54 protein-coding genes, 1 tRNA gene and 3 pseudogenes (1 of these 58 only partly in view) are annotated in these 55,812 nt (G+C 64.0%); 40 read left to right on the top strand and 18 right to left on the bottom strand.

Annotation, left to right across the window (positions count from 1 at the left end; translation table 11 throughout):
- The 8 genes and pseudogenes from O7A05_RS29275 to O7A05_RS29240 all read left to right on the top strand — a co-directional run.
- A pseudogene (locus O7A05_RS29275) lies at nucleotides 1–981 on the top strand (indolepyruvate ferredoxin oxidoreductase family protein); its annotated part reaches 2,505 nt to the left of the window's first position; the annotation flags it as partial.
- 150 nt (nucleotides 982–1,131) lie between these two features.
- Complete coding sequence (locus O7A05_RS29270) at nucleotides 1,132–3,447, top strand: putative bifunctional diguanylate cyclase/phosphodiesterase (RefSeq protein ID WP_337096622.1); 2,316 nt, start codon at nucleotides 1,132–1,134, stop codon at nucleotides 3,445–3,447.
- Between the two features lie 163 nt (nucleotides 3,448–3,610).
- The gene (locus tag O7A05_RS29265) at nucleotides 3,611–4,540 is read left to right on the top strand and encodes an N-acyl amino acid synthase FeeM domain-containing protein (protein WP_337096620.1); all 930 of its coding nucleotides are present in this window, start codon (nucleotides 3,611–3,613) and stop codon (nucleotides 4,538–4,540) included.
- A gap of 145 nt (nucleotides 4,541–4,685) precedes the next feature.
- Nucleotides 4,686–4,835 (top strand): DUF3096 domain-containing protein, encoded by a 150-nt coding sequence (locus O7A05_RS29260; RefSeq protein ID WP_023729728.1) that lies wholly within the window; start codon nucleotides 4,686–4,688, stop codon nucleotides 4,833–4,835.
- A gap of 148 nt (nucleotides 4,836–4,983) precedes the next feature.
- The gene (locus O7A05_RS29255) at nucleotides 4,984–5,208 is read left to right on the top strand and encodes an aa3-type cytochrome c oxidase subunit IV (protein WP_041000220.1); all 225 of its coding nucleotides are present in this window, start codon (nucleotides 4,984–4,986) and stop codon (nucleotides 5,206–5,208) included.
- 85 nt (nucleotides 5,209–5,293) lie between these two features.
- Nucleotides 5,294–6,574, top strand: a complete 1,281-nt coding sequence (locus O7A05_RS29250; RefSeq protein ID WP_337096619.1) for a Re/Si-specific NAD(P)(+) transhydrogenase subunit alpha — start codon at nucleotides 5,294–5,296, stop codon at nucleotides 6,572–6,574.
- Entirely contained in the window at nucleotides 6,574–6,993 is a 420-nt protein-coding gene (locus tag O7A05_RS29245) for an NAD(P) transhydrogenase subunit alpha part 2 (protein WP_140545871.1), read from the top strand. Before O7A05_RS29250 ends, O7A05_RS29245 begins: the two co-directional genes overlap by 1 nt.
- A 1-nt stretch (nucleotide 6,994) precedes the next feature.
- Nucleotides 6,995–8,392, top strand: a complete 1,398-nt coding sequence (locus O7A05_RS29240) for an NAD(P)(+) transhydrogenase (Re/Si-specific) subunit beta (RefSeq protein WP_337096618.1) — start codon at nucleotides 6,995–6,997, stop codon at nucleotides 8,390–8,392.
- 73 nt (nucleotides 8,393–8,465) lie between these two features.
- On the opposite strand, the gene gyrB is transcribed toward O7A05_RS29240, so the two are convergent.
- The 3 genes and pseudogenes from gyrB to O7A05_RS29225 all read right to left on the bottom strand — a co-directional run bounded on the left by gyrB (nucleotide 8,466) and on the right by O7A05_RS29225 (nucleotide 11,944).
- Entirely contained in the window at nucleotides 8,466–10,937 is a 2,472-nt protein-coding gene (gene gyrB, locus O7A05_RS29235; RefSeq protein ID WP_337096617.1) for a DNA topoisomerase (ATP-hydrolyzing) subunit B, read from the bottom strand.
- A 240-nt stretch (nucleotides 10,938–11,177) separates the two neighbouring features.
- A pseudogene (locus tag O7A05_RS29230) lies at nucleotides 11,178–11,760 on the bottom strand (NADPH-dependent FMN reductase).
- A gap of 34 nt (nucleotides 11,761–11,794) precedes the next feature.
- Nucleotides 11,795–11,944, bottom strand: a complete 150-nt coding sequence (locus O7A05_RS29225; protein WP_337096616.1) for a hypothetical protein — start codon at nucleotides 11,942–11,944, stop codon at nucleotides 11,795–11,797.
- Here O7A05_RS29225 and O7A05_RS29220 point away from each other — a divergent pair.
- Entirely contained in the window at nucleotides 11,943–13,313 is a 1,371-nt protein-coding gene (locus O7A05_RS29220; RefSeq protein WP_337096614.1) for a cytochrome P450, read from the top strand. The two genes, O7A05_RS29225 and O7A05_RS29220, sit on opposite strands and share 2 nt — an antisense overlap.
- Nucleotides 13,314–13,321: 8 nt before the next feature.
- Here O7A05_RS29220 and O7A05_RS29215 read toward each other — a convergent pair whose 3' ends face one another.
- The 6 genes from O7A05_RS29215 to O7A05_RS29190 all read right to left on the bottom strand — a co-directional run bounded on the left by O7A05_RS29215 (nucleotide 13,322) and on the right by O7A05_RS29190 (nucleotide 19,157).
- Nucleotides 13,322–14,305, bottom strand: a complete 984-nt coding sequence (locus O7A05_RS29215; RefSeq protein WP_337096612.1) for a complex I NDUFA9 subunit family protein — start codon at nucleotides 14,303–14,305, stop codon at nucleotides 13,322–13,324.
- A gap of 329 nt (nucleotides 14,306–14,634) precedes the next feature.
- Nucleotides 14,635–15,636 carry an Ldh family oxidoreductase gene (locus tag O7A05_RS29210; RefSeq protein WP_337096610.1) on the bottom strand — a complete coding sequence of 334 codons (1,002 nt, stop codon included), beginning with the start codon at nucleotides 15,634–15,636 and terminating at the stop codon, nucleotides 14,635–14,637.
- Nucleotides 15,637–15,819: 183 nt separating this feature from the next.
- Complete coding sequence (locus tag O7A05_RS29205; RefSeq protein ID WP_337096609.1) at nucleotides 15,820–16,629, bottom strand: ABC transporter permease; 810 nt, start codon at nucleotides 16,627–16,629, stop codon at nucleotides 15,820–15,822.
- Nucleotides 16,629–17,339 (bottom strand): ABC transporter permease, encoded by a 711-nt coding sequence (locus O7A05_RS29200; protein WP_224511707.1) that lies wholly within the window; start codon nucleotides 17,337–17,339, stop codon nucleotides 16,629–16,631. The genes O7A05_RS29205 and O7A05_RS29200 overlap by 1 nt, the downstream gene beginning before the upstream one ends.
- Nucleotides 17,340–17,487: 148 nt before the next feature.
- On the bottom strand, nucleotides 17,488–18,285 hold the full coding sequence (locus O7A05_RS29195; RefSeq protein ID WP_337096607.1) for a transporter substrate-binding domain-containing protein: 798 nt from the start codon (nucleotides 18,283–18,285) through the stop codon (nucleotides 17,488–17,490).
- A 56-nt stretch (nucleotides 18,286–18,341) separates the two neighbouring features.
- Nucleotides 18,342–19,157: an ABC transporter ATP-binding protein gene (locus O7A05_RS29190; protein ID WP_337096606.1), complete on the bottom strand. Its 816-nt coding sequence runs from the start codon at nucleotides 19,155–19,157 to the stop codon at nucleotides 18,342–18,344.
- A 210-nt stretch (nucleotides 19,158–19,367) separates the two neighbouring features.
- On the opposite strand from O7A05_RS29190, the gene O7A05_RS29185 reads away from it, so the two are divergent.
- From O7A05_RS29185 to O7A05_RS29170, 4 genes are all read left to right on the top strand, one after another.
- Nucleotides 19,368–20,240 carry a dimethylarginine dimethylaminohydrolase family protein gene (locus O7A05_RS29185; RefSeq protein WP_337096605.1) on the top strand — a complete coding sequence of 291 codons (873 nt, stop codon included), beginning with the start codon at nucleotides 19,368–19,370 and terminating at the stop codon, nucleotides 20,238–20,240.
- The gene (locus O7A05_RS29180) at nucleotides 20,210–20,884 is read left to right on the top strand and encodes a TetR family transcriptional regulator C-terminal domain-containing protein (protein WP_337096604.1); all 675 of its coding nucleotides are present in this window, start codon (nucleotides 20,210–20,212) and stop codon (nucleotides 20,882–20,884) included. Before O7A05_RS29185 ends, O7A05_RS29180 begins: the two co-directional genes overlap by 31 nt.
- The gene (locus tag O7A05_RS29175) at nucleotides 20,881–22,461 is read left to right on the top strand and encodes a 5-guanidino-2-oxopentanoate decarboxylase (RefSeq protein ID WP_337096602.1); all 1,581 of its coding nucleotides are present in this window, start codon (nucleotides 20,881–20,883) and stop codon (nucleotides 22,459–22,461) included. The genes O7A05_RS29180 and O7A05_RS29175 overlap by 4 nt, the downstream gene beginning before the upstream one ends.
- A gap of 199 nt (nucleotides 22,462–22,660) precedes the next feature.
- A complete protein-coding gene (locus tag O7A05_RS29170; protein WP_337096600.1) occupies nucleotides 22,661–23,368 on the top strand; it encodes an SDR family NAD(P)-dependent oxidoreductase in 708 nt (235 codons plus the stop codon).
- 79 nt (nucleotides 23,369–23,447) lie between these two features.
- Here the strand turns inward: O7A05_RS29170 and rpsA are convergent, their stop codons facing one another.
- The 3 genes from rpsA to aroA form a co-directional block, all read right to left on the bottom strand.
- The gene (gene rpsA / locus O7A05_RS29165; RefSeq protein WP_224511698.1) at nucleotides 23,448–25,145 is read right to left on the bottom strand and encodes a 30S ribosomal protein S1; all 1,698 of its coding nucleotides are present in this window, start codon (nucleotides 25,143–25,145) and stop codon (nucleotides 23,448–23,450) included.
- A gap of 194 nt (nucleotides 25,146–25,339) precedes the next feature.
- On the bottom strand, nucleotides 25,340–25,990 hold the full coding sequence (gene cmk, locus O7A05_RS29160) for a (d)CMP kinase (RefSeq protein WP_337096598.1): 651 nt from the start codon (nucleotides 25,988–25,990) through the stop codon (nucleotides 25,340–25,342).
- Between the two features lie 256 nt (nucleotides 25,991–26,246).
- Nucleotides 26,247–27,605 (bottom strand): 3-phosphoshikimate 1-carboxyvinyltransferase, encoded by a 1,359-nt coding sequence (gene aroA, locus O7A05_RS29155; RefSeq protein ID WP_337096596.1) that lies wholly within the window; start codon nucleotides 27,603–27,605, stop codon nucleotides 26,247–26,249.
- A 194-nt stretch (nucleotides 27,606–27,799) separates the two neighbouring features.
- Here aroA and O7A05_RS29150 point away from each other — a divergent pair, with 194 nt between their 5' ends.
- Entirely contained in the window at nucleotides 27,800–28,192 is a 393-nt protein-coding gene (locus O7A05_RS29150; RefSeq protein WP_337096594.1) for a TIGR02300 family protein, read from the top strand.
- Nucleotides 28,193–28,367: 175 nt separating this feature from the next.
- Nucleotides 28,368–28,443: transfer RNA gene (locus O7A05_RS29145), tRNA-Ala, on the top strand.
- A gap of 61 nt (nucleotides 28,444–28,504) precedes the next feature.
- Here the strand turns inward: O7A05_RS29145 and O7A05_RS29140 are convergent.
- Nucleotides 28,505–29,005, bottom strand: a complete 501-nt coding sequence (locus tag O7A05_RS29140; protein ID WP_337096593.1) for a DUF6496 domain-containing protein — start codon at nucleotides 29,003–29,005, stop codon at nucleotides 28,505–28,507.
- 60 nt (nucleotides 29,006–29,065) lie between these two features.
- The gene (locus O7A05_RS29135; RefSeq protein ID WP_337096592.1) at nucleotides 29,066–29,521 is read right to left on the bottom strand and encodes a YbhB/YbcL family Raf kinase inhibitor-like protein; all 456 of its coding nucleotides are present in this window, start codon (nucleotides 29,519–29,521) and stop codon (nucleotides 29,066–29,068) included.
- 343 nt (nucleotides 29,522–29,864) lie between these two features.
- Here O7A05_RS29135 and O7A05_RS29130 point away from each other — a divergent pair, with 343 nt between their 5' ends.
- On the top strand, nucleotides 29,865–29,990 hold the full coding sequence (locus tag O7A05_RS29130; RefSeq protein ID WP_337096591.1) for a hypothetical protein: 126 nt from the start codon (nucleotides 29,865–29,867) through the stop codon (nucleotides 29,988–29,990).
- Nucleotides 29,991–30,340: 350 nt separating this feature from the next.
- On the top strand, nucleotides 30,341–30,697 hold the full coding sequence (locus O7A05_RS29125; RefSeq protein WP_337096590.1) for a hypothetical protein: 357 nt from the start codon (nucleotides 30,341–30,343) through the stop codon (nucleotides 30,695–30,697).
- Nucleotides 30,698–30,713: 16 nt separating this feature from the next.
- On the opposite strand, the pseudogene O7A05_RS29120 reads toward O7A05_RS29125, so the two are convergent.
- Nucleotides 30,714–31,099 (bottom strand): annotated as a pseudogene (locus O7A05_RS29120) (lactonase family protein).
- Nucleotides 31,100–31,218: 119 nt separating this feature from the next.
- Between O7A05_RS29120 and O7A05_RS29115 the strand changes: the two are divergent.
- Genes O7A05_RS29115 through O7A05_RS29105 form a run of 3 tightly spaced genes read left to right on the top strand, consistent with a single transcriptional unit; the run spans nucleotide 31,219 to nucleotide 34,082 of the window.
- Nucleotides 31,219–31,770, top strand: a complete 552-nt coding sequence (locus tag O7A05_RS29115) for a MaoC family dehydratase (protein WP_337096589.1) — start codon at nucleotides 31,219–31,221, stop codon at nucleotides 31,768–31,770.
- A 3-nt stretch (nucleotides 31,771–31,773) separates the two neighbouring features.
- Nucleotides 31,774–32,934, top strand: coding sequence for a CaiB/BaiF CoA transferase family protein (locus O7A05_RS29110; RefSeq protein WP_337096588.1), 1,161 nt, complete (start codon nucleotides 31,774–31,776; stop codon nucleotides 32,932–32,934).
- Nucleotides 32,935–32,954: 20 nt separating this feature from the next.
- Nucleotides 32,955–34,082, top strand: coding sequence for an extracellular solute-binding protein (locus tag O7A05_RS29105; RefSeq protein ID WP_337096632.1), 1,128 nt, complete (start codon nucleotides 32,955–32,957; stop codon nucleotides 34,080–34,082).
- Nucleotides 34,083–34,122: 40 nt separating this feature from the next.
- Here O7A05_RS29105 and O7A05_RS29100 read toward each other — a convergent pair whose 3' ends face one another.
- Nucleotides 34,123–34,959 (bottom strand): amidohydrolase family protein, encoded by an 837-nt coding sequence (locus O7A05_RS29100; RefSeq protein WP_337096587.1) that lies wholly within the window; start codon nucleotides 34,957–34,959, stop codon nucleotides 34,123–34,125.
- Nucleotides 34,960–35,023: 64 nt separating this feature from the next.
- Nucleotides 35,024–35,812, bottom strand: coding sequence for an IclR family transcriptional regulator (locus O7A05_RS29095; RefSeq protein ID WP_337096586.1), 789 nt, complete (start codon nucleotides 35,810–35,812; stop codon nucleotides 35,024–35,026).
- Between the two features lie 165 nt (nucleotides 35,813–35,977).
- Between O7A05_RS29095 and O7A05_RS29090 the strand changes: the two genes are divergently transcribed.
- The 17 genes from O7A05_RS29090 to O7A05_RS29010 all read left to right on the top strand — a co-directional run bounded on the left by O7A05_RS29090 (nucleotide 35,978) and on the right by O7A05_RS29010 (nucleotide 52,513).
- Entirely contained in the window at nucleotides 35,978–37,294 is a 1,317-nt protein-coding gene (locus O7A05_RS29090; RefSeq protein ID WP_337096584.1) for an ABC transporter substrate-binding protein, read from the top strand.
- A gap of 119 nt (nucleotides 37,295–37,413) precedes the next feature.
- Nucleotides 37,414–38,310, top strand: a complete 897-nt coding sequence (locus O7A05_RS29085) for a carbohydrate ABC transporter permease (RefSeq protein ID WP_337096583.1) — start codon at nucleotides 37,414–37,416, stop codon at nucleotides 38,308–38,310.
- A 2-nt stretch (nucleotides 38,311–38,312) separates the two neighbouring features.
- Entirely contained in the window at nucleotides 38,313–39,179 is an 867-nt protein-coding gene (locus tag O7A05_RS29080; RefSeq protein ID WP_337096582.1) for a carbohydrate ABC transporter permease, read from the top strand.
- Between the two features lie 4 nt (nucleotides 39,180–39,183).
- Complete coding sequence (locus O7A05_RS29075; RefSeq protein WP_337096581.1) at nucleotides 39,184–40,284, top strand: ABC transporter ATP-binding protein; 1,101 nt, start codon at nucleotides 39,184–39,186, stop codon at nucleotides 40,282–40,284.
- Between the two features lie 2 nt (nucleotides 40,285–40,286).
- Nucleotides 40,287–41,399 (top strand): mandelate racemase/muconate lactonizing enzyme family protein, encoded by a 1,113-nt coding sequence (locus O7A05_RS29070; RefSeq protein ID WP_337096580.1) that lies wholly within the window; start codon nucleotides 40,287–40,289, stop codon nucleotides 41,397–41,399.
- Nucleotides 41,400–41,410: 11 nt separating this feature from the next.
- Nucleotides 41,411–41,740, top strand: coding sequence for an L-rhamnose mutarotase (locus tag O7A05_RS29065; protein WP_337096578.1), 330 nt, complete (start codon nucleotides 41,411–41,413; stop codon nucleotides 41,738–41,740).
- Nucleotides 41,733–42,806 (top strand): Gfo/Idh/MocA family protein, encoded by a 1,074-nt coding sequence (locus tag O7A05_RS29060; RefSeq protein ID WP_337096577.1) that lies wholly within the window; start codon nucleotides 41,733–41,735, stop codon nucleotides 42,804–42,806. Before O7A05_RS29065 ends, O7A05_RS29060 begins: the two co-directional genes overlap by 8 nt.
- Before the next feature lie 8 nt (nucleotides 42,807–42,814).
- Nucleotides 42,815–43,261: a MaoC/PaaZ C-terminal domain-containing protein gene (locus tag O7A05_RS29055; protein ID WP_337096576.1), complete on the top strand. Its 447-nt coding sequence runs from the start codon at nucleotides 42,815–42,817 to the stop codon at nucleotides 43,259–43,261.
- Nucleotides 43,262–43,278: 17 nt separating this feature from the next.
- Nucleotides 43,279–44,010, top strand: coding sequence for an SDR family oxidoreductase (locus O7A05_RS29050; RefSeq protein WP_337096574.1), 732 nt, complete (start codon nucleotides 43,279–43,281; stop codon nucleotides 44,008–44,010).
- Between the two features lie 69 nt (nucleotides 44,011–44,079).
- On the top strand, nucleotides 44,080–45,357 hold the full coding sequence (locus O7A05_RS29045) for an L-fuconate dehydratase (RefSeq protein ID WP_337096572.1): 1,278 nt from the start codon (nucleotides 44,080–44,082) through the stop codon (nucleotides 45,355–45,357).
- Nucleotides 45,358–45,408: 51 nt separating this feature from the next.
- The gene (locus O7A05_RS29040; RefSeq protein ID WP_337096570.1) at nucleotides 45,409–46,068 is read left to right on the top strand and encodes a DUF2161 domain-containing phosphodiesterase; all 660 of its coding nucleotides are present in this window, start codon (nucleotides 45,409–45,411) and stop codon (nucleotides 46,066–46,068) included.
- A 94-nt stretch (nucleotides 46,069–46,162) separates the two neighbouring features.
- Complete coding sequence (locus O7A05_RS29035; protein WP_415927071.1) at nucleotides 46,163–46,939, top strand: FadR/GntR family transcriptional regulator; 777 nt, start codon at nucleotides 46,163–46,165, stop codon at nucleotides 46,937–46,939.
- On the top strand, nucleotides 46,936–48,138 hold the full coding sequence (locus O7A05_RS29030) for a PLP-dependent transferase (protein ID WP_337096568.1): 1,203 nt from the start codon (nucleotides 46,936–46,938) through the stop codon (nucleotides 48,136–48,138). Before O7A05_RS29035 ends, O7A05_RS29030 begins: the two co-directional genes overlap by 4 nt.
- Nucleotides 48,139–48,164: 26 nt before the next feature.
- Entirely contained in the window at nucleotides 48,165–49,442 is a 1,278-nt protein-coding gene (locus O7A05_RS29025) for an ABC transporter substrate-binding protein (protein ID WP_337096566.1), read from the top strand.
- 228 nt (nucleotides 49,443–49,670) lie between these two features.
- Nucleotides 49,671–50,594 carry a carbohydrate ABC transporter permease gene (locus tag O7A05_RS29020; protein WP_337096565.1) on the top strand — a complete coding sequence of 308 codons (924 nt, stop codon included), beginning with the start codon at nucleotides 49,671–49,673 and terminating at the stop codon, nucleotides 50,592–50,594.
- Nucleotides 50,594–51,442: a carbohydrate ABC transporter permease gene (locus O7A05_RS29015; protein WP_224584628.1), complete on the top strand. Its 849-nt coding sequence runs from the start codon at nucleotides 50,594–50,596 to the stop codon at nucleotides 51,440–51,442. The genes O7A05_RS29020 and O7A05_RS29015 overlap by 1 nt, the downstream gene beginning before the upstream one ends.
- Nucleotides 51,443–51,445: 3 nt before the next feature.
- Nucleotides 51,446–52,513 (top strand): ABC transporter ATP-binding protein, encoded by a 1,068-nt coding sequence (locus tag O7A05_RS29010; protein WP_337096564.1) that lies wholly within the window; start codon nucleotides 51,446–51,448, stop codon nucleotides 52,511–52,513.
- On the opposite strand, the gene O7A05_RS29005 is transcribed toward O7A05_RS29010, so the two are convergent.
- Entirely contained in the window at nucleotides 52,510–52,716 is a 207-nt protein-coding gene (locus O7A05_RS29005; protein ID WP_337096562.1) for a hypothetical protein, read from the bottom strand. The genes O7A05_RS29010 and O7A05_RS29005 overlap by 4 nt on opposite strands.
- On the opposite strand from O7A05_RS29005, the gene O7A05_RS29000 reads away from it, so the two are divergent.
- From O7A05_RS29000 to O7A05_RS28990, 3 genes are all read left to right on the top strand, one after another.
- Nucleotides 52,715–53,200, top strand: a complete 486-nt coding sequence (locus O7A05_RS29000; RefSeq protein WP_337096561.1) for a hypothetical protein — start codon at nucleotides 52,715–52,717, stop codon at nucleotides 53,198–53,200. The genes O7A05_RS29005 and O7A05_RS29000 overlap by 2 nt on opposite strands.
- Before the next feature lie 221 nt (nucleotides 53,201–53,421).
- On the top strand, nucleotides 53,422–54,861 hold the full coding sequence (locus O7A05_RS28995) for an aldehyde dehydrogenase family protein (RefSeq protein WP_337096560.1): 1,440 nt from the start codon (nucleotides 53,422–53,424) through the stop codon (nucleotides 54,859–54,861).
- 20 nt (nucleotides 54,862–54,881) lie between these two features.
- Nucleotides 54,882–55,457 carry a DUF1349 domain-containing protein gene (locus O7A05_RS28990; RefSeq protein ID WP_337096559.1) on the top strand — a complete coding sequence of 192 codons (576 nt, stop codon included), beginning with the start codon at nucleotides 54,882–54,884 and terminating at the stop codon, nucleotides 55,455–55,457.
- Nucleotides 55,458–55,812 lie beyond the last annotated feature (355 nt).

Here is a 55,812-nt window from a genome sequence, read left to right as displayed (position 1 = left end):
CTGCCGGTCGAGCGGCTGAAGAAGGCGATCCGGGCGGCTGCCGGCGACGACAAGGCCCACTTCTTCGACGCCACCCGCACGGCGAGCGCTCTGTTCGGCAATTCGCTCGGCGCCAACATGTTCATGCTAGGCTTCGCCTTCCAGCATGGCGGCCTGCCGCTTTCGGCCGAAGCCGTTGAAAAGGCGATAGAATTGAACGGTGAAGCGGTGGCGATGAATATCGCGGCTTTCCGCTGGGGTCGCCGCGCCGCGCACCAGCCCGACTTTGTGCGCAGCCTGGTCGCCCAAACCGGCAGGCCGGCGCCGAAACCCGCCGAGACGCTGGACGATGTCATCGCCCGCCGCGTCGCCTTCCTCACCGCCTATCAGAACGCAGCCTACGCCAAGCGTTACGCCGAACGTGTGGCGACATTGCGCGCCGCCGAAGCCAAGGCCGTGCCCGGCTCGACCGCAGTGACCGAGGCCGTCGCCAAAAACCTCTTCAAGCTGATGGCGATCAAGGACGAGTATGAGGTGGCACGCCTTTACACCGACGGCAGCTTCGCCGCCGACCTCGCCAAGCAGTTCCAGAGCTATGACAAGCTTGAGTTCCACCTCGCGCCGCCGATCCTGGGGCGGCGCGGCAATGACGGCAAGCCCCGGAAATCGAGCTTCGGCCCGTGGATGATGAAGGGCTTTCGGCTGCTGGCGGCCATGAAGGGCCTGCGCGGAACCGCCTTCGACCTTTTCGGCTACACGGCCGAGCGGCGCATGGAGCGGCAGCTGCTGAGAGAGTACGAGGCCGATCTCGACCTCATCGCCGGCGCGCTGGCGCCGGGCAGGGTGGAAGCCGCGACGGCCCTGGCCTCCGTGCCGGCGCTGATCCGCGGCTACGGCCATGTCCGGCAGGCCAGCGCCGCGAAGGCGGCGGGCGAACGTGCGCGGCTGATCGAGCGTCTGGCCCAGGCTCCGGCGGAGCCGGCGCTTCGCGCGGCGGAGTGAACGCGCCGGCGCGACGACAGCACGCCAAATCCTCCCGAGTTTCCTGGTCTGTCCCGCGCATCGCAACCCTCTGCAACCGCGGCCGGGCGCCGTTCTAAGCCTTTCTTAAGGCCGGTGTGGCATGACAAGGCGTAGTGTTGGGCCAACGGCATGGGTAGAACAAAGACCGAGAACATCCCGGCGGATGTTTATATCCAGTTTGTGCGGTCGTTGTTCGACAACGCGCACATGCTGGTGATCGGTGGCGTTTGCTACTGGATGCTCGGCTTTATGATCTATTGGCGGACGCACAATCCGCTGTTTGTGGGCTTTTCTTTCGGTCTGCTCTCCATCAGCCTTTTCCGTTACTTCGGCATTCGCAGCTTTCTGAAGACAGGCGGCAACATAGCCAATGTCGAAGAGGCCAGGCGGTGGGAGCGCATTTACATCCTCAAGGGCAGCCTGCAGGGCCTAGGCCTGGGTTCGCTGTGCTTCATATCGATCTACGTTTACCCCGATCCCTTCGCCGAGCTGGCCGCGACGTCGCTGACGATCGCGACCCTGGTCACGGTCGTCGGTCGCAACTACGGCTCCCCGCAGATGGTGCGGATTTTCTCCGTGACCTTCATCGGTCCGGCCGCGCTCGGGCTCCTGCTGCGCATGGACTTCCCGTCGGTCCTGCTCGGCCTGATGATCATCCCGCTGACATTCATCACCATCAACAGCGCCGACCATGTCCGCAACGTGCTCTTCTCCGCCGTCATCGGCCACAAGCAGGCCAGGAACCTGACGCGCCGGTTCGATCGCGCGCTCAACACCATGTCGCATGGCCTGGTCATGCTGGGACCCGACGGGCGCGTCGCGGTGGCCAATGCCGAAGCCGCCCGCCTGATGTCGTTGAAATCGGGCGATGCCTTGCTCGGACGCTCGATCCACGGCCTTTTGATGCGCGGCGTCGCCGGCGGCATGCTGGCGCCGAAAGACTGCCGCTATATCGAGGCGCAGCTGACGCGCGCCTTGCGGGAGGGCCGCGACCGCAAGGTGCTGGTCTCTCTCGCCAATGGCCAGCACTACGAATTCTCCGCCCGAGAAGGCAGCCAGGAACTGGGCGTCATCACCTTCGAGGATGTGACGGCCCGCGTCGAGGCGGAGGAAAAGATCCGCTTCATGGCCCGCTACGACAATTTGACCGGCCTGCCGAACCGCGCCTACTTTCATGAACTGGTCGGCGAGGCCATGGCCTCCGGCGACCAGGACCGGCTGTGCGGCCTCGCGGTGCTCGATCTCGACGACTTCAAGAGCGTCAACGACACGCTCGGCCATCCGGTCGGCGACGGGCTGATCTATGCCGTCGCCGAGCGCCTCGCGGCGATTGCCGGACCGGGCATCACCGTCAGCCGCTTCGGCGGCGACGAGTTCATGATCTTCTTCGACCGTGTCGAGGACGAGAGCCATCTCAGCACCCTGCTCGACCAGATATTCGCGGACTTGCAGGGCGAGGTGGACGTCGCGGGCCATGGCTTGCGCATCCAGAGCAGCGGCGGCGCGGTGCTTTCCAGGGTCAAGGACACCGACGCGGACGCCATGATCGTCAAGGCGGACCTTGCCCTCTACAAGGCCAAGGAGCTCGGCAAGAACAGCTGGCGGCTGTTCGAGGCGGCCATGGACGCCGCCTTCCGCAATCGCCAGCTGATGAAGGCCGATCTGCGCAATGCGGTGCAGGCCAGGGATTTGCGCGTGGTCTATCAGCCGATCGTGGCCGTCAGCACCATGCGCATCGCCAGCTGTGAGGCGCTCTGCCGTTGGGACCATCCCGATCTTGGCCCGATCTCGCCCAGTGTCTTCATTCCGCTCGCCGAGGAGATGGGCATCGTTTCCGACATCAGCACTCTCGTGCTGGAAGCCGCGTGCGCCGAATGCGCCAAATGGCCGGTCCAGACCAGTGTGTCGGTCAATCTGTCCGCCAAGGATTTCCGCAATCGCGACATCGTCCAGAAGGTCAGCGACGCCTTAGCCAAATCGGGCCTGGCGACGCACAGGCTCGAAATCGAGGTCACCGAAACTGCGTTGCTCGACGACAAGTCGCTGACGCGCGAGTCTATCGAGGAGTTGAAGGCGCTCGGCGTGCGCATCGCGCTTGACGATTTCGGCACCGGCTATTCCAGCCTGAGCTATCTCCACAAGCTGCCGCTCGACAAGATCAAGATCGACCGCTCCTTCCTGGTCGATGTCAACCAGAACCGGCAGTCGCTCGATCTTCTGAAGGGCATTGTCGGCCTGTCCCGGACGTTGGGGCTTTCCGTTACCATCGAAGGGGTCGAGACGTTCGAGCAGCTGAAGACGCTGGTTCATCTGGTCAAGCCCGACTTCGTGCAAGGCTTTCTCTTCGGCGCCGCGCTCAGCGCCTCGGGCATCGAGACGATGTCGAGCATCACATGGCCATTTGCCGCGGACCTGCATATCGCCGGCAAACGGACAGCCAGCTGAACGGATTTCGGGCCAAGCTGTAAAAACGGCTCTCGGTCGGTGTGATGTCGTCCGGATTTTGAGTCCGCGGCGATGAAGGTCGCCTTCGCGCAAGTTAACCCGCTACGGCTCGACGTTTTCAAGTCCTGAACTTGAAAATGATCCAGGTGATCGCCGGCAGTTCGTGTCAGACCGCCTCAGTGCCGAGCTTAGCTTTTTTGCTGTGCAGGCTTCGCGAAAATCTACCCTGCTATTAAGGTTAACAAGCGGTAAATCAGCAACATCGAATTTTCAGCTTGTGTCTCATTTCAACTCGAATAGCCTAAACGCAGGCGGAATTCGAGGATCGGCAATGGATGCTGTGAGGAAGAGTGCGTCGGCTGGCGCCAGCGCGAGGATGGACTCCGCGCTCAACCGATCCATGATGCAATTACTGGATCATGTCGAATACCGCCTGATCACCGGCGGCGAAGATCTCGAGGCGCTTTACCGGCTCCGCTACAATTCCTATGTACGCTCCGGTATGTGTGGCCCGATCGCCAGTGGCATGTTCGAGGACCGCTGGGATAATCTGCCCAATTCCTACCGGTTCGGCGTCTATTGTTACGGTGAATTGGTCAGCACATTGCGCTTTCACTATATTTCCAGCGAGCAACCATACTCGCCTTCGATAGATGCCTATCCCGAAGTCTTGCTTCCACGGCTCGCCCGCGGCGAAACCTTCATCGATGGAACCCGTTTCGCAACCGATCCCGACAGCGCGCCGGCACCCGGGGTCCTGCCGTTCCTGACGCTCAGGATCGCCATGGTCGCGTCTTGTTACTTCGGCCAGGACTCGGTGCTCACCCCCGTCAAGCTCGAGCATTCCGCTTTCTACGCACGTTTCTTCAATGCCGTGCAGAGGAGCGAGGCCAAGCAATTTCCAGGCGTTCTTGCCCAGATCGCCCTGTTCGAAATTCCTGCCGGCGAAAACATGCGGCTGACGCTGGAGCGGTTGCCGTTCTTCAAGTCGACGCCGATGGAGCAGCGGCTGATGTTCGGCAACCCGGCCATCAACCGGCTGACGCCCCTCTCCATCGTGCCGACAGCGAAATACTTGCGCGCCGCTGCCTGAACGCAGGCCATGAACCTTTCGCCGGCTACGGCGTTAGCAAGCAATTCCAGGAAGTGTGAGCGGTTTTCCGATCCGGAATTGCGTCAAAACAGGCTCCGCAGCCCGTCTGGTGGGCGATCGCCTGCCGAATGAAAGGATTCCCGACATGACCATCCACTCGCTCGCGCTGACGCCGCTGATCTCGCTGATCGCCGGCGTGTTGATCCTGGTGATGCCGCGGCTCCTCAACTACATCGTCGCGCTTTACCTGATCGTTGTCGGCCTGCTCGGCCTTTTTCCCCATCTCGCCGGCTGAAGTCCTCCTTGCCGCGCGGGCGAAGGCACGGCGTTCAATTTCAACTTTCGTTTGAGGCTGTTGTCGCAGGCTGTGCGGCAATAGCGCCATTGCTCTTGGTTCGGCTTTTCGCTATGTGCCTCAAAGGCATTTTCGAAGGGGTACTTCCATGGCTGATCACTCGCCGACCGGTCCTGTCGAGCTTGGCGCGCAAATGGACTATGCCGAGCACGACCGTACCTACAAGGCCTTCCTCGGCCTGGCCAAATACGGCTCGCTGGTCTGTGCAGCCATCCTTATTGCAATGGCCTTCGGCTTCTTCGTCGGCGGCTTCTTTTCGGCGACCATCCTGTTCATCCTGATCATGGCCGTCGGCGCTCTCATTCTGCGGTAGATTTCCCAAGCCAATTGCACTTGACGTCACCGGACGTCCCGGCCGACGCCTTGCGCATCAAGGTTCCAGCCGAAAGGATCATCCGGTGGGACTAACAGTATTCATCCCTCGTGAGGTTGACCCGAACGAGCCGCGCGTCGCGGCCTCGCCGGAGACGGTGAAACGGCTAGTGGGCCTGGGCTTCGACGTGATCGTCGAGAAGGGCGCCGGCCTCGGCTCTCGCATCCCCGACCAGGATTTTGCTGCTGCCGGCGGCGCCATCGGAACGGTGGCCGACGCCAAAAGGGCTGATGTCGTGCTGAAAGTGCGCCGGCCGACGGATGCCGAGTTGAAGGGCTACAAGTCGGGCACCGCCGTCATCGCCATCATGGATCCCTACGGCAACGACGCCGCTGTTGCTGCGCTCGCCAGGGCAGGGGTCACCGCCTTTTCGATGGAGTTCATGCCGCGCATCACCCGCGCCCAGTCGATGGACGTTTTGTCCTCGCAGGCCAATCTCGCCGGCTATCAGGCGGTGATCGACGCGGCCGCTGAATATGACCGCGCGCTGCCGATGATGATGACGGCGGCCGGCACCGTGCCGGCTGCCAAGGCCTTCATCATGGGCGTCGGCGTCGCCGGCCTGCAGGCGATCGCCACCGCGCGTCGGCTGGGTGCCATCGTCACCGCCACCGACGTGCGCCCGGCGGTGAAGGAGCAGGTGCAGTCGCTCGGCGCCAAGTTCCTGGCGGTCGAGGACGAGGAGTTCAAGGCGGCCGAGACCGCCGGCGGCTACGCCAAGGAGATGTCGAAGGAATACCAGGCCAAGCAGGCGGCGCTGACGGCCGAGCACATCGCCAAGCAGGATATCGTCATCACCACCGCGCTTATACCGGGCCGCCCGGCGCCGAAGCTGGTTTCTTCCGCCATGGTCGCCTCGATGAAGCCGGGTTCGGTGATCGTCGACCTCGCAGTCGAGCGCGGCGGCAATGTCGAGGGCGCGGTGCCTGGCAAGGTCGTAACCACCGAGAATGGCGTCAAGATCGTCGGCCATCTCAACGTGCCGGGCCGCGTTGCGGCGTCAGCCTCTCTGCTCTACGCCAAGAATCTCTATGCCTTCCTCGAGACGATGGTCGACAAGGCGGCGAAACAGTTTTCGATCAAGCGCGACGACGAGCTGGTCAAGGCGACGATGCTGACCGATGGCGGCAAAGTCGTGCATCCTGCCTTCGCCAAGGCGGCGGAAGAGCCGCGCACCGAGCCGGCTGCCATTCCCGCGACGATCATCGTCGCTGACGCCTTCGACAAGCCTGCTGCGAAGAAGATCGCGGCGAAGAAACCCGCCGCAGCCAAGTCGCCCTCGTCTAAGTCGAAAGGGACCGCGTGATGGAACAGCTGCAGAAAGCTCTCGATCAGCTCGATCAGGCGACCGCCGCCGTCCGCCTTGCGGTGCAGGACCTTGCCAACGCGCCCGCAGGCGAGGCTGCCGGTAACGCCGCGCATGCACTCTCGGGCGGCGCCATCGATCCCTTCGTCTTCCGCTTCGCCATCTTCGTGCTGGCGATCTTCGTCGGCTATTATGTCGTCTGGTCGGTGACGCCGGCGCTGCACACGCCGCTGATGGCCGTCACCAACGCCATTTCCTCGGTCATCGTCGTCGGCGCGCTGCTCGCCGTCGGCATCGCCGCTTCCGGCCTTGCGGCTGGCTTCGGCTTCGTCGCCCTGGTGCTGGTCTCGGTAAACATCTTCGGCGGCTTCCTGGTGACCCAGCGCATGCTCGCCATGTACAAGAAGAAGGAAAAGTGACGTGACCGTCAACCTGGCGTCCTTCCTCTATCTCGTCTCCGGCATCCTGTTCATCCTGGCGCTGCGCGGCCTGTCGCACCCGACCACCAGCCGCCAGGGCAATCTCTACGGCATGATCGGCATGGGCATCGCCATCGCCACAACCTTGGCGCTGGCGCTGCCTTCGGCCGGGCGCTTCGGCCTGATCGTGCTGGGTCTCGCCATCGGCGGCGGTATCGGCGCGGTCACCGCGCGTCGCATCGCCATGACCTCGATGCCGCAGCTAGTCGCCGCCTTCCACTCGCTCGTCGGTTTTGCCGCCGTCATGGTGGCCGCCGCCGCCATTTACGCGCCGGAAAGTTTTGGCATCGGCACGGCGGGCGACATCCATGCCCAGGCGCTGGTCGAGATGAGCCTGGGTGTGGCCATCGGCGCCATCACCTTCACCGGCTCGGTCATCGCCTTCCTCAAGCTCGACGGCCGCATGTCCGGAAAGCCGATCATGATCGGCGCCCGCCACTTGATCAACATCGCGCTCGGCGTCGCCCTGGTGGTGCTGATCGTGCTGCTCGTGACCACCGAATCCAAGCTCGTCTTCTGGCTGATCGTCGCCGCCTCGCTGGTGCTCGGCGTGCTCCTGATCATCCCGATCGGCGGCGCCGACATGCCGGTCGTGGTGTCGATGCTGAATTCTTATTCGGGCTGGGCCGCGGCTGCTCTTGGCTTCACGCTCGGCAACCTGGCGCTGATCATCACCGGCGCGCTGGTCGGCTCCTCCGGCGCGATCCTGTCCTACATCATGTGCAAGGGCATGAACCGCTCCTTCATCTCCGTCATCCTCGGCGGCTTCGGCGGCGAGACGGCCGCGGTTGCCAGCGACGGCATCGAGCGCACGGTCAAGCAGGGTTCGGCCGACGACGCAGCTTACCTGATGATGAACGCCCAGAAGGTCATCATCGTGCCCGGCTATGGCATGGCGGTCGCCCAGGCGCAGCACGCGCTGCGCGAAATGGCCGACAAGCTCAAGGCCAATGGCGTCGAGGTCAAATACGCCATCCATCCGGTCGCCGGCCGCATGCCCGGCCACATGAACGTGCTTCTAGCCGAGGCCAACGTGCCCTATGACGAGGTGTTCGAGCTGGAGGACATCAACTCCGAATTCGCCCAGGCCGACGTCGCCTATGTCATCGGCGCCAATGACGTCACCAACCCGTCCGCGCGCGACGACAAGTCCTCGCCGATCTACGGTATGCCGATCCTCGACGTCGACAAGGCCCGCACCTGCCTCTTCGTCAAGCGCTCGCTCGGTTCCGGCTATGCCGGCATCGACAACACGCTGTTCTACAAGGACGGCACCATGATGCTGCTCGGCGACGCCAAGAAGATGACCGAGGAAATCGTCAAGGCGATGGATCACTGAGCGTCATGGCAGGCATCAAAAAGAAAGGCCCGACAGCTGCCGGGCCTTTCTTTTTGAATCTGTAAAGGCGCGCTCAGATATCCAGATTAGCCACCGACAGCGCATTGTCCTGGATGAACTCGCGCCGTGGCTCCACCTCGTCGCCCATCAGCCGAGAGAACAGCGAGTCCGCGTCGGTCGCGTCGTTGACCTTGACCTGCAGCAGCGAGCGCACATTCGGGTCCAGCGTGGTCTCCCAGAGCTGTTCGGCATTCATCTCGCCGAGGCCCTTGTAGCGCTGCATGGTGAGACCCTTGCGGCCGGACGCGAACACCGCGTTGAGCAGCGCCAGCGGCCCCGAAACCAGCTCCGAGGTCTCTTTCCGACGCAAGCTCGGCTGTTCGCCGTAGACCTCCGCCAGGCGCGGCGCGTAGCGGTCGAGCTGGCGCGCATCGGCCGAATTGATCAGCCCGCCATCGAGCTGCACCACATCCTTGACGCCGCGCACGGTGCGCTCGAAGACATAGCCGCCCGAGCCGTCATTGGAGGTCGACAGCCGGCCGGTCCAGCCCCGCTCGGTTTCCTCGGCGATCATGTCGAGACGCTGGGAGACGCGCTCCGCCATTGCGTTGGCGCGGCCGAGATCGGCAAGCACGTCGGCGTTGAGCGCGCCGGCGATCGCCGCCTGCTCGACGACGCTGCGGTTGTAGCGTGTGTGCAGCCCGTTGATCAGCTGACGCACCGCCAGCGCGTCGTCGATGGAGGCGCGCAGGTCCTGTCCCGTCCGCACCTCACCGGAGGCAAGCACCAGGGAGGCCTCGTCCAGCCCGGACTCGATCAGGTATTCCTCATAGGCGCTCTCGTCCTTGAGATATTGCGAGCTCTTGCCTCGCGTCACTTTGTAGAGCGGCGGCTGGGCGATGTAGAGATGGCCGCGCTCGATCAGCTCCGGCATCTGCCGGAAGAAGAAGGTGAGCAACAGCGTGCGTATGTGGGCGCCGTCGACGTCGGCGTCGGTCATCAGGATGATCTTGTGGTAGCGCAGTTTGTCGGCATTGAACTCGTCCTTGCCGATCGAAGTGCCGAGCGCGGTGATCAGCGTGCCGATCATTTCGGAGGAGAGCATGCGGTCGAAGCGCGCCCGTTCGACATTGAGGATCTTGCCGCGCAGCGGCAGGATCGCCTGGTTCTGGCGCGAGCGCCCGCCCTTGGCGGAGCCGCCGGCCGAGTCACCCTCGACGATGAAGATTTCCGATTTTGCCGGATCGCGCTCCTGGCAGTCGGCGAGCTTGCCGGGCAGCGAGGTGACGCCGAGCGTGCTCTTGCGCGTGATGTCGCGCGCCTTGCGCGCAGCTTCGCGTGCCGCGGCCGCCTGGATCACCTTCTCGACCACAACCCTGCCTTCGCTCGGATGCTCTTCCAGCCAGGTGCCGAGCGCCTCGTTGACCAGGCTCTCCACCACCGGGCGCACCTCGGACGAGACCAGCTTGTCCTTGGTCTGCGAGGAGAATTTCGGGTCCGGCACCTTGACCGATAAAACTGCGGTCAGACCCTCGCGGCAATCGTCGCCTGTCAGCGACACCTTTTCCTTCTTGGTCTGGCCGGAGGACTCGCCATAGCCTGTGATCTGCCGCGTCAGAGCCGCGCGGAAGCCCGCCAGATGCGTGCCGCCGTCGCGCTGCGGGATGTTGTTGGTGAAAGCCAGCACATTCTCGTGATAGCTGTCGTTCCACCACATCGCGACCTCGACGGTGATGCCGTCGCGCTCGGCGCGGATCGCGATCGGCGTCTCGATCAGCGGCTTCTTCACCCGGTCAAGATATTTGACGAACTCTTCCAGGCCGCCGTCATAATGGAGCTCATGGCGAACCAGGTCGGCATGGCGCGCGTCGGTCAGCACGATGCGTACGCCGGAATTGAGGAAGGCAAGCTCGCGCAGTCGATGCTCCAGCGTGCCATAGTCGAACTCGACCATGGTGAAGGTTTCGGCCGACGGGAAGAAGGTGATCTCGCTGCCGCTGCGGCCCTCATAGGTGCCGGGCTGTTTGTTCTGCTCGTATGTGCCGGTCACCTTCAACGGCGCGTCGGCATTGCCATGCGTGAAGCTCATCTCGAAGATTTCGCCGTTGCGGCGGATCTTGAGCTTGAGCCAGGCCGAAAGCGCGTTGACCACCGAGACGCCGACGCCGTGCAGGCCGCCGGAAACCTTATAGGAGTTCTGGTCGAATTTGCCGCCGGCATGCAGCTGCGTCATGATCACTTCGGCTGCCGAAACACCCTCTGAGGGGTGGATATCGGTCGGAATGCCGCGGCCATTGTCGATGACGGTCACCGAACCATCCGGGTTGAGCGTCACGGAGACGAGGTCGGCGTGACCCGCCAGCGCCTCGTCGATGGCGTTGTCCACCACCTCATAGACCATGTGATGCAGGCCCGAGCCGTCATCTGTGTCGCCGATATACATGCCTGGACGCTTGCGCACGGCATCCAACCCCTTCAAAACCTTGATGGAATCGGCGCCGTACTCGGCTTCCACGCCAATGGCGCTTTCGGTCTGGTCGCTCATGAATACCTGTCTGATTGATGTCGATGGTCCGGCGCGGGAAAGTCACCCCGAATCGCGCCGTTTTGATGTCCTAGATATAGGCGCAAACGGCTGGTTTTCCAAGGTTTGCGGCCATTTTGCCGGCTTGGCGAGCGGTCTTTCCATGCCGGCGCGGGATGCTGGCCTGTGCAGGTGGGCATTCGATCGCGAAAGCCGCGCCGAAACGCGGCCTCGCAAGTGCCGTACTGGAGGCTTCCATGCCTATGCGGCGTTCCGCAATGTCTTCAGGGCCTCGCTCCAGCGGGACAATTCGTCGAGCATCGTCTTTGCGCCTCCCAGCACCTGTTCGCTGGGATGGTATGCGCGGTTCCGGTCAAGCAGCGTCGCATAGGCTGGTAGCGGCTGGTAGCGCCACGCCTTCCGGGATCGGCATGACGCCGACGGAGGTGAGCAGTGGCTTTAGCGCCTGCGCCGCGCGCAGGCCACCCGACACACCGCCATAGCTGAAGATCGCAGCCGGCTTGTAGCGCCATTCATGGATAAGATAGTCGATGGCGTTCACGATCGCGGGCGCCACGAAGTAGTTGTACTCAGGCGCCACGAATACGAAGGCGTCGGCGGCGTCGATCGCCTTCGACCAGGCCTTGGTGTGGTCGTTCTCATATTTGCGCAGGCGCGGATGGTGCGGCTCGTCGAGGATCGGCAGGTTGAACGCGGCAATGTCGGTCAGCACCGGCTCGAACTTGCCGTGCTCGCGCCCGAAACCCTCCAGCCATTCGCCGAAGATCGGACCGGCGCGCCCGGGCCGCGTGCTGCCGATGATGATGTCCAGACGATGCTTCATGGGGGGCTCCTTGCTCAGCGGTATCCATTGGTGACTAACGCAGGCCGCCGCCGGCAACAAGCAGCGATTGGCTGATGCTGGTCACATTCCGGCGAGATGCGGCGATGGTATGCTGCCGTCCGGTCACATGGACGCCGGTCTTGTCGGGCACTACATTCGGCGCTGACAGCGGAGCATGCTTCATGGACACCAAGCCCGCCCCCTTCGTGCCGCCGGCGCCCAAGCCGCGCACCCAGCCGCCCTCGACGCTGGAGATGATGCGCATCGTCTACCGCAACCCGCTCGAGCTCTGGGGCGAGCACACCTACAACGAGCCCTGGATATCGGTGACCGGCATCGGCGGCCCACTGGTCATCGCCAACGACCCCGGCCTCATCCGCCATGTGCTGATCGATAACGCCAGGAATTACAAGATGGCCACGGTGCGCCAGCTGATCCTGCGCCCGATCCTGCGCGACGGGCTGCTGACCGCAGAGGGCGAGGTCTGGAAGCGTTCCCGCAAGGCGATGGCGCCGGTGTTCACGCCGCGCCACATCTTCGGCTTCGCCGGGCCGATGCTGAAGCGCACGCTGGAATTCGTCACCCGCTACGAGGCCGGCGGCGAGACCGATGTCGCCCACGACATGACGCTGCTCACCTATGACATCCTGGCCGAGACGCTGTTTTCCGGCGAGATCGCCGGCGAGCCCGGCAGCTTCGCCAGCGAGATCGACCGCCTGTTCGAGACCATGGGCCGTGTCGACCCGCTTGACCTTCTGCGCGCGCCGGAATGGCTGCCGCGGCTAACCCGCATCCGCGGCCGCAAGACCATGGCCTATTTCCGCAACATCGTAGCCAACACAGTGAAGATGCGCGAGGGGCGGCTGAAGCGCGATCCCGACGGCGTGCCGCAGGATTTCCTCACGCTTCTGCTGCGCGCCGAAGGGCCGGACGGGCTGACACGCGCCGAAGTCGAGGACAACATCATCACCTTCATCGGCGCCGGCCATGAGACGACCGCGCGGGCGCTGGGCTGGACCATCTATTGCCTCGCCGAGGCGCCTTGGGAGCGCGACAAGGTCGAACAGGAGATCGACGCGGTGCTGGCGCGCGAGCCCGACCCGACGAAGTGGCTGGATGCCATGCCGCTCACCCGCGCCGCTTTCGAGGAGGCGCTCAGGCTCTATCCGCCGGCGCCCTCGATCAACCGCGAGCCGATCGAGCCGGAGACCTGGAACGGCCTCTACATTCCGAAATACGCCGCCGTGCTGGTGATGCCCTGGGTGGTACATCGCCACAGAAAACTCTGGGACAGGCCGGACGCCTTCCTGCCGGAGCGCTTCCATCCGGAAAACCGCGACAGGATCGACCGCTTCCAATACCTGCCCTTCGGCGCCGGCCCGCGCGTCTGTATCGGCGCCAGCTTCGCCATGCAGGAGGCGATCATCGCGCTGGCGATCCTGTTGTCGCGCTTCCGCTTCGATGTGACGTCGCAGACGCGGCCTTGGCCGGTGCAGAAACTCACCACACAGCCGCAGGGCGGCCTGCCGATGCAGGTCTCCCGGCGGGCGTAGCGACTGGTCTAGCGGTCGGCGATCGGCCGGCGCTGCTGAAACTGACCGGCGGCGCGGAAGCGCCAGAGATAGCTGGGCAGGATCGTGGCGATCGCCTGCGGCTGGATGCCCAGCCCGGCAAGCGTCCTGGCGGCCTCGACGGCTTCGTCCGAGACCACGTTGTCCTCACGCAACTGCAGCACCTGGTCCTTGGTCAGGAGCGGATTGGGCAGCAGCTGGAGGATCGACGCCTGGATGTTCGCCACCCACCACGGCACCGGCACCAGCAGCCGCCGGCGGTCGATGACCGCGAGAAGCTCTTCCATGCATTCCTTGAAGGTCAGCACCTGCGGGCCGCCGAGCTCGTAGATCTGGCCGCCCTTGACGTTGCCGTCGACCGAGCGCGCGATCGCTTCGGCGACGTCGCCGACATAGACCGGCTGCAGCTTGTTCTCTCCGCCGCCGATCAGCGGCAGGATGGGCGACAGGCGCGCCATGCTGGCGAAGCGGTTGAAGAAGCGGTCCTCCGGTCCGAAATTGATCGACGGCCGGAAGATCACGGCATCCTGAATCGTCTCGAACACCGCCCTTTCGCCGAACGCCTTCGTGCGAGCGTACTCGGACGGCGAATTGAGATCGGCGCCGAGCGCCGAGATCTGGGTGAGGCCGGCGCCGACCGAGCGTGCGGCCTCGGCCACGGCGCGCGCGCCGAACTCGTGCACGGCGCCGAATTTCTGGCGGCCAGTCTCATGCAGGATGGCGACCAGATTGACGACATGGTCGGCGCCCTGCACGGCGCGGTCGACCGACCAGCGCACGCGCACATTGGCCTGCACCGGCTGGATTTGGCCGACATTGCCGAGCGGCTGCACATGGCCGGCAAGGTCGGGCCGCCGGCAGGCGACCCGGATGCGGTAGCCGCGCTTGGCCAGCGCGCGCACCACATGGCGACCGACGAAGCCCGAGCCACCGAAGACGACGACGAGCTTGGGGGTCTGCAGGATTTCGGTCATGACTGGCTCCGCGCGAGTGCTTGGCTGAAGCCGTTTCTTAATCCGTTTCTCGCCAAAGGCAAAGAGCGACCGGAGGTCGCCGTCGGCTTGATTTCGCTCCTCTCAAGAAGCGGGGTTTTCCGGCGGTGTCAGCGTCGAAACAGGGCGCAACGAGGCGGCCTCACCTAGACGGTATCAAGGTGGCATGAAGCAAGCACGCCCGCCCTGAACGCCTGGCGCGCCGCGCCGCCAACCGCGAGCCGGACGAAGCCAACCCAAGGCGGCTCGCGGCGTATGGTGCCGGATATGGGTGGCGTCAGGCTGGGAAAAGGTCAACAGGGCAGCGAAAATCAGGCCGAATAGCGCTCGGCGAATTCGGAGATGCGCTGCACGACGGCCCTGGATGTGGTGATGCCGCGCGCCTTTGCCTTCTCCGCGGCTTCGGCGCGCGAGCGTCCGGGAATATGCACGCCATAGCGCCGCCGCAGCCGGTCGAGCTGGTCCTTCATGCGCTGCTCGAAATCCGGATCGAGCAGCTTGGGCTCGATGGCCAGAACGAAAAGCCCGGTGCCGGGGCTGTCAGGTCCGCCGGTGAACCAGGGCGCGTCGAGCGACCAGTTGGCGCCGGAAATGCCTGCGGCCAGCACTTCGACCATCAAAGCGATGTTGGCGCCGCGCTGGCCGCCAAAGGCAAGCATCGCGCCCTTCATAGCCGCCGCAGGATCGGTGGTCGGGTTGCCGCTGGCATCCAGCGCCCAGCCTTCCGGGATCTTTTTGCCGTCCTCAGCGGCTTTGCGGATGTTGACGAAGGCGGTGGCGCTCGACGACTGGTCGATGACCAGCGGCGGCCCGTCGGCGGCGGGCGACGCAAAGGACATCGGATTGGTGCAATAGACCGGCTTGACCGAGCCTGAGCCGGCGAGCACCGCTGGCCCGTTGGTGGCAGCAAAGGAAACCAGCCCCTGTTCGGCCAGCCGGCCGGTGAAATAGCCGAGCGCGCCGCACGTATAGGCGTTCTTCTGCGAGAAGATCGAGACGCCGAACAGTTTCGCCGCCTTGACCAGGTCGTCGATCGTGCGGTCGAAGCCGGTATGGGCAAGACCGCCGCGCGCGTCTGAGAGATAGACCGCGAGCGCCGGCCGGGTGATCACCGGATCGGCATTGCCGTCGATGCGGCCGGCTTCGAGCGCCTCCAGATAGTCGATGAAATGCGACAACCCAACCGTCGACAGACCCTCGGCTTCCGCGGCGATGATCGAACCGGTCAGCGACTGTGCCGCCTCCTCATTGGCGCCGGCGCCGAGCGCCGCCATTCGGCATAGGCCTGTTGCCTGGGCGAGGGTGAGTTGCATCGTGGCCGTCCTAAGGGAGTAGGGGAATAAGGGAGTAGGGGAGAGTAAGGGGAAATTGTGGAGCGAATAGCGAATGGGGGTGGAAATGTGAATGCGGATCGTGGCTGAACACTCCGCTACTCCGCTACTCCGCTACTCCGCTACTCCGCTACTCCGCTACTCCGCTACTCCGCTACTCCCCTACTATCCGATCTTGACCGGAATCCGCGCCTCGATCCGGCTGAAGACGAAGACCAGGATGCCGGTGATCGTCATATAGATCAGCGCCAGGAGCAGCAAAGGCTCGTAGGTCAGATAGGTGTCCTGGCGCACCTTGGAGGAAACGGCGAAGATGTCGATGACGCTGATCGTCGCCACCAGCGGCGTCGATTTCAGCTGCAGCACGGTCTCACCGGTCAGCGTCGGCAGCGCACGGTAGAAGGCTTGCGGCAGCCAGATGCGGCGGAAGATTTTCCAACGGCTCATGCCGAAGGCGCGAGCGGCCTCGAGCTGGCCTCTTGGAACGCCGGCGAAGGCGCCGCGCATCACTTCACCTTCATAACCAGCGAAGGAAAAGGTCAGCGCCACCACGGCGTAGGGCCAAGCCTGCCTGAGATAGGGCCATAGCCAGGATTCACGGATCCACGGATATTGCGGGAAGATCGAGCCGAGGCCGTAATAGAGCAGCCAGAGCTGCAGGAGCAGCGGCGTTCCCCGGATGATGGTGCAGAAGGCTTTTGCCGGCGCCGAGAACCAGATCGGTCCGCCTGCCTGGGCGAGCCCGAGCGGCACCGCAAGCGCAAAGCCCAGCGCGCAGGTGACGGCGAGGATCCAGAGCGACCGCCATAGGCCTATCAGGCCCATTTCCCAATATTGCGGCAGCCAGTCCCAGCGCTTGAAGAAGGCCGCGCAAAGCACCAGCGCCAAGGCGATCAGGATGAGCACGATGCGGTGCGGCTTGAGCCAGATCGAGGCCCGCGCCGCGATATTGATCGCGATGGCTTCGGCCGACATCAGCGCGCCTCCTTGACGGAGGGCATGCCGCGCCGTGACCAGGCTTCGACGCGGCCGATGATCAGGTTGGAGAACAGCGTGAGCGCGAGGTAGAGCGCGCCGGCCGCGAGATAGAAGAGCAAATAGGCCTTGGTGACGCCGGCCGCCTGGCGCGTCGCCAGCGTCAGTTCGAAGAAGCCGACGACGGCAAGCAGCGCGGTGTCCTTGGTGGCGATCAGCCACAGATTGGCGAGGCCGGGGATGGCGAAGGGCAGCATCGCCGGCAACGTGATGCGCCGCAGCATCAGGCCGGGCGACATCCCGTAGGCGCGGGCGGCCTCGATCTGGCCTTGCGGGATGGCGAGGATGGCGCCGCGGATGACTTCGGTCGAATAGGCGCCCTGTACGAAACCCAGCACGAAAATGCCGGCCGCGAGCCCGCTGATGTCGACACGGCTGTAGCCGATCGCCGTCAGCATCTGATTGATGAGATCTGTCCCGGCATAGTAGAGCAATAGGATCAGCACCAGTTCCGGCACGGCGCGCACGATGGTCGTGTAGACCGCGAGCAGGTCGCGCGTCACCGGGCCGCCATAGAGTTTGCCGAAGGCGCCGGCGGTGCCGATCATCAGGCCGAGGCAGGTGGCGCCTACGGCGATCTCGATCGAATGCAGCAGCCCGACAAGCAGCGTACCGCCCCAGCCGGGCGCCACGGGCGACAGGAGTTCCATGATGCCGGCCGCGGAGGCCGGAAGAAAGACGTCGATCAGCTTCGCCCCCGATTGCTGGCAAGCCGCTGATCATCGGGTCAGCGACTTGCATGCGTGGCAAGGTTGGGCATGGCGCGTACGCCATGCCCTCACTCATGTGCGAGAGGGTTCAGTTCGACTGCGTGGCGCCGCCGTAAATGTCGAAGTCGAAATATTTCTTCGAGATCTCGTCATACTTGCCGTTGGCGCGGATCGCCTTGATGCCGGCGTTGAACTTTTCCTTGAGCGCGGTGTCTTCCTTGCGGACGCCGACGCCGACGCCCGGTCCGAGCACTTCGTCGTCCGGGGCCACCATGCCCTTCAGGTCGCAGCAGGCCTTGCCCTGGTCGGTCTTGAGGAATTCGCCGAGCGCGATCGAGTCCGCCTGCACCGCGTCGATACGGCCGGCGGCCAGATCGTTATTGGCTTCGTCCTGCGTCTGGTATTCCTTGATCTCCTGCGCGCCGGTGAAGTGCTTCTTGGCGTAGACCGCATGCACCGTGGACACCTGGACGCCGATCACCTTGCCCTTGAGGTCGTCCGGCGTGGCGCCGAATTTCTGGTCCTTCGGCCCGATGATCGCGGTCGGGGTGTTGTAGTACTTGTCGGAGAAGTCGATCGTCTTCTTGCGCTCGTCGGTGATCGACATCGAGGAGACGATGGCGTCGATCTTCTTGGTGGTCAGAGCCGGGATGATGCCGTCCCATGCCACCGGCGTGATCACGCAGTCGAGCTTCTCTTCGGCGCAAACGGCGTCGACGAAGTCGATCTCCCAACCCACCCACTTGCCGCTGGCGTCTGGCGAGGTGAAGGGCGGATAGGGTTCGGCGGCGACGCCGATCTTGACCTGCTCGGCCTTGGCCACGCCGCCCATCGCTGCGACGCCGATAAGCAGCGCCGCGGCGAATGTCTTGAGAACAGTCTTCATGTCAGGACTCCCAGTTTGTTGTTGTTCCCGGTTTTCGCTCCGCTTGATGCCGGCTCCTAGCCGACATTGCGGAGGAATTGCTTGAGCCTTTCGGATTTGGGCGCGCCGAACAGCTGTTCCGGCGGACCTTCTTCCTCGACCAGCCCATTGTAGAGATAGACGACATGCGTCGCGACCTCACGGGCGAACTTCATTTCATGCGTCACCAGCACCATGGTGCGCCCCTCGCGCGCCAGGTCGCCGATCACTTTCAGCACCTCGCCGACCAGTTCGGGATCGAGTGCCGACGTCGGCTCGTCGAACAGCATGACGCGCGGATTGATCGCCAGCGCCCGGGCGATCGCGGCGCGCTGCTGCTGGCCGCCGGACAGGAAGGCAGGATAGACGTCGCGCTTCTCCGCCAGCCCGACGCGGGCAAGCAGCTTCTCGGCCTGGGCGATCGCCTCGTCGCGCTTGACGCCCAGCACATGCACCGGAACCTCGATGACGTTCTCGATCAGCGTCATGTGACTCCACAGGTTGAAATTCTGGAACACCATGCCGAGCCGCGTGCGGATCCGCTCGATCTGCCTGCGGTCGGCCGGAACCGTGTGGCCGTGGCTGTCGGCCTTGAGCTTGATCTCCTCGCCATTGACCCGGATGATGCCGCTGGTCGGGTTTTCCAGGCAGTTGATGCAACGCAGCAGCGTCGATTTGCCGGAGCCGGAGCCGCCGATGATGGCGACCACCTCGCCGTCGCGCGCCGACAACGAAACGCCCTTCAGCACGTGCAGCTGGCCGAACTTCTTATGCAGGTTTTCGACGTGGATGGCTTCGGCGGCGCCGTTTTGCGCCTCGCCGGATCGGACTGCGGCAGCGTCCTCCACGCTCACCGGGTGACCTCTATCTGGCCGACGGCAGGTCGTCGAACGTCCATCCGGCTAATCAACATACGCTGTCCTGCCCACTCCAGACTTCAGCATGGACCCGACAGCGCGAGCCCGTCAATCCCGCCCATTACGGCACTTGCGGCGTTGTTGTGCAAGTGTATAAATAGCCTCTCATGAAATTTTTTCGATTTTTTTCAGCATAAAAGGGCATCGATGAGCGCTTTCGGATCACAGTCCATGGCGGCGCCGCTGCGGCGTGTGCTGATGCGTTCGGCAGCCAATGCCATGCGCGACGCCGACAGGGCTGCCTGGCACTATGGCCCGGGGTTCAACCCGGCGAAAGCCGCCGCGCAGCACGCGGCCCTTGCCGAACTGGTGGCGGGTTCCGGCGCCGAGATCGAGTGGATCGAGGACAAGGCCGACGGCCTTTCGGATTCGGTGTTCACGCATGACCCGTCGCTGGTGACCGACCGCGGCGCGCTGATCCTGTCCATGGGCAAGCCGCTGCGCGCCAAAGAGCCCTCGCTGCATGAGGAAACCTACAAAAGCCTGGGCATTCCGATCCTCGGCCGCGTCGAGGCTCCCGGCCAGGTCGAAGGCGGCGACTGTGTATGGCTGGATGCCCGCACGCTGGCGATCGGGCGTGGAGTGCGCACTAACCAGGAAGGCATCCAGCAGGTTGCCAACCTGCTGACGCCGCTGGGCATTTCCGTCTACGGATTCGATCTGCCGCTGTGGCAGGGGGAAGAGGCGTGCCTGCATCTGATGTCGGTGATCAGCCCGCTGGCCGACGACCTCGCCCTGGTCTATTCGCCGCTTTTGCCGGCACCGTTCTACCAGATGCTGAAGGCGCACGGCATCCGCCTGGTCGAAGGCGACCCGCAAGAGTTTGCCGCCTCCAACGGCCTCAGCCTGAACGTGCTGCCGACCAGCCCGTTGAAGGTCATTGCCGTGGCCGGCTTTCCCAAGACCAAAGCCGCGATGGAAGCCGCCGGCTGCACGGTCGAGATATTCGAGGCGGACGCGCTCTGCATCGCCTGCGAAGGCGGGCCGACATGCCTGACGCGGCCGATCCTGCGTCAATGAATGCGCGCCGCAAGTTCCGCCGCGAGGGCGAGGAGCGGCGGCGGCAGGATCTGATCGATGCCACCCTGGACAGCGTGGCGGAACATGGCCTTGAGGGCGCCACCTTGCGCACCATCGCCTTGCGTGCCGGCGTCACCGCCGGGCTGATCCGGCACTATTTCCCCGGCAAGGAAGATTTGCTGCAGGAAGCCTATGCAGCATTGATGGGCCGCATGACCGAGCAGGCGAAAGCGGCTTTGGCCATGGAGGATGCCTCTCCGCGCCAACGCCTTGCGGCTTTCGTCACCGCCAACCTCGACGCGCCGATCATCGACCAGCGGGTGTTTTCGCTCTGGGCGACCTTCATCGGCCGCGCCGGCGCGGATCCGACGCTCGCCCGCGCCCATCGCGAAGGTTATCTCGGCTTTCGCAACGAGGTGGAAGCGGTCGTCGCCGAAGTGCTCGCCGCCGAACGGCGCAAGCCCGACGCGGCCGAGCTGCGCCACCATGCCATTGCCATCAACGCGATCATCGACGGGCTCTGGATCGAAGGCTGCCTGGCTGGCGAGATGTTCTCGCCCGGCGAATTGGCGGCGATCGGCATCAAGGCCGTCGAGGCCGAGCTCGGCCTCGCGCCGCTGGAGCTAAAGGGAGGAAACCAATGACCACCATCGGCGAAGCGCTGATCACGCTGCTCGAGGCGCATGGCGTCGACACTGTCTTCGGCATTCCGGGCGTGCATACGGTCGAGCTCTATCGCGGGCTGGCGCGCTCGAAGATCCGCCATGTCACGCCGCGCCACGAGCAAGGCGCCGGCTTCATGGCCGACGGCTATGCGCGCGCCGGCGGCCGGCCGGGCGTCGCCTTCGTCATCACCGGGCCGGGCCTCACCAACACCATCACCGCCATGGGTCAGGCGCGCGCCGATTCGGTGCCGATGCTGGTCATCTCCGGCGTCAACGCCACCGATACGCTCGGAAAAGGGCTGGGCTTCCTGCATGAACTGCCCGACCAGCGCGGCATGATGGAGAAGGTGGCGCTGTTTTCGGAGCGCATCATCGAAGCCGGGCAACTGCCTGGCGCGCTCGCCCGCGCCTTCGCGCTTTTCTCGTCGGCGCGGCCGGGCCCGGTACATATCGAGATTCCCACCGATGTCATGGTCAAGCCCGCCGACGGCATAGTGGCGGCGCTGAGCAACGCCGCACCGCCCGCCCCGGACGCGGCGGCGATCGCCGAAGCGGCGAAGCTGATCAAGGCAGCCGGCCGCCCGCTGATCCTTTCGGGCGGCGGCGCCAGGAAGGCCGACGCGGCGCTGCAGCGCCTCGCCGAGACGCTTGGCGCCGCCGTCGTCGAGACGGCCAATGCGCGTGGCCTGCTGCATGGCCATCCACTTTGCGTGCCGGCCAGCCCCAGCCTCAAGGCAGTGCGCGCGCTGATGGCGGACGCCGATCTGGTGATCGCCGCCGGCACCGAATTCGGCCCGACCGACTATGACGGCTATGGCGACGGCGGCTTCGTGCTGCCGAAAAACCTGATCCGCATCGATATCGGCGCCGACCAGATCGCGCGCCGTCCCGTGACGGTCGGCATCCAGGCCGATTGCGCCGAAGGGATCGAGGCATTGCTGCTGGCTATCGGGCCGGGTCATCCGGCGGCGAAGGGCGGCGAAGTCCGCGCGGCAGCCGCGCGCGAGGCCGCGCGGGCCGAGCTGAAGCCCGAATACCTGGCGCAGGTTCGCGCCGTGGAGATGATCCGCGACGCGCTTCCGGGCGCCATCCTCGTCGGCGATTCGACCCAGCCGATCTATGCCGCCAACCTCTATTACGACCACGACCGTCCCGGCGGCTGGTTCAACGCCGCGACCGGCTTCGGCGCGCTGGGCTACGGTCCGCCGGCGGCGATCGGCGCGGCACTTGCCGTGCCCGAGGCGCCGGTGGTGTGCCTCACCGGCGATGGCGGCTTCCAGTTCACCCTGCCGGAGATCGGCGCCGCGCTCGACGCCGAGACGCCGGTGATCTTCGTTGTCTGGAACAATCGCGGCTATCGCGAGATCGAAACCTCAATGCTCGATGTCGGCGTCGAGCCGGTCGGCGTCTCGCCGGCGCCGCCGGATTTCTGCAAGCTCGCCGAGGCCTACGGCATCGAGGCCGAGCGCTTGACCGGGGTCGGCGGCCTGGTGGAGGCGCTGAAGCGCGCGCGGGCGGCGGCCAAGCCGCGCGTCATCGAAATCACCGTCGACTGAAGGCTGGTGCCACCGTTGCTCGGCCCATGCTGGCGCACCGCCAATTGGCGTCGCCTGCCACGGTTCGACGCATGCAAAGACGCTGCGCCAGCCATGTCGATATTTCAATTGAGTGACAGCGCGAAAGGCGCGACGTTCGAGCCTGGGGAGGCATAACCCAAGATATAATCATAAAAAAAATGACAGGAGCGGTCTAAGTATGACGGAAACGCTGAATGGCAGGCATGTCGTGGTGACGGGCGGCACTGGGGCGCTCGGCGGCGCGGTTGTCGGCAGGTTGCTGGAGCAAGGCGCGATCTGCCACGTGCCCAATGCCCACGCGGCGGCCCCGCCGCATTTTCCTTACGCAGCCCATGCCAGCGTGCATCTGGCGCACAATGTCGACTTGTCGGATTCGGCGAAGGTCGACGCCTTCTACCATCAGGTGCCCGCGCTCTGGGCCTCGATCCACCTTGCCGGCGGCTTCACCATGGCGCCGGTCGAAAAGATCGAGTCGGCTTCCTTCGCCGAAATGATGGACACCAACGCCCGCACGGCCTTCCTGTGCAGCCGCGCCGCCGTGCGCTCGATGCTGACCTCCAACACGGCCGGCCGCATCGTCAACGTCACCGCGCGGGCGGCGCTGGAACCGCGCAAAGGTTCGGGCATGGTCGCCTATACGGCGAGCAAGGCGGCGGTCGCGGCCATGACGGTGGCGATGGCTGAGGAGCTGAAGCACAAGGGCATCCTGGTCAACGCCGTGGCGCCCTCGACGCTCGACACGCAGGCCAATCGCGACAGCATGCCGGACGCCGATTTCAGCAAATGGGTCAGCCTCGAGGCCGCGGCCGAAGCGATCGCCTATCTCGCCTCGCCCGCCAACCAGGCTATGAGCGGCACGCTGGTTCCGCTCTACGGCCGGGCCTGACAGCACAGATATTCCGATAAAAGAAAAACCCCGCCGGATCGCTCCGACGGGGTTTTTTGTCACTGCTCAGCGAAGAAGCTTAGTTGCCCTGCTTCTTCAGCGCCGCGCCCAGGATGTCGCCGAGCGACGCGCCGGAGTCGGTCGAGCCATACTGGGCGACCGCTTCCTTCTCCTCGGCGATTTCCAGCGCCTTGATCGAGACCTGCAGCTTGCGGGTCTTCTTGTCGAAGGCAATGACCCGGGCGTCGACCTTCTGGCCGACGGTGAAGCGCTCGGGGCGCTGCTCGTCGCGGTCGCGCGAAAGATCGGAACGCTTGATGAAGGTCTCGATGCCGCTGTCGACCAGCCGCACGTCCAGACCGCCATCCTTCACGCCGATCACCTCGCAGGTGACGACGGCGTTCTTGCGCAGCTCGCCGCTGGTGGCCGCTTCGCCGACCGTGTCACGGGCCAGCTGCTTGATGCCGAGCGAGATGCGCTCCTTCTCGATGTCGACGTCGAGCACCTGCGCCTTGACCATGTCGCCGCGATTGTACTCTTCGATGACCTGCTCGCCCGGACGGGTCCAGTCCAGGTCGGAGAGATGCACCATGCCGTCCACGTCGCCTTCCAGGCCGATGAACAGGCCGAACTCGGTCTTGTTCTTGACCTCGCCCTCGACCTGGCTGCCGACCGGATGGTTGCGCGCGAAGGCTTCCCACGGGTTCTCCAGCGTCTGCTTGAGACCGAGCGAGATGCGGCGCTTGGCCGGATCGACCTCGAGCACGACCACGTCGACTTCCTGGGTCGTCGACAGGATCTTGCCGGGGTGCACGTTCTTCTTCGTCCACGACATTTCCGAAACGTGGATGAGGCCCTCGATGCCCGGCTCCAGCTCGACGAACGCGCCGTAGTCGGTGATGTTGGTGACGGTGCCCTTGATCTTCTTGCCGATGGGGAACTTGGTGCCGATATCCGACCACGGATCCGACTCGAGCTGCTTCATCCCGAGCGAGATGCGGTGGGTTTCCTGGTTGATGCGGATGATCTGCACCTTGACCGTCTGACCGATATTGAGGATCTCGGTCGGATGGTTGACGCGGCGCCAGGCCATGTCGGTGACATGCAGCAGGCCGTCGATGCCGCCGAGGTCGACGAACGCACCGTAGTCGGTGATGTTCTTGACCACGCCTTCGACCACCTGGCCTTCCTCGAGGTTCTGCACGATTTCCGAACGCTGTTCGGCGCGGCTCTCCTCGAGCACGGTGCGGCGCGACACCACGATGTTGCCGCGGCGGCGATCCATCTTGAGGATCTCGAAGGGCTGCGGGTTGTGCATTAGCGGGGTGACGTCGCGGATCGGGCGGATATCAACCTGGCTGCGCGGCAGGAAGGCCACGGCGCCGTCGAGGTCGACGGTGAAGCCGCCCTTGACCTGGTTGAAGATGACGCCTTCGACGCGCTCACCCTTGGTGAACTTCTCTTCGAGACGCACCCAGCTCTCTTCGCGGCGAGCCTTCTCGCGCGACAGCATGGCTTCGCCAAGCGCGTTCTCGATGCGCTCGACATAGACTTCGACGGTGTCGCCGACCTTGAGGGAGGATTCCTTGCCCTTGGCGCCGAATTCCTTCAGCGGCACGCGGCCTTCGACCTTGAGGCCGACATCAATGATGGCCATGTCCTTTTCGATCGCGGTGATCGTGCCCCGGACAACCTGGCCCTCGCCGGAATGGCCGGCGGTGAATGATTCTTCGAGCATGCTCGCGAAATCGTCGCGAGACGGATTAGCAGCTGACATTGTTTCTCCTGGAATGCTCCGCGCGCTGGCGGAGCGGGCGCCGTGGGTTAGCGTTGCGTGAGCCTGCCGGCGTTCCGGGCTGAAGAGCCCTTGGCCACTTATTAAGTGGCAAGTCCGGCGCATGAAGAATGCTGGCAGGCTGGTTCGTGCCCGATATGGGTATTTTCGCCGCTCAAGGCAACCGAAAAGCCCGATCAGGCCTTGTTTCTCTTGGCAAGGACGTCGTCAACGATCGCCATCGTCGCCAGAAACGCGGCTTCTATAGCCATTTCGCTGGTATCAAGCAAGTGCGCGTCTGCCGCGGGCTTCAACGGTGAGTCGGCGCGGCCCATGTCGCGCTCGTCGCGGCGCTCGATGTCGGCGAGGATGGTGGCGAAATCGGCGCTGCCGCCCATGCTCTCAATCTCGGCCAGCCGGCGCCTGGCGCGCACTTCGGCGCTCGCCGTCACATAGAGCTTGATGTCGGCATCGGGGCACACCACCGTACCGATGTCGCGGCCGTCGAGCACAGCACCCGGCGCCGCCTTGGCGAACTCGCGCTGCTTCTCGACCAGGATGCGCCGCACCGTGGGAATGACCGCGACCTTGGAGGCCGCCTCGCCCACCGCATGCGCCGACAGCACTGTGCGGTCGAGGTTGGAGAGGTCGACCTGTCGCGCCGCGGTTTCGGCCGCGGAGACATTGTCGAGCGGCAGGCCGAGCTCGAGCAGCTTGTGGGCCACCGCGCGGTAAGTGAGGCCGGTGTCGAGCAGGTTCAGGCGGTAGTGATCGGCGAGCCGGCGGGCGAGCGTGCCCTTGCCGGCGCCTGCGGGTCCGTCGATGGCGATGGTGAAGGGGGCGCTCATTGGCCGGTCGCAGCGATCGACGGGCAAGATGAATAAGACAAATGCCGCGTTCCTTCACACCCCCCTCTGTCCTGCCGGACATCTCCCCCGCAAGGGGGTAGATTGGCAGTTCCGATGCCGGCGCCTTCCGTCCAGCGTTGGAGATTGGCGAAAGCCGCGATGACGGTTGATCTCCCTCCCCGCGGGGGAGTTGTCCGGCAGGACAGAGGGGGGTGCTGTCCCGCCAACGTCTCAAGTCGGCTCAATCTCATCGCCGTCACTCGATCTCCGCGCCCAGCCCCTTCATCAATCCCATGAACTCCGGAAAGCTCGTCGCGATCATGTTGGCGTCGTCGATCGTCACCGGCTTCTCCGTCGCCAGTCCCATGACCAGGAAACTCATGGCGATGCGGTGGTCGAGATGCGTCTTCACCGCCGTATCGGGGCCGTTGGGATGAGCGCCGAGCCCCTTGCCGCCCGGTCTGCCGCGCACGGCGAGCGAGGCTTCGCCCTCTGTGCAGTCGACACCGGTGAGCTCCAGGCCCCTAGCCACCGCCGCCAGACGGTCGGATTCCTTGACCCGAAGTTCCTCCAGCCCCTGCATCAGCGTCTCGCCCTCGGCGAAGCTCGCGGCCACCGCCAGCACCGGATACTCGTCGATCATCGACGGCGCGCGCTCGGGCGGCACCACCACGCCTTTCAGCTCCGAGGAGCGCACGCGCAAATCCGCCACATCCTCGCCGCCGGCATTGCGCCGATTGAGGATATCGATCTTGCCGCCCATCTCCTGCAGGGTCAGAAGCAGTCCGGTGCGGGTCGGGTTCATCAGCACGTTCTCGATGACGATGTCCGAACCCGGCACGATCAGCGCCGCCACCAGCGGGAAGCCGGCGGAGGAGGGGTCGCCCGGCACGGCGATCGTCTGCCCGGTGAGCTTGCCCTGGCCCTCGATGAAGATGTGGCGCACGCCGCGCTCGTCGGTCTCCACGGTCAGGTTTGCGCCAAAGCCTTTCAGCATCTTTTCGGTGTGGTCGCGCGTCATCACCGGCTCGATGACCGTGGTGATGCCCGGCGTGTTCAGGCCAGCAAGCAGCACCGCCGACTTCACCTGGGCCGACGCCATCGGTACGCGATAGGTGATCGGCGCGGCGTGCTTCGGTCCGCGCAGCGTGATCGGCATGCGGTCTCCGGGTGCTGCCTTAATCACCTGCACGCCCATCTGGCGCAGCGGGTCGAGCACGCGGCCCATCGGCCGGCCGGAGAGCGAAGCGTCGCCGATGAAGGTCGTCTCCATGTCATAGGTGCCGACGAGGCCCATGGTGAGGCGCGAGCCGGTGCCGGCATTGCCGAAATCGAGCGGGCCCTCAGGTTGCAGCAGCGCGCCATTGCCGGTGCCGCGGATCACCCATTCGGCGCCCGTCTTTTCGATATGCGCCCCCATTGCCTTCATGGCGGCACCGGTACGCATCACGTCCTCGCCCTCGAGCAGGCCGGTAATGCGCGTCTCGCCGGAGGCCAGGCCGCCGAACATGAAGGAGCGGTGCGAGATCGACTTGTCGCCCGGCACGCGCGCTGTGCCGGCAAGGGCAGGGGATTTGCGGGCCGTGGCTGGTTTAGCGGCGGCGGAATGAGACATTGTGTCGTCCAAAATGAAATGCCGGCAGGCCGGCGCGGTTCGTCATGTTGCGGCGGTCTCGTAACACGGCGCGCGGCAATGGTCATCCCCTGGTGCGGCCGTTCGGACGCAACCCTTTACGACGCCGGCTTTTGGCTTTGACAGCGCTCAAAACTGCGGTTAAGGGGACCACTCTTTTATTGACGAGGCCTGATGTGGCAAAAGCTGAACTTGGCACCAAACGTATCGACCCTGAGACGGGACGGAAATTCTACGATCTCAACAAGGACCCGATCGTCTCGCCCTATACCGGCAAGAGCTATCCGCGATCCTATTTCGACGAAGGCAAGATTTCCGCCATCGAGGAGGATGAGGAGGTCGCCGACAAGGAACTGGACGCCGACGAGGAGGAAGGCGCCGAAGTCGTCTCGCTCGAGGAAGCCGATGACGAGGCCAAGGGTGGCGGCGACGAGCTTCCCGATCTCGGCGACGACGAGGATGTGGACCTCGGCGACGATGACGACGACACCTTCCTTGCCGACGAAGAGGAAGAGGATGACGACGTCGCCGATATGATCGGCGTCGGCGACGACGAGGACGAGGTCTGATTCCAGCCTCGGCGCGATTGTTTGCCGGCCATTTTTGCCTGTGACGAAAAAGCGGTCTTTCAAGGCTTGATCTTGACCGAAGGCGGCGCTAGAAGCCGCCAGCACTAAACGACGGCGCGGTCCCAACCGCGCCGGATCTCTTCGCCGGAAACGGCGCCGGCTGACTGCCGGGAGTGGGGCCATAGCTCAGTTGGGAGAGCGCTTGAATGGCATTCAAGAGGTCGTCGGTTCGATTCCGATTGGCTCCACCAAACAGTCCTTCCTGAGCAGCCGGCCGAACGGAAAACCGCTCACACTTCTCCTGGAACTGCGCTAACCGCGCTGGGCGCGGGTCCTGGCTGCCTTGCGCGCTGCCGCCGATCTTCCGGCGGCCCCTTTGGTCTGCGCGGCTTTCCGGGCCGACGCTGACCGCTCTTCGGCTGTGCGGCCGGATGCGGCGCTCTTGGCCTGCCGCGACAGGGCCTTGCGGGAGGCGGTGCTTTTCGGCTCGCCCTCGAGCACCTTCGACACCGCCTTCGAGACCTTCGGCTGACGCTTCGGCTTCCGTTCGCCCTGGCCTGCCTCGTAAGCATATTCGGCGCTCTTGCGCGTGCTCTCCTTCACATCGCCTTTTTTGGGCGGCGGCAGGTCGACGCCCGCGCGGCGCGCCTCCGAAAGGCCGATCGCGATCGCCTGCTTGGTGGAGCGGGCGCCGTGCTTGCCTCGGCGGATTTTGTCGATTTCCGCGTGAACGAATTCGCCGGCCTGAGTGCTTGCCGACTTGCCTTCGCGCTTGTCTTTGCGCGCCTTTTCGATGGTTTTCTTGTCCGGCATTGTTTTTCTCCTTATTCGACGGGGCATGATCGAACGCCGACAGGAGCTTCGGATCGCGCGTCAGCGGCTTTCATATGTGCCGACGAGGTCGGCGGTGGCGATCACATGCGGCTTCGCAAGCGCCAGAAGATCGGCGATTCCCGTGTTCCCGTCAGTTTCCAGCGTCTCCACGTCGAGAGCTGAGAGGCGGAAGTGATAATGGTGAACGCCGTGTCCTTTTGGCGGCTGGGGGCCGTCGTAATGGGCATTGCCGAAGTCGTTCACGCCTTGGCGGAAACTTTCCGGTCCGGCGGTGCCTTCGGGCAGGCGGTCCCGGCCGGCAATGTCATAGACCGCCCAATGGCGAAACATGCCGCGCGGCGCATCGGGATCCTCGACGACAAGCAGGAAGCTTCTGGTCCCGGCTGGCGCGTTCTTCCACCGCAGGGGAGGAGACAGATTGCCTCCGTTGCGGACATAGGGCTCGGGAATGGTCTGCCCGCTTTCAAAGGCTGGACTCTCAAGCGTGAAAGCCATGGCTGGAACTCCGTGCTCTTATCGCGTTCCTGTCGAGAAGATCCGCGAACGATCGTTGCTCGGATCGGAGCGCAATCGCCGCTGGTTTCTTGGGAACGCAGGGGCATCGGCGGGAGTTCCAGCATCATGCCCTGCGCGACGGAGCTCGATGAATGCTCGCAAGTGGAGCTATCGTCCCTGGAAAAGCTGCCCGGGCGGAAGCGGCGCCGGTCCTATCCGGCAAAAGATACCCGCAGGTCGGCATGAGAGTCGTTAACGCGGGGCCGGAGGCCTCGAAGATTTCACCGGCGGCATTCTCGGCATATTGAATCCAGAAGATGCAGGGACAAGAGGTAACGACGTCATGCGCGCTCTGATCCGGATTGCGGTGATTGTCGCAATATTGTTGGCGTTGCTGTATCTGGGATTGTGGTATTCGACCGGCGAACAGGGCTTTCTGCTGATCCCTGGCGGCACGCCGTCTCAATAGACAGAGTGGTCATCTCGCAAGAGGCGGATCGCGTTGACTGCACGTAACCGGGAGGCGGCGCTATGCGATGCGGGATCGCGTCCGAGGAAAGCCCTATGCCGGCTGCGGCAACTAAGCTAAGGCTTCCTGTCGGAGGGATGCTCATGAGAATTCCGGTTGTGGGTGGGAAACTGGCGCAGGGACGAGTTCGATCCGGACTGCTTGCCCGGCCAAACAGTCTCTTGCCGATGTTTTGCATTGCGGTCGCGCTTGCCGCTTGTCAATCGACTCCAGACACACAGCCTGTTGCTGACCCGCAACCTGTCCCGGCCGCCATTGCTGCTCCCGCTCCGGCTTCGCCGAATTCCGCTGTGCTGGATCAGGCGGTCGCGGTCGTTCCGCCCGGCAAGGGCGTTCCGGCCAGATACGCCGCATTCTCCGGCATATGGGCGGGGCAGCTCAACGGCATGTATGACGGCAAGCTGGCTGTGCTGACCATGTCCTCGGGTGGGCAGGTGACGGCCAGCTACGCATGGGGCGACCTGGCCGACAACAAGCCGGGCGTTGCCGACGGCTCCGGCAGGATTTCCGGCAACACATTGAAGCTCGGACGCTTGCCGAACGGCGCGGACATCACCGCCACCATGGCGTCGCCGGGAACGCTCAACGTCACCTACGCCCTTGCCGGCCAGACCTATACAGGCTTGTTCGCCCGGGTCAGCCAGTAAACAGAGACGGCTAAGATCAAAGCGGGTCCTCGACGATCCGCACGCACACCGGCGTTCCGATTTCGATGGCGCGGCCGGAATCGGTCAGCCGGCCGCTCTGCTCGTCGCGGGCGAAGATCGAGATGCGGTCGGCATTCTGGTTGGCCAAAACAGATGCCTGCCGGATGGCGTCAGCGCGAGATTGCGCGGCGTCGCGCCGCCGCAAGGGGTGAAGTCGACCAGATCCAGTTTCCCAGACTGCTGGCCGACGGCAAAGATGGCGACACTAGCGACCGTTAGGCGAGATCTCGATGCCGGCGCAGTGATTATGCGTGCGAGCCTCTCCCTCCCGTCACCGGCGCTCCTCCGATGGTGCCGGCCTTGCAACAATTTCGCTGATCGTCGCTTGCGTGGCAATCCCATACGTGAAAATATTATTCACAAAAGAAAATCGACGGGAGGAAAGCGATTATGCGTCTCGCCATCCGGCATCGTGCCCGGAACCGCTTTGCAGGCCGCGCCGGAAGCGCCCGGAGAGGATCATGAGCGCATTCTCGCCGACCGTCGGTATCGCCTCGACGCATCCTGCCGACATGCCTGAGACGCATGCCGACATCCCTGTCTGGAACTCGGAAAACTGGTTCTACGAGGACTGGCAGGTTGGCCACAAAATCCGCTCGCTTCGCCGCACCATCGCCGAGGGCGAAAGCCACATGTTCAATACGCTGGTGCTGGATATCCACCCTTACGTGCAGGACCAGATGTTCGCCGAAAGGGAAGGCACCTTCGGCCGGCGGCTGGTGGCGGGGGCATTCGTGTTCTCGGCCGGGCTCGGCCTTGTCGCCACCAACTGCCTCAACGCCTTTTCCTACGGCTACGACAGACTGCGCTTCATCAAGCCGGTCTTCATCGGCGACACCATCTATTCGATCCGCACCAACCTCGACAAAAGGCCGCGCTACCAGGACATGGGACTGATCCGCGCCAGCTATGAAGTCTTCAAGGGTGAAGGAGAGCTGGTGCTCTACTGCGAGCATCTGCAGACGGTGAAATACAAGAACCCGGCCGATTTTGTCGGCAAGACCGAGAAGTGAACCGTGGCCGCTGACAACGAACTTCCGCTGACCGGCCTTGTCGTCATCGACATGAGTCAGTTCCTGTCGGGACCCTATTGCTCGCTGCGCCTGCTCGACCTCGGCGCACGCGTCATCAAGATCGAGCGTCCCGACGGCGGCGACCTGTCGCGCCGGCTCTATCTAAGCGACACCGAGATCGGCGGCGATTCCACGATTTTCCACGCCATCAACCGCGGCAAGGAAAGCCTTGCCATCGACTTGAAGAACGAAGCCGACCTCGCCGCGCTGCGCGGTCTGATCGCCAAGGCCGACGTGCTGATCCAGAATTTCCGGCCGGGCGTCATTGAGCGGCTCGGCCTCGACTATGAGCATGTCAGCACGATCAACCCCCGGCTCGTCTATGCCTCGATCAGCGGCTATGGCGAGGAAGGGCCATGGGTGAAGCGCCCTGGGCAGGATCTGCTTGCGCAGGCTCGTTCCGGCGTGATGTGGCTGAACGGCGACGAGGAGCAGGGACCGGTGCCGTTCGGCCTGGCGATCGCCGATATGCTGGCGGGCGCCGCCTGCGCTCAAGGCATCCTCGCCAAGCTGGTGCGGCGCGGCATCACCGGCGAGGGCGGCCATGTCGAAACCAGCCTGCTCGAAGCGCTGATCGATTTCCAGTTCGAAGTGCTGACCACGCATCTCAATGACGGCCGCCGCCCGCCGAAGCGCTCGTCCTTCCGCAGCGCCCACGCTTATCTCTCGGCGCCTTACGGCGTTTATCCGGCGAAGGACGGCTATCTGGCGATCGCCATGACGCCGATCCCGAAAATTGCCGATCTGCTCGGATTGCCTGAGCTCTCCCCGTTCCGTGACAGACCGGCGACCTGGTTCACCGACCGCGACGAGATCAAGGCGATCATCGCCAAACGCATCGCGGAAAAGACCATCGACGAATGGCTGGCCATCCTCGAGCCCGCCGACGTCTGGTGCGCCAAGGTGCTGACCTGGCCGGAACTGATGGCGAGCGAGGGCTTCAAGACGCTCGACATGCTGCAGACCGTGACCCGCGAGGACAATGTCTCTATCCTGACCACCCGCACGCCGCTGCGCGTCGACGGCGCGCGCGCCAAGGTGGATCGCGCCGCCCCGCGCATTGGCGAGCACAGCGCAAAAATCCGCGCGGAGTTCGGCCTGTGAGCGATATTTTGTTGAAAGGCATGACCTGGAGCCATCCGCGCGGCTATGACCCGATGGTGGCGTGCTCGGCGCTCTGGAAGGAAAAGACCGGGGTCTCGATCAAATGGGAAAAGCGCTCGCTGCAGGATTTCGAGTCCTTCCCGGTGGAAGAGCTTGCCCGCGCCTATGATCTGATCGTCATCGACCATCCGCATGTCGGCCAGATCACCGCCGAGAAATGCCTGGCGCCGCTCGATGTGCCGGGACGCGAGGCAGAGCGCGAGGCGCTTGCTGCGGCAAGCATCGGCAAATCCTATCCAAGCTACACCTGGCAGGGCCGGCAATGGGCTTTCCCGATCGACGCCGCAGCCCAGGTGCAGGCCTGGCGGCCCGATCTGATCGAAGCCGCGCCCGCGATCTGGACCGAAGTGCTGGCGCTTGCTGAGCAGGGCTGGGTGCTCCTGCCGCTTCGGCCGCCGCATTCGCTGATGTGCTTCTACACTTTGGCCGCCGATCTCGGCCGGCCATGCATAGTCGACGGTTCGGCCGACCTTGTCGATGGCGAGACCGGCGAAACCGCCTTCGAGATGCTGCGCGAGATCGCAGCGCTGGTCGATCCCGCATGCCTGACGATGGATCCGATCGCCGTGTTCGAAAGGATGGCGGAAACCGGCTCGCGCATCGCCTGCGCGCCGCTGATCTACGGCTATGTTCCTTATGCGGTGGCGGGTTTCCGGCCGCATCGCCTCGCCTTTGCCGACATGCCGGTCGCCGGCGGCAACGGCCCGGTCGGCTCCGCGCTTGGCGGCACCGGCATTGCCGTCTCGGCCTTTTCCGCCGCGCGCGAGGCGGCGATCGACTTCGCCCATTGGATCGCCAGCGGCGATGTGCAGCGCGGACCCTACGCTGCCGCCGGCGGCCAGCCCGGCCATGCCGCGGCCTGGGAAGACGATGCCGTCAATGCCGCGACCGGCGATTTCTATCGCGGCACACGCGCGACGCTCGAAGGCGCCTGGGTCCGCCCGCGCCATGATGGCTACATGGCGTTCCAGCAGCAAGCCTCGGACTGCATCAACGGAGGCCTTGCCGGCCGGCAGGACGCCCGCCGCGTTGTCGCCGACATCAACCGCCTGTTCCGGGAGAGTTTCGCGCCGGCCGCTGCCGGTTAGATGTGCCGATTGTGGCCGCGACGCTCCGCGAGCGTGACGTCTATATCCGCCAAAGCCGGCGCGCATTGCCCGAAAGCAGGCGGGCTCGCTCCGAATCGCTTGCGCCGGCCAGCAGCGCATGCGTGGCGGCGATCCAGGTGGTCAGCCCGCCCCCCAGCGTGCAGACCGGCCAGTCGCTCCCCCAGATCACCCGATCCCAGCCGAAGCAACGGATCGTGTGCTCGACATAGGGCCGGAGCGTCTCGACCGTCCAGGTCGCCGGATCGGCATAGGCGACGACGCCGGAGATTTTGCCGACGACATTCGGACGCTTGGCGATCGCTTCCATATGCTCGCGCCACGGATGCTCGGCATTGCCCTTGATGTCGGGCACGCCGCAATGATCGAGGATGAACTGGACGTCGGGGGCGAGATCGGCAAGCGCCATCGCCTTCGGGATCTGATGCGGAAGCACCACTAGGTCGAAGGTCAGGCCGGTGCCGGCCAACCGCTTGATGTTCTGGCAAAACAGCGCCCCTTCCGACAGGTCGTCGGGCACGACATGCAGCACGCGGCGGAAACCCTTGACGAACGGGTCGGCCTTGACCGTTTCCAGATAGGCCTCGAAGCCGGCCTCTTCCGGCCGGCAGGCGGCGATCGCTCCGCGAAGCAGGCTCCCGGCCCGGCCGGCGACCGACTTCACATAAGCGGTCTCGGCAACGATGTCGGCCGGATCGACATCGACCTCCATATGCAGGACACCTTCGATGCCTGAGCGTCGCGCATCGGCGGCGTATTCCTCATAGGAGAAATCGCGGTTCAGCGCCGGCACGCCGGCCAGCCACGGATAGCGAAGCGCGCTCTGGTCGATGAGATGCAGATGCGTGTCGATGATCATGGCGGCGTCTCCTCCGTGGTCGTCTGCACTATCTCGCCGAAAAATCCATTATTCAAATAAGAAATTACGACGATTGCGGCACATCGGACCCGGCAAGCTGCGAGAGCTTGGCGGCGGCACCCTGCAGATGCCGAATCGTCAGCGTGATGTCCGGCGCCGTGGGGGCGTTGACGAGGGTGATGTAGGGAATAGTCAGCGCCGCGATGGCTCTGCCGTCGGGGCCCAACACCGGAGTGGACAGGTTATAAACGCCGGCGGTCTGCAGCGAGGCCATCATCTCGTAGCCGCGGTCGCGCACCTGGTCGAGGCGGGCGAAGAACTCCGGCGTCAGGTTGAACTGTTCGGTGCTCTGCAGATGCTCGGCGATCATCATCTTGCGCTCTTCGGGCGAGCGGAAGGCAAGCAGCACATGGCCGGAGCCGGTGTCGAACAGGCTGATATGCGAGCCGACGCGGATCGAGATGCCCCAGTAGCGCGGCGCTTCCTGCTGGGCGATGACCACCGCGGCGCCGCGGTCGAACACCACCAACTGGTTGGCCTGCCATGACGTCTCGGCCAGTTCCCGCATGATCGGTGTCGCATAGGACACCAGCCGCCGCACCGGCGCGTGCAATTGCGCGAGGCCGAAAAGCTTGAGCGTCAGCGAATAGCGGTCGCCGTCGATTTTGGTGACATAGCCGCGCCGCACCAGGCGGTCGAGCATGCGGTAAAACTCGTTCGGGCTGCGGTCGAGCCGCTTTGCGATCTCGGCCTGCGTCAGTCCGCCGTCCACGCTGGACAAGAGCTCGAGAATGTCCAGCCCCTTGTCGAGCGCCGGCGCGCGGTAGCGGTCCCCATCTTCTTCCTCTGCCACCTGCCCCTCCGGTGAATTTCGATCTGCATATATGCATGAACTCCACTCGGCGGGAAGCACAATCGCCTTGACCCGGGAATGAAAATGCTATTTGCATATGAATGAAGCTTAAGCGACCGGCCTCGCACTCGGCGGGCCGTCGCTTCGAGCCCATGGGAGGAGAACATGACGAGACTGGTTCTAGGCATTTCCGCCGGCCTGGCTGGCCTGCTGCTGAGCGGCACTGCGTTTTCGGCCGATCTGCCCGGCAAATTTCCGGGCGTGACGGTCGACGTGAAGCTGATCGGCGGCCAGCAATATGAAAAGCTCTACGAGCGGATCCCCGAATGGGAGAAGGCGACCGGCGCCAAGGTCAACATCCTGACCAAGAAGAACGGCTTCGACATCGACAAGGAACTGAAGTCCGACATCGCCTCGGGCAGCACCAACTGGTGCGTCGGCTGGAACCATTCGTCCTTCGCGCCGCAATATACCGGCCTTTACACCGACCTCAGCAGGCTCTTGCCGAAGGAAGAGATCGACGCTTTCGTGCCCTCCACGATCAAGGCCGCGACCATCGACGGCAAGCTCGAGATGCTGCCGCGCGCCCAGTTCGACGTCTCGGCGCTCTATTACCAGAAGAGCCTCTACGGGAACGCCGACAACAAGACCAAGTTCAAGGCCAAATACGGCTACGACCTTGCACCGCCGGACACCTGGAAGGAAGTGACCGACCAGGCCGAGTTCTTCGCCAACCCGCCCAATTTCTACGGCACCCAGTTCGCCGGCAAGGAAGAGGCGATCAACGGCCGCTTCTACGAGATGGTGGTCGCCGAGGGCGGCGAATATCTCGACAAGGAAGGCAAGCCCGTCTTCAACTCCGAGGCGGGCATCCGCGCGCTAGACTGGTTCGTCAACCTCTACAAGGCCAAGGCTGTGCCGGCCGGCACCACGAACTATCTTTGGGACGATCTCGGCCAGGGCTTCGCCTCGGGTACCGTGGCGATCAACCTCGACTGGCCGGGCTGGGCCGGTTTCTTCAACGACCCGAAGTCCTCGAAGGTCGCCGGCAATGTCGGTGTGAAGGTGGCGCCCAAGGGGTCTTCCGGCAAGCGCACCGGCTGGTCGGGTTTCCACGGCTTCTCGGTGACCGAGAACTGCCCGAACAAGGAAGCCGCCGCTTCCCTGGTGTGGTGGCTGACCAATGAGGACAGCCAGAAGCTGGAAGCCGCCGCCGGCCCGCTGCCGACCCGCACCGCGGTCTGGGACTGGGACCTGAAGCAGGCTGAAAACGATCCTTACAAGAAGGAGGTCCTTGCCGCCTTCCAGGAGGAAGCCAAGCACGCCTTCGCCGTGCCGCAGACGCCTGAGTGGATCGAGATCTCCAACGCCGTCTACCCCGAACTGCAGGCGGCGATCCTTGGCGACAAGACGTCCAAGCAGGCCCTGGACGAGGCGGCCGCCAAGGCGACGCAAATCCTTCAGGACGCCGGCAAGCTCTAGGCCTCGCGCTCGCAAATCGCCTCCCCGGCAAACCGGGGAGGCCGCAGCCTTGCGGCTGCTCAAATCTAACCCCAGGCTTCGGCCGGGGCTGGCTCAGTCGTTTCTTTCACAGGGTCCCGATGAAGGGCTTCAAGCCATCCGCGCCGTTCCTGCTGCTCCTTCCGGCGATCGTCGTGCTGGCGGCGGTGGTGGTGCTGCCGTTGATCCTGTCGCTCTATTCCAGCTTCACGCCCTTCCGCCTGACGCGGCCCGAGACCTTCTTCGTCTTCGTCGGCTTCAGGAACTATCTGTCGATCCTGTACAATGCCGATTTCTGGTGGGCTTTCGGCCGCACCGTTCTGTTGCTCACCATCGCGCTGAACCTCGAAATGCTGCTCGGCCTAGGCCTGGCCATACTGGTCGAGAAGGCGACGCGCGGCCAGCGCATCCTGCGCACGCTGATGATGTTCCCGATGATGTTCTCGCCGATCCTGGTCGGCTTCCAATTCAAATTCATGTTCAACGACAATATCGGCTTGGTGAACAACGCGCTGCAGTCGTTGGGCATCACTGAGGACGCCATCCCGTGGCTGATCGAAGGCCATCTCGCCTTCATCGCTATTGCGATCGCCGAGATCTGGTCGTCGACCTCGATCTTCGCCATCCTGATCCTGGCCGGACTGCTCGCCATGCCCAAGGAGCCGATCGAGGCGGCGCGGGTCGATGGCTGCACGCCTTGGCAGACCTTCCGCTATGTCACCTGGCCCTTCGTCATGCCTTTCGCCTACATCGCCATGACGATCCGCTCGCTCGACGTCGCGCGCGCCTATGACATCGTCAAGATCATGACCGACGGCGGCCCGGCCGGCCGCACCGAGCTGTTGTGGACGCTGGTCGGGCGCACCGCCTACAGCGATGCCCGCATGGGTCTGGCCAACGCCATGGCCTATTTCTCGATCCTGCTGTCGATCGCCTTCACCGTCTATTTCTACAAGAAGCTCGCCGCGGCGCGCGCGCAGATCGGCGCGGAGTGGTGAGGATGGACGAGAACGCCTCCGCCCGCCTCGCGCGCCGCGCGCTCACCGTCGCGCATCGTGTCGGCCTGTTCCTCGCCATGCTGGTCATCTGCCTCCCGGGCATCTGGATCGTGCTGTCGTCGCTGCGGCCAACGGTCGAGATCATGGCCAAGCCGCCGGTCTGGATCCCGCAGCAGCTGTCCGTCGACGCTTATGTCGCCATGTTCAGCGGCATCGGCAAAGGCGGCATCCCGGTGCTCGATTATTTCCGCAACTCGCTGATCATCTCCGTCACCTCGACAGTGATCGCTGTGGCCATCGGCATGGCCGGCGGCTACGCCTTCGCGCGCTACCGCTTCCGCGGCAAGTCGGGCATGTTCCTCGGCCTGATGCTGACGCGCACCGTGCCCGGCATCGCGCTCTCGCTGCCCTTGTTTTTCCTCTATGTGCGGCTGGGCATCATCGACACGCACATCGGCATGATCCTAGCTTATGTCGCGCTCAACGTGCCCTTCACCATTTGGCTGATCGACGGCTTCTTCCGCCAGGTGCCGAAGGACCTTGCCGAAGCTGCCCAGATCGACGGCTGCACGCGCTGGCAAGCCTTCTGGCAGGTCGAATTCCCGCTGGCTCGTCCAGGCATCGCCTCGGCCGCGATCTTCGCCTTCCTCACCTGCTGGAACGAGTTCGCTTTGGCCTCGCAGCTTACCCGTTCCGTCAATGCCAAGACGCTGCCCGTCGGGCTGCTCGACTATACGGCCGAGTTCACCATCGACTGGCGCGGCATGTGCGCGCTGGCCGTGGTGATGATCATCCCGGCCCTGACCCTCACCTATATCGTCCAGAAACACCTCGTCGGCGGCCTGACCTCCGGCGCGGTGAAAGGTTGATTTCATGGCAACGGTTTCGCTGAAACAGCTCACCAAGCGCTACGGCAACATGGAGATCGTGCACGGCATCGATCTCGAGATCGCCGATCGCGAATTCATCGCGCTGGTCGGCCCGTCCGGCTGCGGCAAGTCGACGACATTGCGCATGATCGCCGGCCTCGAGGACATCAGCGGCGGTATGATCGACATCGGCGGGCGCATGGTCAACGACCTGCCGCCGCGCTCGCGCAACATCTCCATGGTGTTTCAGTCCTATGCGCTCTACCCGCACATGACGGTGCGCGAGAATCTCGGCTTCTCGCTCAAGATCGCGGGCGCTGCCAAGGACGACATGGACCGGCGCGTCGCCGAAGCCTCCGCCATCCTCGGCCTCGACGAACTGCTCGAGCGCCGTCCCTCGCAGCTTTCCGGCGGCCAGCGCCAGCGCGTCGCCATGGGCCGCGCCATCGTGCGCGATCCGGATGTCTTTCTGTTCGACGAGCCGCTCTCCAACCTCGACGCCAAGCTGCGCACGCAGATGCGCACCGAGATCAAGAAGCTGCACGCCAAGGTCAAGTCGACGGTCATCTACGTCACCCACGACCAGGTCGAGGCGATGACGCTGGCCGACCGCATCGTCATCATGCGCTCGGGCCATATCGAGCAGGTCGGCACGCCGGACGAGGTGTTCAGCCGGCCCGCCACCCGCTTCGTCGCCGGCTTCATCGGCTCGCCGCCGATGAACCTGAACGAGGCGACGGTGAGCGACGGCAAGCTGGTCTTCGGCGGCGGCGGCGACAGCCTGCCTCTGCCCGGCCAGTTCAAGTCGAAAACGGCTGCCGGCGACAGGGTCGTGTTTGGTATCCGTCCCGATGATTTCTACCCCACCGGCCATGGCTTGAGCTCCGGCGGCGAAACCGAAGTCCACCGCGTCGAGCTGCCGGTCAGCATCACCGAGCCGCTCGGCAATGAAACGCTGGTCTTCGCCGAGTTCAACGGCACCGACTGGGTCTCGCGCATGCTCAATCCGAAGCCGCTGAAAGCCGGCGACAGGATCGGCATGAGCTTCGACCTGAGCCGCGCGCATCTGTTCTCCGCCGAAACCGGCAAGTCGCTGAGGAGCTGAGCATGGCGAAAATCGAGAAGATCGAGCTGCGCATGGTCGACCTCGTGCCGAAGGTGAAGCGCACCGACGCGATCCAGAGCTTCGTCAGCCAGGAAACGCCGATCGTCACCATCACCGATTCCGACGGCGCATCGGGCACCGGCTACAGCTATACGATCGGCACCGGCGGCTCATCGGTGATGCGGCTTCTGGCCGACCATCTCGCGCCGCGCCTGATCGGCCGCGACGCCGACCAGATCGAGGCGATCTGGCACGAGCTCGAATTCGCCACCCACGCCACCACCATCGGCGCCATCACCGCGATCGCGCTCGCCGCCATCGACACCGCCCTTTGGGACCTGCGCGCCAAGAAGCAGAACCTGCCGCTCTGGAAGCTCGCCGGGGGCGCCAAGGATCGCTGCCCGCTCTATACGACAGAGGGCGGCTGGCTGCATATCGGAACGCAGGCACTGGTCGACGATGCACTGGAAGCGAAGGCCAAGGGCTTCACCGGCTCCAAGGTGAAGATCGGCAAGCCGCACGGCTCCGAGGATTTTTCGCGGCTGTCGGCGGTGCGCAAGGCGGTCGGCGACAGTTACGAGATCATGACCGACTGCAATCAGGGCTTTTCCGTTGACGAGGCGGTCCGCCGCGCCGAGCGCCTGCGCGAGCTCGATCTCGCCTGGATCGAGGAGCCGCTGCCGGCCGACGACATCGACGGCCATGTGCGGCTGTCCAACTCGACCGCGACGCCGATCGCGGTCGGCGAGTCGCTCTATTCGATAAGGCACTTTCGCGAATACATGCAGAAAGGCGGCTGCAACATCATCCAGGTTGATGTCGGCCGCATCGGCGGCATCACCCCCTGGCTGAAAGTGGCCCATGCCGCCGAGGCCTTCGACATGCCGGTCTGCCCGCATTTCCTGATGGAACTGCATGTCAGCCTGGTCTGCGCCATCCAGAACGGCAAATATGTCGAATATATTCCGCAGCTCGACGAGTTGACGGACGCCAAGATGCGCATCGAGAATGGCCATGCGCTGGCGCCCAGCGAGCCCGGCATCGGCATCGACTGGGACTGGGACGCCGTGAAGGCAAAAAGCATCGCCGAGTTCACCACGGCGATCGTGAAATAGGGAGACGGATGATGCAGCGTATGGGAATGGTGCTTGGCTTGAAGCCAGAGAAGGTCGAGGAATATGTCCGCCTCCATGCCGATGTATGGCCGGATGTGCTGACCATGATCTCGGCCTGCAACATCAAGAACTATTCGATCTATCTGAAGCGGCCGGAGAACCTGCTTTTCTCCTATTTCGAATATCACGGCACCGACTACGCCGCCGACATGGCCAAGATGGCCGCCGACCCGAAGACGCAGGAATGGTGGTCCGTGTGCATGCCCTGCCAAGAGCCGCTGGAGACGCGGAAGGAAGGCGAGTGGTGGGCGTCGATGGACGAGGTCTTCCATTATGACTGATGCCTTCGATCCGGCATCGCTGGCGCAGTCCTGGCCGAAGCCTTTAAAACCGCGCTCGATCGTGACGTTCGGCGCCGGCTCGATCGTCGGCGATGCGCATTTCCCCGCCTATCGTAAGGCCGGCTTCCCGATTTCCGGCCTCTACGATCCGGACCAGGCCAAGGCGCAAAAACTGGCCGACAAATGGGGCGTGACGGCGTTCCGTTCGGTCGAGGAAGCGGCTGCGGTAAAGGACGCGATCTTCGATCTCGCCACGCCGCCGGGCCGGCATGCCGAGGTGCTGAAGGCCTTGCCCGATGGCGCGGTGGCGCTGATCCAGAAGCCGATGGGCAATTATCTCGGCGAAGCGACGGAAATCCTCGAAATCTGCCGCTCCAAGCAGCTCAAGGCGGCGGTCAATTTCCAGCTCCGTTTTGCGCCGATGATGCTGGCGCTGAAGGATGCCATCGCCAAGGGCTGGTTGGGCGAGGTGGTGGATTTCGACGCGCTGCTCGCGCTCGATACGCCCTGGCAGCTGTGGGAATTCCTGCTCAAGGCGCCGCGCGTCGAGATCGCCATGCATTCGATCCACTATCTCGACCTGATCCGCCAGCTTCTCGGCAATCCGCTTGGCGTGCATGCCAAGACGCTTGGCCATCCCAATCACAATGTCGCGCAGACGCGCACCAGCGCCATCCTCGACTATGGCGACACGGTGCGCTGCGCGCTCTCGATCAACCACGACCACAAATTCGGGCGCCGCTACCAGGCCTGCGAGTTCCGCATCTGCGGCACCGAGGGCGCGGCCTATGTCAAGCTCGGTCTCAACCTCGACTATCCGCGCGGCGAGCCGGACATTTTGGAAATCTATCCGAAAGGTGGGTCGGACTGGGTCACCGTGCCGCTCGTCGGCGAATGGTTCCCCGATGCATTTGTCGGCCGTATGGCCAATGTCCAGCGCTTCGCGTCCCGCGAAGATGCCGAGCTGGTCAGCTCCGCCGAGGATGCCTGGAACACCATGGCGCTGGTCGAGGCCGCCTATAAATCGAGTGCCGCGCCCGCGACGCCGCTGGCCGCAAAGCCGTAAGACCGGACATGGAACACACCACCTATTTCGAGGACTACGAGATCGGCTCGTCGCGCCTCACCAGCGGCCGCACCATCACCGAGACGGACTTCGTCGTCCATGCCGGCCACACCGGCGATTTCTTCCCGCATCACATGGATGCCGAGTTCATGAAGACGACACCCTTCGGCCAGCGCATCGCGCATGGCACGCTGGTCTTCTCGGTCGGCGTCGGGCTGACGGCGAGCGTCGTCAATCCCGTCGCCTTCTCCTACGGCTATGACCGGCTGCGCTTCATCAAGCCGGTCTTCATCGGCGACACGATCCGCACGCGCACGACCATCGCCGCCAAGGAAGACGACCCGAAACGGCCAAACGCCGGACGCGTCATCGAGCGCGTCGAGGTTTTGAACCAGCGCGACGAGGTCGTGCTGGCGGCGGATCACATCTACATCGTCGAGCGACGGCCCGGCTGAAAGACGGAGACAAGAACATGGCGGATATCACTGGCAAGGTCGTGGTCGTCACGGCGGCCGCGCAAGGCATCGGACAGGCAAGCGCGCTGGCTTTCGCCAAGGCCGGCGCCATCGTCCACGCCACCGACATCAACGAAGCGGCCCTGGCCGAACTCGGCAAAACGCCCGGTATTACGACGCGAAAACTCGATGTGCTGAACGACGACGCGGTGAAGGCGGCTTTCGCCGAGATCGGCCAAGTCGACGTGCTGTTCAACTGCGCCGGCTTCGTCCATGCCGGCTCGATCCTGGAGATGAAGGACGAGGATCTCGACTTCGCCTTCAATCTCAATGTTCGTGCCATGATCCGCACCATCCGCGCCGTGCTGCCCGGCATGCTGGAGCGCGGCGATGGTTCGATCATCAACATGGCCTCCGTCGCCGGCGCGCCGAAGGGCGTGCCGAACCGCTTTGCCTATGGCGTAACCAAGGCGGCCGTGATCGGCCTGACCAAATCGATCGCCGCCGACTACGTCCCTAAGGGCATACGTTGCAATGCCATCTGCCCTGGCACAGTCGAGAGCCCCTCGCTTCAGGGCCGCATGCAGGCGCAGGGCGACTATGAGGCGGCGCGTGCCGCCTTCATCTCTCGCCAGCCGATGGGCAGGATCGGCACGCCGGAAGAGATCGCCGACCTCGCAGTCTATCTCGCCGGCGCCACCTATACGACGGGGCAGGCCTATAATATCGACGGCGGGTGGTCGATCTGAGGCCGTTTTGGCAGCCAGGTTACACCACGGCGGCCATCCAATAACGAGCCGAGCCAGTACGAGGCAGCAATGACGAAAATCACGGACCTCAGAACCTTCGACCTGCGTTTCCCCACGTCGCAAAGCCTCGACGGCTCGGACGCGATGAATCCGGACCCGGACTATTCGGCCGCCTATGTCATTCTCGACACCGATGTCCCGTCGCTGAAAGGCCACGGGCTCACCTTCACCATCGGCCGCGGCAACGAGATCTGCTGCGCGGCGATAGAAGCGCTGCGCCACCTCGTCGTCGGGCTCGATCTCGACTGGGTGAAAGAGGATCCCGGCCGTTTCTGGCATCATGTGACCGGCGACAGCCAGCTGCGCTGGATCGGGCCGGACAAGGGTGCCATGCATCTCGCGGTGGGCGCGGTGGTCAACGCGGTCTGGGATCTCTGGGCCAAGGAAGCCGGCAAGCCGGTCTGGCGCCTGGTCGCCGAGATGAGCGCGGAAGAGATCGTGCGCATCGTCGATTTCCGCTATCTCACCGACGCCATCACGCCGGCCGAGGCGCTGGAAATTTTGAAGAAGGCAGAGGCCGGCAAGGCCGAGCGCATCGCCACGCTCGAGCGCGAAGGCTGTGCCTGCTACACCACCTCGGCCGGCTGGCTCGGTTATCCGGACGACAAGCTCAGGCGCCTCTGCCAGGAAGCGGTCGACGACGGGTTCAACCACATCAAGCTGAAGGTCGGCCGCGACCGCGCCGACGATATCCGCCGTCTCAAGATCGCTCGCGAAGTGATCGGCCCGGACCGTTACCTGATGATCGACGCCAACCAGGTCTGGGAGGTCGACCAGGCGATCGACTGGCTCAAGGACCTCGCCTTCGCCAAGCCCTTCTTCATCGAGGAGCCGACCAGTCCCGACGACATCGCCGGCCACGCGAAAATCCGCAAGGCGGTGGCGCCGATCAAGGTCGCGACCGGCGAGATGTGCCAGAACCGCGTCATGTTCAAGCAGTTCATCGCCGGCGGCGCGATCGACGTCGTGCAGATCGATTCCTGCCGCATGGGCGGGCTGAACGAGGTTCTGGCGGTGCTGCTGATCGCCGCCAAGTTCGGCCTGCCGGTCTGGCCGCATGCCGGCGGCGTGGGCCTGTGCGAATATGTCCAGCATCTGTCGATGATCGACTATATCGCGGTGTCGGGCAGCAAGGACGGGCGGGTCATCGAATATGTCGATCACCTGCATGAACATTTCCTCGAACCCTGCCTGATCCGCAACGCCGCCTATATGCCGCCGACGGCGCCCGGCTTCTCGATCGAGATGAAGACCAAGTCGATCGAAGACTATCTGCATCGCGGCTGACATGGGGTGGCCCGGCGTGCCGGACCGCCGCGAATCGGCTATGCCTCTGCCATGCAGGAAACCTCCCTCTACGAGCCGGTGAAGCGGTTCCTCGAGAGCATGGATTTCGCCGTCAAGGGCGAGATTGGCGGCTGCGACGTGGTCGGCGTACGCGCGGGCGAGCCGGATGTCGTGATCATCTGCGAACTGAAGCTGCAATTCAACCTCGAGCTCGTCCTGCAAGCCGTCGACCGAGCAGCAGCCTGTGACGAGGTCTGGCTGGCTGCCTTGATGTCGGCGCGCGGCAAGGGCCGCGAGCATGACCGCCGTTTTCGGGCGCTCTGCCGCCGTCTCGGCTTCGGTCTGCTGGGCGTCGGCAAGAAGGGTGAGGTGGAGCTGCTGCTCAGTCCCGCCGCCTTGCCGCCGCGCCGGGATCCTAGGCGGCGCTCGCGCCTGGTCGAGGAGCATCACCGCCGCAAGGGCGATCCATCCATCGGCGGCAGCACGCGCAAGAAGCCGATCATGACCGCTTATCGCCAGGAGGCGCTGGCCTGCGCCGCCGCCATGGCCGACGGTCCGAAACGGCCGCGCGATCTCAAGGCCCTTTCGCCGCGCGCCGCCAGCATCCTTTTGCACAATTACTACGGCTGGTTCGCCAGGGCCGAGCGCGGCATCTACGCGCTGACCGAAGCCGGCCTTGCGGCGATCCAACCTATGTCGGTGACGTTGTAAGAACGATTTGCCGAATTACCATTCGGCGCTACAAACCGGAAATCCGCGCCGTTCGGCCAAACCTTGTTTCGACCGTTGACACGTCTCGCCGCTTGTGCAGAAATTGGTTGGACCATTGAACCACTTGAGCTCAGCCGGCGTGACCGATTTCCTGCCCCCCATCCAGACCACGGCGCGCGACGACGCGGTGCTGAAGGCATTGGCGGGCTTCGTGCGGCAGGAGGCCCTGGGCCCCGGCGAGAAGCTTCCGACGGAGCGCATCCTGGCCGAACGCCTCAAGGTCAGCCGCAACACGGTTCGCGAGGCCCTGACCCGCTGGGAGGGTCTCGGCCTCGTCGAGCGGCGGCAGGGCTCGGGCACCTATCTCAAGGCCGCCGTCTCCCCTGATATGCTGCACATGCCGCTGACGCTGTCCGGCGGCAATGATTTTGCCGGCCTGATGCGCACGCTGGAGATCCGCCGGGCCCTTGAGGCCGAGGCGGCGGCCCTTTGCGCCATCCGTGGCGGCAAGGCCGAGATCGCTGAGATCGAGCGCAAGCTCGACATCATGGAAGATGCCTTCCGTACCCGCGCCGGCATGTCCTCGGAGGAGGACTGGGAGTTCCACCAGGCGGTCTACCGCGCCTCCGGCAATCCGCTGTTCGAGCAGATCATCAGCGCCATGCATGAGCTCTTCCACCGTTTCTGGGAGCATCCGCTCGGCGTGCGCGACTTCGGCCACGCCAGCTTTCCCTATCACCGCACCATCTTCGACCGCATCGCCGCGCATGATCCGGACGGCGCCCGCGCCGAGGCGCTGAAGCTCATCGCCACCGTTGAGGACGATCTGAAGCGCGGTGCCGCCAACCTCGAACTTTCGGACCGCAGATGAACGAGCAGCCCAACACCTTCGATCCGGCCTCCCTGGCCGGCGATTATCTCGGCGAGGCGGCGACGCTGCTGGCGCATGACGATCCGTTTCCAGGCGGCGCCGTAGTGCCGCCGATCTACCAGACCTCGCTCTTCACCTTCGCCAATTACGCCGACATGGCCGACACCTTTGCCGGCCGAAGGAAGCAGCCGATCTACTCGCGCGGCGACAACCCTACGGTGATGGAGTTCGAGGCGCGCGTGGCGGCGCTCGAAGGTGCCGAGGCCGCGCGCGGTTTCTCGAGCGGCATGGCGGCGATCAGCGCCACCGTGCTCGCCTTCGTCGGCGCTGGCGAGCGCATGGTTGCCGTGCGCAACTGCTATGGCGATGCCTACCGCCTGTTCGAGCGGCTGTTCCCGCGCCTTCACATCAAGGTCGACTATGTCGACGGCTCAGATCCCGATGCGGTTGCCGCCGCGCTTCCCGGCGCCAAGCTGCTCTACCTCGAAAGCCCGACCTCGATGATGTTCGAGCTGCAGGACCTGGAGCATCTGACGCGGCTGGCGAAGGAGCAGGGCATCGTCACCACCATCGACAATTCTTGGGCGACGCCCGTCTTCCAGAAGCCGATCTCGCACGGCGTCGACCTGGTGCTGCACTCGGCCTCGAAATATCTGAGCGGCCACAGCGACACCGTCGCCGGCGTGGTGGCGGGCTCGGCCGCCCATATCAAGCACATCAACGAGCAGACCTATTCGCAGCTTGGCGGCAAGCTGTCGCCCTTCGAAGGCTGGCTGTTACTGCGCGGCCTGCGCACGCTGCCGCTGCGCCTGCCGCACCACATGAAGAGCGGGCTCATCATTGCCGAGCGGCTGAAGGCGCATGGCAAGGTCGAGCGGGTCAACCACCCCGCCTATTCCAACCACCCCGGCAAGAAGACTTTAGCCGGCTATGCCGGGCTGTTCTCCTTCGAGGTCACCGAGGATGTCGACATCCCGGCCTTCGTCGATGCGCTGAAATATTTCCGCATCGGCGTCAGCTGGGGCGGCCATGAAAGCCTGGTCGTGCCGGCAAAAGCCTCGCTCGAACAGACGCCGGGCATCAATTCGATGGCGCGCTTCGGCGTCAGCCCTCGAACCATCCGCTTCAACGTCGGATTGGAAAATGTCGAGGATCTCTGGGCCGACATCGCTCAGGCCTTCGACAAGTCAAAAAAATAAGTTGTCCAAAAATGGGAGTCCCGAAGATGAAAAAACTGACCTTCATGTTTGCCGCCGTGGCCGGCCTGGCGATTTCCGCCAGCGGCGCGCTGGCCGACACCACGATCAAGCTGGTTGAGGTCATCACCAGCCCGCCGCGCACCGAATTCCTGAAGAAGCAGATCGCCGAATTCGAGACGGCGAACCCGGGCATCAAGGTGGAGGTGGTCTCGCTGCCCTGGGGCCAGGCCTTCGAGAAGTTCCTCACCATGGTGCAGGCCGGCGACACGCCCGACGTCGTCGAAATGCCGGAGCGCTGGATGGGCCTCTACGCCAACAACGGCCAGCTCGAGGATCTCGGCCCTTACATGGCCAAGTGGCCCGACGCCAAGACGCTCGGCGACCGCGCCAAGCAGTTCGGCTCGACCGTAAACAATACGCAGTTCATGATCCCCTATGGCTACTATGTAAACGCGCTGTTCTGGAACAAGAAGCTGTTCAAGGAAGCCGGCCTCGATCGTCCGCCGGAAAACCTCGACGAGTTCGTCTCTTTCTCCAAGAAGATCTCCGCGATCCCCGGCAAATACGGCTACTGCCTGCGCGGCGGCCCCGGCGCCTTCAACGGCATGCACATGTTCATGAACATCGCTGACGGCAAGGGCGGCTATTTCACCGACGACGGTGTCTCGACCATCAACGACGAAGGCTCGGTCAAGGGCCTGCAGATGCTGGCCGACATGTACAAGAATGGCCTGGCGCCGAAAGATTCCGTGAGCTGGGGCTTCAACGAGACGGTGACCGGCTTCTACTCCGGCACCTGCGCCATGCTGAACCAGGATCCCGACGCGCTGCTCGGCATCGCCGACAAGATGAGCGCCGACGACTTCGCTGTCGCGCCGCTCCCCGTGGGCCCGAGCGGTAAGTCCTATCCGACGCTGGGCTATGCCGGCTGGGCGATGTTCGCCAATTCTCAGCACAAGGACGAGGCCTGGAAGCTGATGGCCACACTGCTGTCGCCCAAGGACAATCTGGAATGGGCCAAGGAAGTGGGCGTCGTCCCGATCCACAACGGCGCCGATCAGGACGCGCATTTCAAGACCGAGCAGTTCAAGGGCTGGTTTACCGAGCTCAACGACAGCTCCAAGTACGAAATGGTGACGCCGCCGACGCATCTGGAAAACCTCGGCAACTTCGTCGACCAGGTGGCGATCAAGAATTTTCAGGAAGTGCTGCTCGGCCAGAAGCAGGCCAAGGACGTGGCCGACGAATGGGCCAAGTTCCTGACCAAGGAACAGCAGGACTGGCTGGCCAAGAACAAGAAGTAAGCGCAGGCCATTCCTTCTCCCCGTTCTACGGGGAGAAGGTGGCCAGAAGGGCCGGATGAGGGGCAGCGCCACACCTTCGGAAGTTCGCGCCGCCCCTCATTTGCCTTCCCTCCTTCGCAGTAGCTGCGCCGCTGCTACGGAGGGCGAGCCGGCATCTTCTCCCCGTAAACGGGGAGAAGGACGCTATTTTGCCCGCCGGCACCCACTCACCACCGTAGAGCCAAACGCATGACCTATGCAGTGTCCGAAATCCGATCCGCCGTCCGGCCGAAAAGCAAGCGGCTGAGCAAGGCCGCGATCGAGCCGTGGCTCTATCTTTCGCCTTCTATCATCCTGCTGGTCCTGGTGCTTTTGGTGCCGCTGATCATCGGCATCAGCTATTCCTTCCGCAAATTCTCGGCCTTCAAGTCGCAATATGTCGGTCTCGCCCAGTATCAGGCGATGCTCTCCGACCAGGTGCTCGGCCAGGCGCTGATCAACACGCTGTGGTGGACGGTCGCCAGCCTGTTCTTCCAGTTCTTCCTGGGGCTCGGGCTGGCATTGCTCCTCGACAAGCCCTTCTACGGCCGCAAGGTCGTGCAGGCTGTCGTGTTCCTGCCCTGGGCGGTGCCGTCCTTTCTTTCGGGCCTCACCTGGGCCTGGCTGTTCAACCCGATCATCGGGCCGCTGCCGCATTGGCTCTTCGCGCTTGGCCTGAGAGCGGAGCCGACGAATATTCTGTCCGATCCGGCCACCGCCATGTGGGGGCCGATCGTCGCCAACATCTGGTTCGGCATTCCCTTCTTCGCCATCACGCTGCTTGCGGCGCTGAAGTCGATCCCCTCCGAACTGCATGAGGCGGCTGCCATCGACGGCGCTTCGCCATGGCAGCGCTTCACCAAGGTGACGCTGCCCTTCCTGGCGCCGACCATCGTCATCACCGTCATGCTGCGCACCATCTGGATCGCCACCTTCGCCGACCTGATCTTCGTCATGACCGAGGGCGGACCGGCGGGCTCGACCAGCACGGTGCCTGTCTACATCTATGTCAGCGCCTTCAAGTCGCTGGACAAAGGCTACGCTTCGGCAGTCGCGGTGCTGCTTCTGGTGCTGCTCATCGCCTACGCCATCGGCCTGATCGCCATCCGCCGCACGCTGGTGAGGCACGTCTGATGATCGCCGGTCGCTCCACCTCCTCGCGCATCTTCGGCGGCATCGGCCTCTACGCCGCTGTCGCGGCTTATGTGATCTTCGCGCTGTTCCCGATCTTCTGGACGCTGAAGATCTCGGTGACCCCCGAGCGCCTGCTCTATTCCGAAGGCATCACCTTCTGGCCGTCGCAGACGACACTGAAGAACTTCGCCACCGTGCTCGAAGCCTCCGACTTCCCGCGCTATTTCCTCAACAGCGTCATCGTCTCGGTGTCGACGGCCGCCTTTGTCACGGTCATCGCCACGCTAGCCGGCTATGCCATGTCGCGCTTCACTTTCCGCGGCAAGGCGACGCTGGCGATCCTGTTGCTGCTCACCCAGACCTTTCCGCTCGTCATGGTCATCCCGCCGATCTACCGCATCATGGGCGACCTCGGCCTGACCAACAGCCTGATCGGCCTGATCATCATCTACACCGCCTTCAACACCGCCTTCGCCACTTTCCTGATGCAATCCTTCTTCGACGGCATCCCGAAGGATCTTGAGGAGGCGGCGATGATCGACGGCTGCACGCGCGCGCAGGCGATGCGCCGGGTGATCGTGCCGCTGACCTTGCCGGGAATGGGCGCCACGCTAGGCTTCGTCTTCACCGCCGCCTGGAGCGAATTGCTGTTCGCGCTGATGCTGATCTCCAGCGACGAGCAGAAGACCTTCGCCGTCGGCCTACTCACCTTCATCGGCAAGTTCGCCGTCGACTGGGGGCAGATGATGGCGGCCTCCATCCTGGCGCTGATCCCGGTCTGCGTCTTCTTCGCCTTCCTGCAACGCTATCTTGTCACCGGCCTCACCGCCGGCGCGGTCAAAGGATAAAAGATGGCTTCCGTCACGCTGCAAAACGTCGAGAAGGATTACGGCGCGCTGCGCATCCTGCACGGCGTCGATCTGGAGATCGCCGATGGCGAATTCGTCGTGCTGGTCGGCCCGTCCGGCTGCGGCAAGTCCACGCTCTTGCGCATGATCGCCGGCCTGGAGGAAGTCACCGGCGGCGAGATCCATATCGGCGAGCGGTTGGTCAACGATGTCGCGCCGAAGGATCGCGACATAGCGATGGTGTTCCAGTCCTATGCGCTCTACCCGCATATGGATGTCTCCTCCAACATGGGCTTCAGTCTGATGCTGAAGAAGGCCGAGAAGACGACGATCGACGGCAGGGTGGGCGCCGCCGCCAAGCGGCTCGGCCTCGACCCCTATCTCGGTCGCCTGCCGCGCCAGCTTTCCGGTGGCCAGCGCCAGCGCGTCGCCATGGGCCGCGCCATCGTGCGCGACCCGAAAGTGTTCCTGTTCGACGAGCCGCTCTCCAACCTCGACGCCAAATTGCGCGTCCATATGCGCGCCGAAATCAAGGCGCTGCACCAGCAGCTCAAGACCACGTCGGTCTATGTCACCCACGATCAGGTCGAGGCGATGACCATGGCCGACCGCATCGTCGTCATGCATGACGGCTATGTGCAGCAGGTCGGCCGTCCGCTGGAGCTTTACGACCGTCCGGTCAACACTTTCGTCGCCGGCTTTATCGGCTCGCCGGGCATGAACTTCTTGCCGGCTAAGGTCGCCAAGGGTGGCAAGGTTGATGCCGTGCTCGCCGACGGCCAGAAGCTGCGGCTGCCGGATGGCCTGCCGATCAGCGACGGCGATGACCTCACCATCGGACTGCGGCCGGAACACATCAAGCTGGTCGACGACGGCGCGCTGAAGGCCGAGGTCGAGGTGGTCGAGCCGCTCGGCCTGTCGACGCAGTTCTATGTCAGGCTGGCCAACCAGCAGGTCTGCGTCTTCGTCATGGGCCGCAGCGACGTGAGGCCGGGCGACACGATCCGCCTCGCCGCCGATCCGGCTGCGCTGCATCTGTTCGATCCGAAGAGCGGAAATCGGATCGGCTAGCTGGCCAGCAGCAGCGTGTCATCGGAAGACTCCGCCAGCAACTCACCGGCCGCAGATGTGGGTGTCAACTCGAGCACGATCGTTGCGCTGGCGATGGCGACAATTTGATCGCCCAAGGGTCGGCGACTTGGAGAATATCGACAGGTGAATTGCTGCTTTTGATTGCTAGACTCCTGTTGATTCGTCTCGACAGGAAAAGGCATGAGCAAGGCCCTCGGCACATTCGCACTGATCACGGTTCTGAGCGCCTTGCTGATGGCGCTCTCTTTGGCGGTTGCCAGGCACGGCTACCCCTACGGCGCGTTCGGCGTGAAGCGTCTCGACGGTATTGCCGACGCCGGCTCCTTCCTGGCGATCGCCGCCGTCTATTTCTTCGGCGCGATGCTGATGATGATCCTCCCGATCCGCGCCGCCGGCATCGTCCTGACGCATGCCGCCGACGCGGTCTTCTGGGCGACGATCATGCTGTTCGCGACCATCGTCGGCTCGCTGGCCGCCAGATGGGCCTTCGGCCAGCATGAGGTGCTTTGGGCGCTCTTCAACTGGCGCTTCCTGTTCGTGGCAGTGATCGTAGCGGCGCATCTCACCATGAATGAGCTTCGCCGCAACGTCCTGCTCAGAAGCCTGTTCTTCGTCATCTTCGGCGCGGTCACGCTCGCCTGCCTGTTCTGGTCGTTCTCGACCTGACGCGATCCGGCCTCAGAGCAATTCCAGGAAAAGTGTGAAGCGGTTTTCCGTCCGGAATTGCGTCAAACAAGGGGATAGAACGGTTCGCCGTTTCCCTGAAACGGTGAACGCTCTAGGTTTAAGATCGCGGGTAGACCTCCTCCCGGACAATGACTATATCATTTGTCTGACAATTGACCCCGGCTGATGGCCGCTGCGACCAAGACTCAAGGAAAAACAACATGACCGTGCTGCGCAAGAACCTGATCGACGGCGAGTGGCTTGGCGAGGCCGGCTCGCGCAACATCAACCCCTCGAACACCAACGATGTCGTCGGCGAATATGCTTCGGCCGGGCCGGAGGAGGCAAAGCAGGCCATCGCCGCCGCCAAGGCGGCCTTCCCTGCCTGGTCGCGCTCCGGGCCCCTTGCCCGCCACGCCGTGCTGAAGAAGACCTCCGACGAGATCATGGCGCGCAAGGACGAGATCGGCCGATCGCTCGCCCGCGAGGAAGGCAAGACGCTGGCCGAGGGCGTCGGCGAGACCATCCGCGCCGCCCAGATATTCGATTTCTTCGCCGGTGAGACGCTGCGCCTGTCGGGCGAGATGGTGCCGAGCGTCAGGCCGGGCGTTGGCGTCGAGATGACCCGCGAGGGCGTCGGCGTCGTCGGCATCATCACGCCGTGGAATTTCCCGATCGCCATTCCCGCCTGGAAGATCGCCCCGGCGCTGGCCTACGGCAACACGATCGTGTTCAAGCCGGCCGAGCTGGTTCCCGAAAGCGCCTGGACCATCGTCGATATCCTGCATCGCGCCGGCCTGCCCAAGGGCGTGCTCAACCTCGTCATGGGCAAGGGCTCGGTGGTCGGCCAGGCGATGCTCGACAGCCCCGACGTCAATGCCATCTCCTTCACCGGGTCCGTCGGCACGGGCAAGCGTGTCGCCGCGGCGAGCATCGAGCATATGCGCAAGTTCCAGCTTGAAATGGGCGGCAAGAACCCGCTCGTCGTGCTCGATGACGCCGACCTTGCGGTGGCCGTCGATTGCGCGATCAATGGCGCCTATTTCTCGACCGGCCAGCGCTGCACCGCGTCCTCGCGCCTGATCGTCACTGAGGGCATCCACGACCGTTTCGTCGATGCGGTGAAGGAGCGGTTGGACAAGCTTGTCATCGGCGATGCGCTCGATGCCAAGACGCAGATCGGCCCGGTCGTCGATCAGACCCAGCTCAAGCAGGACGAGGACTATATCGCCATCGGCCGCCAGGAAGGCGCCGAGCTGGCCTTTGGCGGCGAGCGGCTGGAGCGCGGCACACCCGGTTTCTATCTGAGGCCGGCACTGTTCCTCGGCTCGACCAATGAAATGCGCATCTCGCGCGAGGAGATTTTCGGCCCGGTCGCCAACGTCATCCGCGTCAAGGATTATGACGAGGCGCTCAGCGTTGCCAACGACACGCCCTTCGGCCTCACCTCCGGCATCTGCACCACCAGCCTGAAGCACGCGACGCATTTCAAACGCAATTCCGAAGCCGGCATGGTGATGGTCAATTTGCCGACGGCCGGCGTCGATTTCCATGTGCCGTTCGGCGGCCGCAAGGGCTCGAGCTACGGTCCGCGCGAGCAGGGCAGTTACGCGATGGAGTTCTACACCACGGTGAAGACCGCCTATACATTCGCCGGCTAATCCAATCCGGGAGCAGATCGATGAGCGTGGCCGAGATGATATGGCTGAACCCGCCGCCGCACCATTCGCTCGGCGACGGCACGCTCACCGTCCGAACGGGCAAGGACACCGACTTCTGGCGCGAGACCTTCTACGGCTTCTGGCGCGACAACGGCCATTTCCTCTACCGTCCAGTCGAGGGTGACTTCAGCGCCGAGGTCACCGTCAAGGGCGACTACAAAGTGCTTTACGATCAGGCGGGGCTGATGCTGCGCCTGAGCGAAACGCACTGGATTAAGGCCGGCATCGAATACACCGACGGGCTGGCTTACTTCTCCGTCGTCGTCACCAACGACACCTCCGACTGGTCGCTGGTCGCCATCGCCGCCGGCAAGGACGGCGTCAGGATCCGCCTGACCCGTCACGCCGAGGCGATCCGCGTCCAATATCTGGACGCCTCGGATGGTCACTGGAAGCCTGTGCGGCTGGCCTATTTCCCAGTCTCGAAAACGGTCGATGTCGGCATGATGTGCTGCTCGCCGCAACGCGAAGGTTTCGAGGCGACCTTTTCCGGCTTCACGGTCGGGCCGCCGATCGCGAGGGAATTGCACGATTAGAGCAATTCCAGAAAAGTGTGAGCGGTCGGGCTCGGCGCGTTTGGCGTAACCTTCCGCCCGGAATTTCGTGAAACAAGGAGATAGAGCGGTTCGCCGTTTCCGTGAAACGGTGAAGCGTTCTAGCCAACCGCACTGCCCGCCAAGCCGGAGATCGATCGGCGAACCGCATCTTGGTCGCGCCGACGACACAAGCACTGACTGGTTTGCCGCGCAAATGCGCGTGAAATCCTAGTCTCTCATGTTCCCTGTCAAGGTTGAAGGCAAGAAGGCTCACCTGCTTGGCAGGTTTGCGAAGCAGTCGGATCGGCCGAAGCTGCACAGGGCTGGGGGTGGAGCTCAGAGACGACGGTTGATC

This window comes from Mesorhizobium argentiipisi (SeqCode) (assembly GCF_037179585.1).
Lineage (GTDB): Bacteria > Pseudomonadota > Alphaproteobacteria > Rhizobiales > Rhizobiaceae > Mesorhizobium > Mesorhizobium argentiipisi.
The sequence above is the reverse complement of the archived record's forward strand: the minus strand, read 5'-3'. Positions and strand labels throughout refer to the sequence as shown.

Coding starts and splice junctions, on each gene's coding strand:
- O7A05_RS29270 (WP_337096622.1), top strand. CDS start 1,132: ATGGGTAGAACAAAGACCGAGAACATCCCGGCGGATGTTTATATCCAG.
- O7A05_RS29260 (WP_023729728.1), top strand. CDS start 4,686: ATGACCATCCACTCGCTCGCGCTGACGCCGCTGATCTCGCTGATCGCC.
- O7A05_RS29255 (WP_041000220.1), top strand. CDS start 4,984: ATGGCTGATCACTCGCCGACCGGTCCTGTCGAGCTTGGCGCGCAAATG.
- O7A05_RS29245 (WP_140545871.1), top strand. CDS start 6,574: ATGGAACAGCTGCAGAAAGCTCTCGATCAGCTCGATCAGGCGACCGCC.
- gyrB (WP_337096617.1), bottom strand. CDS start 10,937: ATGAGCGACCAGACCGAAAGCGCCATTGGCGTGGAAGCCGAGTACGGC.
- O7A05_RS29220 (WP_337096614.1), top strand. CDS start 11,943: ATGGACACCAAGCCCGCCCCCTTCGTGCCGCCGGCGCCCAAGCCGCGC.
- O7A05_RS29225 (WP_337096616.1), bottom strand. CDS start 11,944: ATGAAGCATGCTCCGCTGTCAGCGCCGAATGTAGTGCCCGACAAGACC.
- O7A05_RS29215 (WP_337096612.1), bottom strand. CDS start 14,305: ATGACCGAAATCCTGCAGACCCCCAAGCTCGTCGTCGTCTTCGGTGGC.
- O7A05_RS29210 (WP_337096610.1), bottom strand. CDS start 15,636: ATGCAACTCACCCTCGCCCAGGCAACAGGCCTATGCCGAATGGCGGCG.
- O7A05_RS29205 (WP_337096609.1), bottom strand. CDS start 16,629: ATGTCGGCCGAAGCCATCGCGATCAATATCGCGGCGCGGGCCTCGATC.
- O7A05_RS29200 (WP_224511707.1), bottom strand. CDS start 17,339: ATGGAACTCCTGTCGCCCGTGGCGCCCGGCTGGGGCGGTACGCTGCTT.
- O7A05_RS29195 (WP_337096607.1), bottom strand. CDS start 18,285: ATGAAGACTGTTCTCAAGACATTCGCCGCGGCGCTGCTTATCGGCGTC.
- O7A05_RS29185 (WP_337096605.1), top strand. CDS start 19,368: ATGAGCGCTTTCGGATCACAGTCCATGGCGGCGCCGCTGCGGCGTGTG.
- O7A05_RS29180 (WP_337096604.1), top strand. CDS start 20,210: ATGCCTGACGCGGCCGATCCTGCGTCAATGAATGCGCGCCGCAAGTTC.
- O7A05_RS29175 (WP_337096602.1), top strand. CDS start 20,881: ATGACCACCATCGGCGAAGCGCTGATCACGCTGCTCGAGGCGCATGGC.
- O7A05_RS29170 (WP_337096600.1), top strand. CDS start 22,661: ATGACGGAAACGCTGAATGGCAGGCATGTCGTGGTGACGGGCGGCACT.
- rpsA (WP_224511698.1), bottom strand. CDS start 25,145: ATGTCAGCTGCTAATCCGTCTCGCGACGATTTCGCGAGCATGCTCGAA.
- cmk (WP_337096598.1), bottom strand. CDS start 25,990: ATGAGCGCCCCCTTCACCATCGCCATCGACGGACCCGCAGGCGCCGGC.
- aroA (WP_337096596.1), bottom strand. CDS start 27,605: ATGTCTCATTCCGCCGCCGCTAAACCAGCCACGGCCCGCAAATCCCCT.
- O7A05_RS29140 (WP_337096593.1), bottom strand. CDS start 29,005: ATGCCGGACAAGAAAACCATCGAAAAGGCGCGCAAAGACAAGCGCGAA.
- O7A05_RS29135 (WP_337096592.1), bottom strand. CDS start 29,521: ATGGCTTTCACGCTTGAGAGTCCAGCCTTTGAAAGCGGGCAGACCATT.
- O7A05_RS29130 (WP_337096591.1), top strand. CDS start 29,865: ATGCGCGCTCTGATCCGGATTGCGGTGATTGTCGCAATATTGTTGGCG.
- O7A05_RS29115 (WP_337096589.1), top strand. CDS start 31,219: ATGAGCGCATTCTCGCCGACCGTCGGTATCGCCTCGACGCATCCTGCC.
- O7A05_RS29105 (WP_337096632.1), top strand. CDS start 32,955: ATGACCTGGAGCCATCCGCGCGGCTATGACCCGATGGTGGCGTGCTCG.
- O7A05_RS29100 (WP_337096587.1), bottom strand. CDS start 34,959: ATGATCATCGACACGCATCTGCATCTCATCGACCAGAGCGCGCTTCGC.
- O7A05_RS29090 (WP_337096584.1), top strand. CDS start 35,978: ATGACGAGACTGGTTCTAGGCATTTCCGCCGGCCTGGCTGGCCTGCTG.
- O7A05_RS29085 (WP_337096583.1), top strand. CDS start 37,414: ATGAAGGGCTTCAAGCCATCCGCGCCGTTCCTGCTGCTCCTTCCGGCG.
- O7A05_RS29080 (WP_337096582.1), top strand. CDS start 38,313: ATGGACGAGAACGCCTCCGCCCGCCTCGCGCGCCGCGCGCTCACCGTC.
- O7A05_RS29075 (WP_337096581.1), top strand. CDS start 39,184: ATGGCAACGGTTTCGCTGAAACAGCTCACCAAGCGCTACGGCAACATG.
- O7A05_RS29070 (WP_337096580.1), top strand. CDS start 40,287: ATGGCGAAAATCGAGAAGATCGAGCTGCGCATGGTCGACCTCGTGCCG.
- O7A05_RS29065 (WP_337096578.1), top strand. CDS start 41,411: ATGCAGCGTATGGGAATGGTGCTTGGCTTGAAGCCAGAGAAGGTCGAG.
- O7A05_RS29060 (WP_337096577.1), top strand. CDS start 41,733: ATGACTGATGCCTTCGATCCGGCATCGCTGGCGCAGTCCTGGCCGAAG.
- O7A05_RS29055 (WP_337096576.1), top strand. CDS start 42,815: ATGGAACACACCACCTATTTCGAGGACTACGAGATCGGCTCGTCGCGC.
- O7A05_RS29050 (WP_337096574.1), top strand. CDS start 43,279: ATGGCGGATATCACTGGCAAGGTCGTGGTCGTCACGGCGGCCGCGCAA.
- O7A05_RS29045 (WP_337096572.1), top strand. CDS start 44,080: ATGACGAAAATCACGGACCTCAGAACCTTCGACCTGCGTTTCCCCACG.
- O7A05_RS29040 (WP_337096570.1), top strand. CDS start 45,409: ATGCAGGAAACCTCCCTCTACGAGCCGGTGAAGCGGTTCCTCGAGAGC.
- O7A05_RS29030 (WP_337096568.1), top strand. CDS start 46,936: ATGAACGAGCAGCCCAACACCTTCGATCCGGCCTCCCTGGCCGGCGAT.
- O7A05_RS29025 (WP_337096566.1), top strand. CDS start 48,165: ATGAAAAAACTGACCTTCATGTTTGCCGCCGTGGCCGGCCTGGCGATT.
- O7A05_RS29020 (WP_337096565.1), top strand. CDS start 49,671: ATGACCTATGCAGTGTCCGAAATCCGATCCGCCGTCCGGCCGAAAAGC.
- O7A05_RS29015 (WP_224584628.1), top strand. CDS start 50,594: ATGATCGCCGGTCGCTCCACCTCCTCGCGCATCTTCGGCGGCATCGGC.
- O7A05_RS29010 (WP_337096564.1), top strand. CDS start 51,446: ATGGCTTCCGTCACGCTGCAAAACGTCGAGAAGGATTACGGCGCGCTG.
- O7A05_RS29000 (WP_337096561.1), top strand. CDS start 52,715: ATGAGCAAGGCCCTCGGCACATTCGCACTGATCACGGTTCTGAGCGCC.
- O7A05_RS29005 (WP_337096562.1), bottom strand. CDS start 52,716: ATGCCTTTTCCTGTCGAGACGAATCAACAGGAGTCTAGCAATCAAAAG.
- O7A05_RS28995 (WP_337096560.1), top strand. CDS start 53,422: ATGACCGTGCTGCGCAAGAACCTGATCGACGGCGAGTGGCTTGGCGAG.
- O7A05_RS28990 (WP_337096559.1), top strand. CDS start 54,882: ATGAGCGTGGCCGAGATGATATGGCTGAACCCGCCGCCGCACCATTCG.